At 72.0% G+C, this 54,754-nt stretch carries 55 protein-coding genes (2 of these 55 only partly in view); 20 read left to right on the top strand and 35 right to left on the bottom strand.

Features of this window, described 5'->3' with window-relative positions:
* The 5 genes from QZ749_RS24555 to QZ749_RS24535 all read right to left on the bottom strand — a co-directional run.
* Window positions 1-145, bottom strand: partial view of an MDR family MFS transporter gene (locus QZ749_RS24555; protein WP_296952896.1) — the 5' end (the start) only. The gene continues 1,406 nt to the left of window position 1, outside the view; the window shows 145 of its 1,551 coding nt (coding positions 1-145); the start codon lies at window positions 143-145; its stop codon lies beyond the left edge, outside the window.
* Entirely contained in the window at window positions 142-1,401 is a 1,260-nt protein-coding gene (locus tag QZ749_RS24550) for an HlyD family secretion protein (RefSeq protein WP_296952893.1), read from the bottom strand. The genes QZ749_RS24555 and QZ749_RS24550 overlap by 4 nt, the downstream gene beginning before the upstream one ends.
* The gene (locus QZ749_RS24545) at window positions 1,398-2,117 is read right to left on the bottom strand and encodes a TetR/AcrR family transcriptional regulator (RefSeq protein WP_296952890.1); all 720 of its coding nucleotides are present in this window, start codon (window positions 2,115-2,117) and stop codon (window positions 1,398-1,400) included. Before QZ749_RS24545 ends, QZ749_RS24550 begins: the two co-directional genes overlap by 4 nt.
* An 80-nt stretch (window positions 2,118-2,197) precedes the next feature.
* The gene (locus QZ749_RS24540; protein WP_296952887.1) at window positions 2,198-2,953 is read right to left on the bottom strand and encodes a DUF2145 domain-containing protein; all 756 of its coding nucleotides are present in this window, start codon (window positions 2,951-2,953) and stop codon (window positions 2,198-2,200) included.
* A 31-nt stretch (window positions 2,954-2,984) separates the two neighbouring features.
* Entirely contained in the window at window positions 2,985-3,380 is a 396-nt protein-coding gene (locus tag QZ749_RS24535; protein WP_296952882.1) for a hypothetical protein, read from the bottom strand.
* 326 nt (window positions 3,381-3,706) lie between these two features.
* Between QZ749_RS24535 and paoA the strand changes: the two genes are divergently transcribed.
* The 4 genes from paoA (at window position 3,707) to QZ749_RS24515 (ending at window position 10,504) form a co-directional block, all read left to right on the top strand.
* Window positions 3,707-4,363 carry an aldehyde dehydrogenase iron-sulfur subunit PaoA gene (gene paoA / locus QZ749_RS24530; protein WP_296952880.1) on the top strand — a complete coding sequence of 219 codons (657 nt, stop codon included), beginning with the start codon at window positions 3,707-3,709 and terminating at the stop codon, window positions 4,361-4,363.
* Window positions 4,360-5,322, top strand: coding sequence for a xanthine dehydrogenase family protein subunit M (locus tag QZ749_RS24525; protein WP_296952877.1), 963 nt, complete (start codon window positions 4,360-4,362; stop codon window positions 5,320-5,322). Before paoA ends, QZ749_RS24525 begins: the two co-directional genes overlap by 4 nt.
* A gap of 13 nt (window positions 5,323-5,335) precedes the next feature.
* The gene (gene paoC, locus QZ749_RS24520) at window positions 5,336-7,543 is read left to right on the top strand and encodes an aldehyde oxidoreductase molybdenum-binding subunit PaoC (RefSeq protein WP_296952875.1); all 2,208 of its coding nucleotides are present in this window, start codon (window positions 5,336-5,338) and stop codon (window positions 7,541-7,543) included.
* A gap of 201 nt (window positions 7,544-7,744) precedes the next feature.
* Entirely contained in the window at window positions 7,745-10,504 is a 2,760-nt protein-coding gene (locus tag QZ749_RS24515) for a PAS domain S-box protein (RefSeq protein ID WP_296952873.1), read from the top strand.
* Window positions 10,505-11,011: 507 nt separating this feature from the next.
* Here the strand turns inward: QZ749_RS24515 and QZ749_RS24510 are convergent.
* A complete protein-coding gene (locus tag QZ749_RS24510; protein WP_296952870.1) occupies window positions 11,012-11,326 on the bottom strand; it encodes a hypothetical protein in 315 nt (104 codons plus the stop codon).
* Window positions 11,327-11,461: 135 nt separating this feature from the next.
* Between QZ749_RS24510 and QZ749_RS24505 the strand changes: the two genes are divergently transcribed.
* Window positions 11,462-12,040: a hypothetical protein gene (locus QZ749_RS24505; RefSeq protein ID WP_296952868.1), complete on the top strand. Its 579-nt coding sequence runs from the start codon at window positions 11,462-11,464 to the stop codon at window positions 12,038-12,040.
* A gap of 50 nt (window positions 12,041-12,090) precedes the next feature.
* Here the strand turns inward: QZ749_RS24505 and mdcH are convergent, their stop codons facing one another.
* The 9 genes from mdcH to mdcA all read right to left on the bottom strand — a co-directional run bounded on the left by mdcH (window position 12,091) and on the right by mdcA (window position 19,509).
* Window positions 12,091-13,014 carry a malonate decarboxylase subunit epsilon gene (gene mdcH, locus QZ749_RS24500; RefSeq protein ID WP_296952865.1) on the bottom strand — a complete coding sequence of 308 codons (924 nt, stop codon included), beginning with the start codon at window positions 13,012-13,014 and terminating at the stop codon, window positions 12,091-12,093.
* Window positions 13,011-13,652: a malonate decarboxylase holo-ACP synthase gene (locus QZ749_RS24495; protein WP_296952862.1), complete on the bottom strand. Its 642-nt coding sequence runs from the start codon at window positions 13,650-13,652 to the stop codon at window positions 13,011-13,013. The genes mdcH and QZ749_RS24495 overlap by 4 nt, the downstream gene beginning before the upstream one ends.
* Before the next feature lies 1 nt (window position 13,653).
* A complete protein-coding gene (madM, locus tag QZ749_RS24490) occupies window positions 13,654-14,418 on the bottom strand; it encodes a malonate transporter subunit MadM (RefSeq protein ID WP_296952859.1) in 765 nt (254 codons plus the stop codon).
* 10 nt (window positions 14,419-14,428) lie between these two features.
* Window positions 14,429-14,854 (bottom strand): malonate transporter subunit MadL, encoded by a 426-nt coding sequence (gene madL, locus QZ749_RS24485; protein ID WP_296952857.1) that lies wholly within the window; start codon window positions 14,852-14,854, stop codon window positions 14,429-14,431.
* Window positions 14,855-14,964: 110 nt separating this feature from the next.
* Window positions 14,965-15,786: a biotin-independent malonate decarboxylase subunit gamma gene (gene mdcE / locus QZ749_RS24480; protein ID WP_296953117.1), complete on the bottom strand. Its 822-nt coding sequence runs from the start codon at window positions 15,784-15,786 to the stop codon at window positions 14,965-14,967.
* Window positions 15,786-16,637 (bottom strand): biotin-independent malonate decarboxylase subunit beta, encoded by an 852-nt coding sequence (locus tag QZ749_RS24475; RefSeq protein WP_296952855.1) that lies wholly within the window; start codon window positions 16,635-16,637, stop codon window positions 15,786-15,788. Before QZ749_RS24475 ends, mdcE begins: the two co-directional genes overlap by 1 nt.
* Entirely contained in the window at window positions 16,634-16,957 is a 324-nt protein-coding gene (locus QZ749_RS24470) for a malonate decarboxylase subunit delta (RefSeq protein WP_296952853.1), read from the bottom strand. Before QZ749_RS24470 ends, QZ749_RS24475 begins: the two co-directional genes overlap by 4 nt.
* A 3-nt stretch (window positions 16,958-16,960) precedes the next feature.
* Window positions 16,961-17,842, bottom strand: a complete 882-nt coding sequence (locus QZ749_RS24465) for a triphosphoribosyl-dephospho-CoA synthase (RefSeq protein ID WP_296952851.1) — start codon at window positions 17,840-17,842, stop codon at window positions 16,961-16,963.
* Entirely contained in the window at window positions 17,842-19,509 is a 1,668-nt protein-coding gene (gene mdcA / locus QZ749_RS24460; RefSeq protein WP_296952849.1) for a malonate decarboxylase subunit alpha, read from the bottom strand. Before mdcA ends, QZ749_RS24465 begins: the two co-directional genes overlap by 1 nt.
* Window positions 19,510-19,650: 141 nt before the next feature.
* Here mdcA and QZ749_RS24455 point away from each other — a divergent pair, with 141 nt between their 5' ends.
* A complete protein-coding gene (locus tag QZ749_RS24455; RefSeq protein ID WP_296952846.1) occupies window positions 19,651-20,595 on the top strand; it encodes a LysR family transcriptional regulator in 945 nt (314 codons plus the stop codon).
* A gap of 72 nt (window positions 20,596-20,667) precedes the next feature.
* Entirely contained in the window at window positions 20,668-21,606 is a 939-nt protein-coding gene (locus QZ749_RS24450; RefSeq protein WP_296952842.1) for a hypothetical protein, read from the top strand.
* Between the two features lie 42 nt (window positions 21,607-21,648).
* On the opposite strand, the gene QZ749_RS24445 is transcribed toward QZ749_RS24450, so the two are convergent.
* Together QZ749_RS24445 and QZ749_RS24440 are read right to left on the bottom strand one after the other, a co-directional pair.
* The gene (locus QZ749_RS24445; protein ID WP_296952839.1) at window positions 21,649-23,130 is read right to left on the bottom strand and encodes a SulP family inorganic anion transporter; all 1,482 of its coding nucleotides are present in this window, start codon (window positions 23,128-23,130) and stop codon (window positions 21,649-21,651) included.
* Window positions 23,131-23,301: 171 nt separating this feature from the next.
* Entirely contained in the window at window positions 23,302-23,451 is a 150-nt protein-coding gene (locus tag QZ749_RS24440) for a hypothetical protein (RefSeq protein WP_296952836.1), read from the bottom strand.
* Window positions 23,452-23,679: 228 nt separating this feature from the next.
* Here QZ749_RS24440 and QZ749_RS24435 point away from each other — a divergent pair, with 228 nt between their 5' ends.
* On the top strand, window positions 23,680-25,377 hold the full coding sequence (locus QZ749_RS24435; RefSeq protein ID WP_296952835.1) for a phosphoethanolamine transferase: 1,698 nt from the start codon (window positions 23,680-23,682) through the stop codon (window positions 25,375-25,377).
* A gap of 12 nt (window positions 25,378-25,389) precedes the next feature.
* Entirely contained in the window at window positions 25,390-25,821 is a 432-nt protein-coding gene (locus QZ749_RS24430) for a GNAT family N-acetyltransferase (protein ID WP_296952832.1), read from the top strand.
* Here the strand turns inward: QZ749_RS24430 and QZ749_RS24425 are convergent.
* Window positions 25,757-26,836, bottom strand: coding sequence for an NAD-dependent epimerase/dehydratase family protein (locus QZ749_RS24425; RefSeq protein WP_296952831.1), 1,080 nt, complete (start codon window positions 26,834-26,836; stop codon window positions 25,757-25,759). The genes QZ749_RS24430 and QZ749_RS24425 overlap by 65 nt on opposite strands.
* Before the next feature lie 109 nt (window positions 26,837-26,945).
* Here QZ749_RS24425 and QZ749_RS24420 point away from each other — a divergent pair, with 109 nt between their 5' ends.
* Window positions 26,946-27,848, top strand: coding sequence for a LysR family transcriptional regulator (locus tag QZ749_RS24420; RefSeq protein ID WP_296952830.1), 903 nt, complete (start codon window positions 26,946-26,948; stop codon window positions 27,846-27,848).
* Here the strand turns inward: QZ749_RS24420 and QZ749_RS24415 are convergent.
* Together QZ749_RS24415 and QZ749_RS24410 are read right to left on the bottom strand one after the other, a co-directional pair.
* On the bottom strand, window positions 27,821-30,805 hold the full coding sequence (locus tag QZ749_RS24415; RefSeq protein ID WP_296952828.1) for a two-component regulator propeller domain-containing protein: 2,985 nt from the start codon (window positions 30,803-30,805) through the stop codon (window positions 27,821-27,823). The two genes, QZ749_RS24420 and QZ749_RS24415, sit on opposite strands and share 28 nt — an antisense overlap.
* Window positions 30,802-31,431 (bottom strand): response regulator, encoded by a 630-nt coding sequence (locus tag QZ749_RS24410; RefSeq protein ID WP_296952826.1) that lies wholly within the window; start codon window positions 31,429-31,431, stop codon window positions 30,802-30,804. The genes QZ749_RS24415 and QZ749_RS24410 overlap by 4 nt, the downstream gene beginning before the upstream one ends.
* Window positions 31,432-31,558: 127 nt before the next feature.
* On the opposite strand from QZ749_RS24410, the gene QZ749_RS24405 reads away from it, so the two are divergent.
* Window positions 31,559-31,915 carry a hypothetical protein gene (locus QZ749_RS24405; RefSeq protein ID WP_296952824.1) on the top strand — a complete coding sequence of 119 codons (357 nt, stop codon included), beginning with the start codon at window positions 31,559-31,561 and terminating at the stop codon, window positions 31,913-31,915.
* Here QZ749_RS24405 and QZ749_RS24400 read toward each other — a convergent pair whose 3' ends face one another.
* The 4 genes from QZ749_RS24400 to QZ749_RS24385 form a co-directional block, all read right to left on the bottom strand.
* Window positions 31,916-32,911 (bottom strand): MBL fold metallo-hydrolase, encoded by a 996-nt coding sequence (locus QZ749_RS24400; RefSeq protein ID WP_296952821.1) that lies wholly within the window; start codon window positions 32,909-32,911, stop codon window positions 31,916-31,918.
* A 28-nt stretch (window positions 32,912-32,939) separates the two neighbouring features.
* The gene (locus tag QZ749_RS24395; protein WP_296952819.1) at window positions 32,940-33,572 is read right to left on the bottom strand and encodes a response regulator transcription factor; all 633 of its coding nucleotides are present in this window, start codon (window positions 33,570-33,572) and stop codon (window positions 32,940-32,942) included.
* Entirely contained in the window at window positions 33,565-34,476 is a 912-nt protein-coding gene (locus tag QZ749_RS24390) for a sensor histidine kinase (protein ID WP_296952817.1), read from the bottom strand. Before QZ749_RS24390 ends, QZ749_RS24395 begins: the two co-directional genes overlap by 8 nt.
* A gap of 236 nt (window positions 34,477-34,712) precedes the next feature.
* On the bottom strand, window positions 34,713-35,261 hold the full coding sequence (locus QZ749_RS24385; RefSeq protein ID WP_296952815.1) for a hypothetical protein: 549 nt from the start codon (window positions 35,259-35,261) through the stop codon (window positions 34,713-34,715).
* A gap of 161 nt (window positions 35,262-35,422) precedes the next feature.
* Between QZ749_RS24385 and QZ749_RS24380 the strand changes: the two genes are divergently transcribed.
* Together QZ749_RS24380 and QZ749_RS24375 are read left to right on the top strand one after the other, a co-directional pair.
* Window positions 35,423-36,301 (top strand): protein phosphatase 2C domain-containing protein, encoded by an 879-nt coding sequence (locus tag QZ749_RS24380; RefSeq protein ID WP_296952812.1) that lies wholly within the window; start codon window positions 35,423-35,425, stop codon window positions 36,299-36,301.
* Between the two features lie 132 nt (window positions 36,302-36,433).
* A complete protein-coding gene (locus QZ749_RS24375; protein ID WP_296952810.1) occupies window positions 36,434-37,621 on the top strand; it encodes a tetratricopeptide repeat protein in 1,188 nt (395 codons plus the stop codon).
* A gap of 105 nt (window positions 37,622-37,726) precedes the next feature.
* Here the strand turns inward: QZ749_RS24375 and QZ749_RS24370 are convergent, their stop codons facing one another.
* Together QZ749_RS24370 and QZ749_RS24365 are read right to left on the bottom strand one after the other, a co-directional pair.
* Window positions 37,727-39,337: an NAD(P)-binding protein gene (locus tag QZ749_RS24370; protein WP_296952808.1), complete on the bottom strand. Its 1,611-nt coding sequence runs from the start codon at window positions 39,335-39,337 to the stop codon at window positions 37,727-37,729.
* Window positions 39,337-40,848, bottom strand: a complete 1,512-nt coding sequence (locus QZ749_RS24365) for a polyamine aminopropyltransferase (RefSeq protein WP_296952805.1) — start codon at window positions 40,846-40,848, stop codon at window positions 39,337-39,339. The genes QZ749_RS24370 and QZ749_RS24365 overlap by 1 nt, the downstream gene beginning before the upstream one ends.
* Window positions 40,849-40,908: 60 nt before the next feature.
* Between QZ749_RS24365 and QZ749_RS24360 the strand changes: the two genes are divergently transcribed.
* From QZ749_RS24360 to speD, 5 genes are read left to right on the top strand one after another with little or no spacing between them, the layout of a single operon-like run.
* Window positions 40,909-41,295, top strand: a complete 387-nt coding sequence (locus QZ749_RS24360) for a DUF350 domain-containing protein (protein WP_296952803.1) — start codon at window positions 40,909-40,911, stop codon at window positions 41,293-41,295.
* A 31-nt stretch (window positions 41,296-41,326) separates the two neighbouring features.
* A complete protein-coding gene (locus QZ749_RS24355) occupies window positions 41,327-42,358 on the top strand; it encodes an SPFH domain-containing protein (RefSeq protein ID WP_296952800.1) in 1,032 nt (343 codons plus the stop codon).
* Between the two features lie 10 nt (window positions 42,359-42,368).
* Window positions 42,369-43,817, top strand: coding sequence for a DUF4178 domain-containing protein (locus tag QZ749_RS24350; protein WP_296952797.1), 1,449 nt, complete (start codon window positions 42,369-42,371; stop codon window positions 43,815-43,817).
* Complete coding sequence (locus QZ749_RS24345; RefSeq protein WP_296952760.1) at window positions 43,814-43,996, top strand: hypothetical protein; 183 nt, start codon at window positions 43,814-43,816, stop codon at window positions 43,994-43,996. Before QZ749_RS24350 ends, QZ749_RS24345 begins: the two co-directional genes overlap by 4 nt.
* Window positions 43,993-44,382: an adenosylmethionine decarboxylase gene (gene speD / locus QZ749_RS24340; RefSeq protein WP_296952757.1), complete on the top strand. Its 390-nt coding sequence runs from the start codon at window positions 43,993-43,995 to the stop codon at window positions 44,380-44,382. The genes QZ749_RS24345 and speD overlap by 4 nt, the downstream gene beginning before the upstream one ends.
* 63 nt (window positions 44,383-44,445) lie before the next feature.
* Here the strand turns inward: speD and QZ749_RS24335 are convergent, their stop codons facing one another.
* Window positions 44,446-46,938, bottom strand: coding sequence for an ATP-binding protein (locus QZ749_RS24335; RefSeq protein WP_296952753.1), 2,493 nt, complete (start codon window positions 46,936-46,938; stop codon window positions 44,446-44,448).
* 236 nt (window positions 46,939-47,174) lie between these two features.
* Between QZ749_RS24335 and QZ749_RS24330 the strand changes: the two genes are divergently transcribed.
* A complete protein-coding gene (locus tag QZ749_RS24330) occupies window positions 47,175-47,336 on the top strand; it encodes a hypothetical protein (protein ID WP_296952749.1) in 162 nt (53 codons plus the stop codon).
* Here the strand turns inward: QZ749_RS24330 and QZ749_RS24325 are convergent.
* The 8 genes from QZ749_RS24325 to QZ749_RS24290 all read right to left on the bottom strand — a co-directional run bounded on the left by QZ749_RS24325 (window position 47,305) and on the right by QZ749_RS24290 (window position 54,311).
* Entirely contained in the window at window positions 47,305-48,159 is an 855-nt protein-coding gene (locus tag QZ749_RS24325; RefSeq protein WP_296952745.1) for a DUF817 domain-containing protein, read from the bottom strand. The genes QZ749_RS24330 and QZ749_RS24325 overlap by 32 nt on opposite strands.
* A gap of 56 nt (window positions 48,160-48,215) precedes the next feature.
* Complete coding sequence (locus QZ749_RS24320; protein WP_296952743.1) at window positions 48,216-48,554, bottom strand: hypothetical protein; 339 nt, start codon at window positions 48,552-48,554, stop codon at window positions 48,216-48,218.
* Between the two features lie 6 nt (window positions 48,555-48,560).
* Window positions 48,561-48,755: a hypothetical protein gene (locus QZ749_RS24315; RefSeq protein ID WP_296952742.1), complete on the bottom strand. Its 195-nt coding sequence runs from the start codon at window positions 48,753-48,755 to the stop codon at window positions 48,561-48,563.
* 98 nt (window positions 48,756-48,853) lie between these two features.
* Window positions 48,854-49,387 carry an MSHA biogenesis protein MshP gene (locus QZ749_RS24310; protein WP_296952738.1) on the bottom strand — a complete coding sequence of 178 codons (534 nt, stop codon included), beginning with the start codon at window positions 49,385-49,387 and terminating at the stop codon, window positions 48,854-48,856.
* On the bottom strand, window positions 49,384-50,229 hold the full coding sequence (locus tag QZ749_RS24305) for a prepilin-type N-terminal cleavage/methylation domain-containing protein (protein ID WP_296952736.1): 846 nt from the start codon (window positions 50,227-50,229) through the stop codon (window positions 49,384-49,386). Before QZ749_RS24305 ends, QZ749_RS24310 begins: the two co-directional genes overlap by 4 nt.
* On the bottom strand, window positions 50,226-50,720 hold the full coding sequence (locus tag QZ749_RS24300; RefSeq protein WP_296952733.1) for a prepilin-type N-terminal cleavage/methylation domain-containing protein: 495 nt from the start codon (window positions 50,718-50,720) through the stop codon (window positions 50,226-50,228). Before QZ749_RS24300 ends, QZ749_RS24305 begins: the two co-directional genes overlap by 4 nt.
* Window positions 50,710-51,192 carry a Tfp pilus assembly protein FimT/FimU gene (locus QZ749_RS24295; protein WP_296952730.1) on the bottom strand — a complete coding sequence of 161 codons (483 nt, stop codon included), beginning with the start codon at window positions 51,190-51,192 and terminating at the stop codon, window positions 50,710-50,712. The genes QZ749_RS24300 and QZ749_RS24295 overlap by 11 nt, the downstream gene beginning before the upstream one ends.
* On the bottom strand, window positions 51,192-54,311 hold the full coding sequence (locus QZ749_RS24290; RefSeq protein ID WP_296952727.1) for a polymer-forming cytoskeletal protein: 3,120 nt from the start codon (window positions 54,309-54,311) through the stop codon (window positions 51,192-51,194). The genes QZ749_RS24295 and QZ749_RS24290 overlap by 1 nt, the downstream gene beginning before the upstream one ends.
* Window positions 54,312-54,470: 159 nt before the next feature.
* Here QZ749_RS24290 and QZ749_RS24285 point away from each other — a divergent pair, with 159 nt between their 5' ends.
* Window positions 54,471-54,754: the start of a TetR/AcrR family transcriptional regulator gene (locus QZ749_RS24285; protein ID WP_296952724.1), read on the top strand. The gene runs 397 nt beyond the window's last position; the window shows 284 of its 681 coding nt (coding positions 1-284); its start codon is at window positions 54,471-54,473; the stop codon falls past the right edge of the window.

Below are 54,754 nucleotides of genomic sequence, written 5' to 3'. Positions count from 1 at the left end.
CGCCCTGGATCGTCGGCAGCGAGGAGTTCACGATCGAGATGTCGAGCGTGGCCATCAGCGCCCCCAGCGTGCCGGCGGCCACCGCCAGCCAGGCGCCGGCGTCGGCGCGCCCGCCAGCCTGCGCGCCCTGCGCGGCGGCGCTCACCCGCGCTCCTTGCGCGCGTCCTCGTGGGCGTCCTGGCGTTCCTCTTCGTGGTCCTTGATCCGCTGATAGTCGTCCTTGGCGTTGCGGGTGTCGACTTCGACCTTCAGCGACAGGCCCGGCACCAGGATGCGGCGCGTTTCCGGGCCGGCGTCGAGGGCGATGCGCACCGGCACGCGCTGGACGATCTTGGTGAAGTTGCCGGTGGCGTTCTGCGGCGGCAGCAGCGAGAACTGGGCGCTGGTGCCGGGCGCGAGGCTCTCGACGTGGCCGTGCAGCGCCAGGCCGGGCAGGGCGTCGACCTTGACCTCGGCGGGCTGGCCCACGCGCATGCGGCCGATCTGGGTTTCCTTGAAGTTGGCGCCGATGTACAGCGTGCCCAGCGGGACCAGCGTCATCAGGCGCGTGCCGGGCTGGACGAACTGGCCGACGCGCACCTGGCGGTCGCCGACGCGGCCGGCCACGCTGGCGGTGAGCGTCGTCGATTCGAGGTTGACCTCGGCCGCCTTCAGCTGGGCGCGCGCGGTGCCGGCCTGGGCTTCGGCCTGGCGTACCTGGGCCTGCAGCGACACGATGCGCCTGGTCGCATTCTCCAGCGCCGCGCGCTGGGCGGCGACCTGGCGGGCGCCCTGGTCGGCGTCGTTGCGGCGCGCCGCCAGGACCTGGGCGTTCTCGGCGCCGATCTCCACCAGCGGCGCGTAGCGGCGCGCCTCGCCGGCGGCGAACGACGCGTTGTCTCGCGCGGCCGCCAGCTGGGCGCGCATCTGCGCGACAGTCGACTCCTGTTCCGCGATCTGGGCGCGCACCGCGTCGGCATTGGCGCGCGCGATGTCGATCTGGGCCTGGAACTGCTCGGCCTGGGCGCGGTAGTCGCGCGCGTCGATGCGCACCAGCGCCTGGCCGGCGCGCACGTCCTGGTTCTCGTTCACCAGCACTGCCTCGACGTAGCCGCCGACCTTGGGCGAGACCGTCACCGTGTCGGCCTGCGTGTAGGCGTCGTCGGTCTCTTCGAAGTACTTGCCGTGGAGCTGGTAATACAGCAGCCAGCCCAGGCCGGCCAGCAGCACGACGATGCCGACGACCACCAGCACGATGCGGATCTTGCGCTTCTTCGCGGGCGAGACCTGCCCGCCGTCCTTGGCGTCGCCGCCTTCCTTGGCCTTGTCCTCGTCCTTTTCCTTGCCGCGGCCCTGGTCCTGGTCGTCATTGCTGCCGGACTGCGCATCCGGCGTCCTGTCGTCGTCCTGCTGGTCGGTCATCGCGGGGTTCCTGTCGGTTGGGAGTCTGGCTGGCATGCGGGCGCGGCGGCGCGGCGCGCGCGTTCGGCGTCGACCATCGCGCAGGCATAGGCGGCCAGGCGCGCGACCCAGGCGTCGAGGGCGCCGGGGGCGTCGAACAGGCCGGGCGCGGCGCGCGCGATGTGTTCGTGGCCGATGTAGGGATAGGTGACGAGCGCCCAGATCGAGAACGTCAGCGCGTGCAGGTCGGGATCGGGCGCCGGCAACCCCAGTTCGCGCGCCAGCAGCGCCCGCAGGCGCCGCTGCAGCCGTTCGCGGCTGGTGCGCTCCTCCTCGAGCATGCCGGTCGGCTCGAAGGCTTCGCGCAGGCGCAGGCGCACGCTCAGCAGCGCGGCCGGGCCGTCGTCCAGCGGTTGCAGGCAGTTGCGCAGGAAGCGGGCGAGCGCTTCGCGCAGCGCCAGGCCGGGCGCGTCGAAGGTCGGCAGGTCGGCGTCCGCCGCGCGCTGCAGCGGTTCGTAGAGGGCGGCGCGGTACAGCCCCGCCTTGTCGCCGAAATAGTAGGCGATGGCGGCGACGTTGGCGTCGGCCGCCTGGGCGAGTTCGCGCACCGAGGTGCTGGCGTAGCCGCGCTCGGCGAACAGGCGCAGGGCGCTGGCGAGGATGCGCTCGCGGGCGTGCACGCCGTCGCTGCGCGGCTTGCGGCCGCAGGACGCGGGCACGGAATCGTCTTCGATCATCAGTTAAACGACTGTTTGAGTTAAATCAATCGTAAACTTTTTATAACAACCGCGCAGTTCGATTCGTGCAAGGAAAAGTTTTATTCGATGAGCAATACCCGTGCATCCGGATCGCGCTGGCGCAGCCAGGCCAGCACGGCATCGGTGCTCACGGTGTCGATGCTGCCCGCCATGCGCCGGTCGAACGGGTGGTCGTCGAAGGCGACGTTGGCGCGGAACATGCGCGCGCCCAGGCGCACCGCGGCCGGCACGTGCACGGTGGGCGGCCGGTAGCCGTGCCCGCGCAGCCAGGACTGGGCGGCGGCGCGCGTGACGGCGGGTCCGGCAGGGACTTCGGCGCCGGCGAGCACTTCCAGCACCCACTGGTTCGAGTTCTGGTAACGGGTGCCGTACACATAGGACAGCATGTTGTAGCGCGGCTCGTGCAGGCGGCGCGGCAGCGTGCCGGCCATGGCGGCGGCGAGGCGCGCCTGCAGCGCGGGACCGGGAATCGCCACCTGCGCGCGGTAGCGGAACAGGTCGGTCAGGAAGAAGTTGCCGACGCCGTCCTCGTACAGGTCGGAACTGGCGGTACCGCAGTCGTTCAGGGCGTGCACGACGGTCCAGCGGCCGGCCCGGTGGTCGCGCACGGCGATGCCCATGTGCGAGTAAACGAGGCCGTAGGCGGACAGGTCCTGGCCGGCGCGCGCCAGCAGCGCGACGCTGGCGCCGCTCGCTTCCAGCGCGGCGAAGCTGCGTTCGGCCAGCGCCATCGCGCGGCGCGCCTCGTCCACCGACAGCGCCTCCTCGCGGCAGGCCTGGCCGGCGTGGGCCCGGCCGGCGGCCAACGCCAGCATGAGCGCCAACGCCGCCGCGGCACCCACCGCCTCAGGCCGCGCGGCCATGGTGCAGCAGGACCTTGCCCGCCTCGTTCGGGATGAACGCCAGCGCCTTTCCGGACAGGACCAGCAGGTGGCCGGTGGACAGCGCCACCACGTCCAGCGTGGTGCCGGCTGCGACGAGCACGCCGCGTGCGGCGGCGCCGGACAGGCGCACGGTGGCGACGCTGGCGCCGGCGGCGCCGCGCAGCACGATCTCGATGCCGTCGCCGACGGCCTGCGCGCTGGCGACGACCACGCTGCCGGCGGCCGCCACCGACAGGAGCGACCCGCCGACCACCATGGCGGAGGCGTCGCCCAGGGCTTGCGAGGGAGCCGACAGGTCGGCGGCATGGGGGCTGCCGACCGCCAGGCTGAACAGAGTCAATACGAACAGGCGTTTCATGGGATAGGGATGCCATCGAGACGGGATGGCAGCATTCTCGGCCGCGCCGGGCGCGCGCACAACCGCGTGTCGGGCCGGTCGCGCGCGGTGCGTCGCCGGGTATCGTCCCGCGCTACCGCACGCCGGAAGCAGGAAAATAGTTTCTTTGCATAAACGACAAGGGTGCCGCATCGGGAATGGTGTGAATGCCGTCAAGCATCGCACTTGTTTGGTGCAAATGGTGCCGTGCCGAACAGTGTTAAGGTCCCGTCAAAAATCCGCTTACCATATTGTCATCGCCGGTCCGCCGCTCCGGATTCGGCCCGACTTCAACAAAAGGAAGCGACATGGACCACTTCAAGGACATCAACCACACACGGCGCGACCTGCTGATCGGCGGCGCGCTGTCGGCCACCGCCGCCGCGCTGCCCGCGATGGCGCAGGCCGATGCCGCCCCCGGCGGCGGCGCGCCCGCCGCCACCCCGGCGCCGGTCAACGGCAAGGTGGCGCTGCGCGTCAACGGCCAGCGCTACGAGATGACCGTCGACACGCGCACGACGCTGCTCGACCTGCTGCGCGAACACATGCACCTGACCGGCACCAAGAAGGGCTGCGACCAGGGCCAGTGCGGCGCCTGCACGGTCATCGTCGACGGCCGCCGCATCAATTCCTGCCTGACGCTGGCGGTGATGCACGAAGGCGCCGAGGTCACGACCATCGAGGGCCTGGGCCAGCCCGGCAAGCTGCACCCGATGCAGGCCGCCTTCGTCAAGCACGACGGCTACCAGTGCGGCTACTGCACCCCGGGCCAGATCTGTTCGGCCGTGTCGGCGCTCGACGAACTGCGGCGCGGCATCCCGAGCCACGTCACGTCCGACCTGAACGCCAAGCCGCTGCTGTCGGTCGACGAGCTGCGCGAACGCATGAGCGGCAACATCTGTCGCTGCGGCGCCTATTCCAACATCATGGAAGCCATGACCGACGTGGCGGAGGGCAAGGCATGAAGGCATTCACCTACGAACGCGCGCAGAATCCGGCGCAGGCCGCGGCCGCGGCGCAGAAGCCCAACGCCCGCTTCATCGCTGGCGGCACCAACCTGCTGGACCTGATGAAGCTGGAGATCGAGACCCCGGCCCACCTGGTCGACGTGAACGGCCTGGGCCTGGACAAGATCGAGCCCACGCAGGACGGCGGCCTGCGCGTCGGCGCCCTGGTGCGCAACACCGACCTGGCCGCGGACGCGCGCGTGCGGCGCGACTATGCCGTCCTGTCGCGCGCGCTGCTGGCGGGCGCCTCGGCCCAGCTGCGCAACAAGGCGACGACGGCCGGCAACCTGCTGCAGCGCACCCGCTGCCCGTATTTCTACGACACCAACCAGGCCTGCAACAAGCGCCAGCCGGGCAGCGGCTGCGCGGCCATCGGCGGCTACACGCGCCAGCTGGCGATCGTCGGCCACAGCGAGGCCTGCATCGCCACCCATCCGAGCGACATGGCGGTGGCCATGCAGCTGCTGGACGCGGGCGTCGAGACGGTGAACGCCGCCGGCGCCACCCGCGTCATCCCGATCGCCGACTTCTACCGCCTGCCCGGCACGACGCCGCACATCGAGACCACGCTGCAGCCCGGGGAACTGATCACGGCGGTGACGCTGCCGCGGCCGCTGGGCGGCAAGCATTACTACCGCAAGGTGCGCGACCGCGCCTCCTACGCCTTCGCCCTGGTATCGGTGGCGGCGGTGGTGCAGCCGGACGGCAGCGGACGGGTGGCGCTGGGCGGCGTCGCGCACCGGCCGTGGCGCGTGGCGCAGGCGGAAAGCGCGATGGCGCGCGGCGCCGTGGCGGTGACGGACCAGCTGCTGGCCGGCGCCCGCGTCACCAACGATAACGCATTCAAGGTGCCGCTGGTGCAGCGCACGCTCGACGCCATCCTGGCCGAAGCGCGCGCCGGACAGCGCACGGGCTGAAGGAGGCCGATCCATGAAATTCACCACACCCGCCACCACCAACCCGATCGACCGCCTGAAGGTCGTCGGCAAGCCCACCGACCGCATCGACGGCCCGCTCAAGACCACCGGCACGGCGCCCTATGCCTACGAACAGCACAAGGCGGCGCCGGACGCCGCCTACGGCTACGTGGTGGGCGCCGCCATCGCCAAGGGCCGCATCGCCGCGATCGACACGGCCGCCGCCAAGGCCGCGCCGGGCGTGCTGGCCGTCGTCACCCACGAGAATGCCGGCAAGCTGGGCAAGGGCGACAAGAACACGGTCCGGCTGCTCGCCGGGCCCGAGGTCCAGCACTACCACCAGGCCGTCGCCGTGATCGTCGCCGAGACGTTCGAGCAGGCGCGCGCCGCCGCCGCGCTGCTGAAGGTCGAGTATGCGAAGCAGGCCGGCGTGTACGACCTCGAAGCGGCCAAGAACGCCGCCAAGAAGCCGGACGAGAAGGACAAGCCGGACACGAAGGTCGGCAGCTTCGACAGCGCATATGCGAGCGCCCCGGTCAAGTTCGACGGCACCTACACCACCCCGGACCAGTCGCACGCGATGATGGAACCGCATGCGTCGATCGCCGTCTGGAACGGCGACAAGCTGACGCTGTACACGTCGAACCAGATGATCAACTGGGGCAAGAAGGACCTGGCCAAGACGCTCGGCATCCCCGAACAGAACGTGCGCCTGGTGTCGCCCTACGTGGGCGGCGGCTTCGGCGGCAAGCTGTTCCTGCGTGCCGAGGCGTTGATGGCGGCGCTGGGCGCGCGCGCCGCGGGCCGCCCGGTCAAGGTGACGCTGCAGCGCGCCATCATGATCAACAACACCACGCACCGCCCGGCCACCATCCAGCGCATCCGCATCGGCGCCACGCGCGAGGGCCGCATCACGGCCATCGCCCACGAGAGCTGGTCGGGCGACCAGCCCGGCGGCCAGCCCGAAACGGCCGTGATGCAGACGCGCCTGCTGTACGCCGGCCAGCACCGCATGACGCGCATGCGCCTGGCGACGCTCGACCTCCCCGAGGGCAACTCGATGCGCGCGCCGGGCGAGGCGCCGGGCCTGATGGCGCTGGAGATCGCCATCGACGAGATGGCGGAAAAGCTCAAGATGGACCCCGTGACCTTCCGCATCGTCAACGACACGACGGTCGACCCGGAGAAACCGGGCCGCAAGTTCTCGCAGCGCCGCTTCGTCGACTGCATGCGCATGGGCGCCGAGCGCTTCGGCTGGAACAAGCGCAATCCGGTGCCGGGCCAGGTCCGCGACGGCCGCTGGCTGGTCGGCATCGGCGTGGCGTCGGCGTTCCGCAACAATATCGTGACGCCGTCGGCGGCGCGCGTGCGCCTGGGCCGCGACGGCCGCATCACGGTCGAGACCGACATGACCGACATCGGCACCGGCAGCTACACCATCATCGCCCAGACCGCGGCCGAGATGATGGGCGTGCCGCTCGAGCGGGTGGACGTGCGGCTGGGCGACTCCGCGTACCCCGTCTCGTCCGGCTCCGGCGGCCAGTGGGGCGGCAACAGCTCGACGGCCGGCGTGTACGCGGCCTGCGTCAAGCTGCGCGAGGCGGTGGCGAAGAAGCTCGGCCTCGACCCGGCGGGCGCCGACTTCGCCGACGGCCAGGTGCGCGCCGGCGGCAAGGCGGTGGCGCTGCAGGACGCGGCGCGCGACGCCGAGGTGGTCGGCGAGGACAAGATGGAGTACGGCGACCTGGACAAGAAGTTCCAGCAGTCGACGTTCGGCGCCCACTTCGTCGAGGTCGGCGTGGACGCGGCCACCGGCGAGATCCGCGTGCGCCGCATGCTGGCCGTGTGCGCGGCGGGCCGCATCCTGAACCCGAAGTCGGCGCGTAGCCAGGTGATCGGCGCGATGACGATGGGTGTCGGCGCGGCGCTGATGGAAGACCTCGTGGTCGACAAGCGCATCGGTTTCTTCGTCAACCACGACCTGGCCGGCTACGAGGTGCCGGTGCACGCCGACATCCCGCACCAGGAGGTGGTGTTCCTGGACGAGACCGACCCGATCTCCTCGCCCATGAAGGCCAAGGGCGTCGGCGAGCTCGGCATCTGCGGCGTGGCGGCGGCGGTGGCGAACGCCATCTACAACGCCACCGGCGTGCGCGTGCGCGACTATCCGGTCACGCTCGACAAGCTGCTGCCGAAGCTGCCGCCGCTGCGCAGCGCCTGACGCCGCGTCCTCCGGCGCAGGCTGCCACGTCGCCCCGGCGCAGGCCGGGGCCCAATGCCGTCGCGCCGTCGAGGCGCGCCCACAGCGGGCCCCGGCATGCGCCGGGGCGACGGCGTCCGTTTCACCTGGCCACCCGCATAAAGCACACTGCGCGCTTCCGTCAGCGCATAAAATGGCAGGATTGCGCCACGGATGGACACCATGACCGAATTTCCCCGCACGGGCAGCCTGCCCGACAGCGTCGAACGCCGCCTGCACGCGCCGGGCCAGGCGGCGTGCGCGCTCGGCCCACCGTCCTCCTGGCCCCTGCCGCTGCAGTACGCCGCGCGCTTCATGTTCGATGCCGCCACTCCGGTCTTCCTGGGCTGGGGGGCGGACGCGTGCCTGCTCTACAACGACGCCGCGCTGGCGCTGGTGGGGGCGCGCCATCCCGGGCTGCTCGGCCATCCGCTGGCAAGCACCTGGCCGCAGGCCTGGGCCGCACTCGAACCGTCGATCCGGCGCGCGCTGGCCGGCGAAGCGTTCCAGGTCGATCAGCCGGCGCTGGCGGCGCACGGCACCGGCGCACCGGAGTCCGCACGGGACCAGTCCTGGCTGAAGCTGGCGTTCGCGCCGCTGCGCGGGCTGGACGGCGCGGTGCTGGGCTTTTCCTGCAGCGTCCACGACACCACGGCGCTGCGCGAGAGCGAAGCCAAGTTCCGCGCGATCACCGACGCCATGCCGCAGATGGTATGGTCGACGCTGCCCGACGGCTACCATGACTATTACAACCAGCGCTGGTACGAGTTCACCGGCATGCGGCCGGGCGATACCGACGGCGAGCGCTGGGCCGGCATGTTCCATCCGGACGACCGCGAGTGCGCCTGGGAGCGCTGGCGCCACGCGCTGGCGACGGGCGAGCAGTACGAGGTCGAATACCGGCTGCGCCACCACAGCGGGGCCTACCGCTGGGTGCTGGGCCGCGCGCTGCCCGTGCGCGACGCGCATGGCCGCATCGTGCGCTGGATGGGCACCTGCACCGACATCGACCAGCAGAAGCGCAACGAGGCCATCGTCGCGGACGCGCGCCTGCGCCAGGAGGCGGCGCTGGTGGCGGCCGACATCGGCACCTGGACCTACGACCTCAAGCACGACCGCATCTATGCCGACCCGAACCTGGCCGGCCTGTTCGGCGTCGACGCGCGCGACGCGGCGGGCGGCCACCTCGCGTCCTACCTGGCGGCCCTGCATCCGGACGACGTCGACGCCGCCCGGGCGGCGATCGCGCAGGCGGTGGCGACCGGCGACAGCTACGAGTGCAACTATCGCGTGCGCGCGGGCGACGGCTGGCGCCACCTGCTGGCGCGCGGCAAGGTGACGCTGGACGCTGCCGGGCAGCCTGCCTGGCTGCCCGGGATCGTGCTCGACGTGACGCGCCAGCGCCTGGCGGAGCAGGCGCTGCGCGAGAGCGAGACGCGCTTTCGCCGGCTGGCCGAATCGAACGTCATCGGCATCATCCGCTTCCGCATGGACGGCACCATCCTCGAGGCCAACCAGGCCTTCCTCGACATGCTGGGATTCGGCCGCGACGCGCTGGCGCGCGGCGAGCTGACCTCCGCCAGGCTGACGCCGCCCGAGTGGCGCACCGAGAACGAACAGGTCATGGAACGCCTGCGCACGGTCGGGCGCATGGACAGCTACGTCAAGGAGTACTACCGCAAGGATGGCAGCCGCGCCAGCGTGCAGATCGGCGCGGCCCGCATCGGGACGGGCGCGGACGGCGTGGACGCGGACGAGGGCGTGGCCTACGTGGTCGACATCTCGCCGATCCGCGAGGCCCAGCAGGCGCTGCGCGACGCCGACCGGCGCAAGGACGAGTTCCTGGCGATGCTCGCGCACGAGCTGCGCAACCCGCTGGCGCCGATCACGGCGGCTGCCGACTTCCTCAAGATCGGCAAGCCGGACGAGGCGCGCATCCGCCAGGTGACGGCCATCATCTCGCGCCAGGCCAGCCACATGACCGGCCTGATCGACGACCTGCTGGACGTCTCGCGCGTGACGCGTGGCCTGATCACGCTGGACCGCTGCCCGGCGGCGCTGGCCGGGCTGGTCGGCGAGGCCGTCGAGCAGGTGCGCCCGCTGGTCAAGGCCAAGGACCACCGCCTGGAACTGCACATGCCGCCCGACGAGGCACTGGTGCACGGCGACCGCAAGCGCCTGGTGCAGATCTTCGCCAACCTGCTCGGCAACGCCGCCAAGTACACGCCGGACGGCGGCCGCATCGACGTGCACATCCGCGTGGCGCCCGACGAGGTCGAGGTGTGCGTGGGCGACGACGGCATCGGCATGTCGGCCGAACTGGTGGCGCGCGCCTTCGACCTGTTCTCGCAGGGCGAGCGCAGCGCCGACCGCTCGCAGGGCGGCCTGGGCATCGGCCTGGCGCTGGTGAAGAGCCTCGTCGAACTGCACGGCGGTACCGTGCGCGGCGACAGCGAGGGCCCGGGCCGGGGCAGCCGCTTCACGGTGACGCTGCCGCGCTTCCACGACGAGCGCGAGGACGAGGAGGGCGAACTGGCGCTGGCCACCGTCGCCGCGCCGGCGGAGGCGCTGCAGGTGCTGATCGTGGACGACAACGTCGACGCCGCCCAGATCCTGGCGATGTACATCGAGGCCGTGGGCCACCGCGCCAGCGTCTGCCACAGCCCGCTCAAGGCGCTGGACCACGCGGCGCGCCACCGCCCGGACCTGTGCGTGCTCGACATCGGCCTGCCGGAAATCGACGGCCACGAACTGGCGCGCCGCCTGCGCGCGCTGCCCGGCATGCAGCACGTGCCGCTGGTCGCCGTCAGCGGCTATGGCCAGGCCCAGGACCGCGAAAAGGCGCTGGCGGCCGGATTCGACCGCCACTTCGTCAAGCCGGTGAAGGCGGCCGACATCCTGGCGGTGTTGCAGGACGTGGCGCAGGCCAGGAGCCTGGGGTGATGCGCGCCTGGACCGTGCCTACCGGTTTCCGGTGCGCCAGGAACGGCGCGCCATCGTCGGGCGCAGCAACCCGACCGACGCGACGCGCGGCCGGCGCAGGAAGCCACGCATGATCGTTTGCGGCGCGGGCGCCTGCGCGATGGCCGAAGCGCGCGCTACGCGACCCTGATCGGCGCGGTGATCGCGTGGCCCGGCGAGTCGAAATAGCTGCCGCCCGCAAATCCCCCGGCCGACCGTTCGACGAACGTCCTGGCCGTCGCCGCAGAGACGGCGTGCCGGCGTGCCGGTGCGCCGCCCCGACGGCGACGCGCCACCAGCGGCCGGACCGGCCGTACTGGGGCTCCCCGACCAGGTAGGTGAGCCACGTGGCGCCGCAGGATTTGCAGGTCGACAGCGAAACCTCGGCGCCGTGCTTGTCCTCGCCCAGCTCGACGGTGTCGTAGTCCGTGAAGCGGAACGGCGGCTGCCTGCACAGGCAGGATGCGGCGCTGGATGGCGGGTCGATCGTCACGAGCGGCGCCCGACCGACCTGGCGCCGCTGTCCCGCACCATGTTGCTGGCCACTCGCAGACCCACCGCATACACGGCGCCATAGGCGATCGCACCGACCAGGGCGGCCTTCGCAGCGCTCCAGAAATCGGCGCCGATCCACGTGCCGACGAACAGGACGGGAATGGAGAACGCGCCGATGATGCCGCTGGCGAACAGGAAAATGCCGTTCGCGCCGTGGAAGCCCTTGCGTGCGCCATTCACCTCGATGCAGCAGGCGAGAAAGAAGATGCCGAAAACCACGGCGGCCCAGATCGTCCAGAAAAGTGTCATGCGCGTCCCATTCAAATAGCGTATCCTCGCGTTGGGGAACGTCCCGGTCCGCGTGTTGTTTCGCTGCGCCTTGCAGCGTATCGCCACGCGGGATCGTTGTCCACTTCGTGTTCCATGTTGCCGAGGGTGCTTGCCATGGCGATGAAAGCCGCATTGACCTGCCTGTTCGTCGCGGGCGCGCTGTTCGGTCCCGTCCGGGGCGCGCAGGCGGCGGATCGGGTTTCGCGCGCGGTCGCGACGCAGGTCGAAGCCCTGTTCGACGGCGCGCACGCCGATTTCCTCTATCCGGGAAACATGCCGGAGCAACTGCTGGACACGCTGGAACTGGCGACCAGCGACGAGGACCGGCCGCATGCGGTCGGCCCGCATCTCCTGTTCCTTTCCGGCTGCCGCCGGCACAGTTGTGATGAAAAGGGCGCGGTCGTCATCGATGACCGCAACCGGAAATTGCAGGCGATCGGCATACGCCATTTCCATTGCCGGTACGAGGATGCGCCGCCGCATGGGCAATCCGCGCCGGCAGGCCCGCTCCGGCGGACCAGCACATGCGATACCGAGCCGACCCTCGCGCTGTTCTTCTTCGGCCGGACGCCGCGCGCTGCCGTGGACCGCGACGTCGCGGCGGCGATGGAAGGGTGGGGCAGGCGGGTCGGCTATTCCAGCAAGGTGGTCCATCGATGCGGGACCAGGAGCGGCAAGGCGGTGTGCACGTAGCGTGGTGGGGAGCGCCTGCGTGGGCGACGGGGTCCGCCCGGCGCCGATGCCTATGCGCCGTCGCGCACGACATCCACCAGGCTGTCGGTCCGCACCGACGCGGCAGCCAGCGCCGCCCCATCGACGAACGCCGCCTCCGTCAGGCGCGTGAGCACCGCCCCCGGCGGCATCTCGACGGCGAGGCGCGCCCCGCGCTCCCACGCATGCCGCACCGTATCCGCCCACAGCACCGGCCGCGCCATGTTCGCGGCCAGGTCGGCGCCGATGCGCGCGCCGTCGAACAGCGCGCGCGCCTGGCTGCTGCTGATCCACGTGATGCGCGGCTGCGCCAGCGCCACCTGGCCGACGGCGCGGGCCAGCGTGCGCGCCTGGTCGTCGAACAGTTCGCAGTGCGAGGGCACGGCCACGGCCAGGCGCTCCGCTTTCTGCGCGCCGTGCGCCAGCGCCAGGTCGGCCACCGCCTGCATGGCAGCGTCCGACCCCGCGACCACGATCTGGCGCGCCGCGTTCAGGTTGGCAAGATAGACCGGGCTGCCCGGGCCGTGCACCTGCGCCACCAGCGGTTCCAGTTGCTGGCGCGCCAGGCCGCCGATCGCCGTCATGCCATACCCGGACGGATAGGCGTCTTCCATCAGCCGCGCGCGCAGTTCCACCAGGCGCACGGCGTCGGCGAAGTCGAGCACCCCGGCCGTCACCGCCGCCGGCCAGGCGCCGATCGACAGTCCGGCCACCATCTGCGGGCGCGCATCGTGCGCCGCCAGCACCCGCGCCATCGCGACGCCGGCCACCAGCAGGCACAGTTGCACGGCGACGGTGGAGCGCAGCGCGTCCGCCGTGTCCAGCGCCAGCACGTCGCGGCCCAGCGCCGCCGAGGCGTCGGCCAGCGTGCGCGCGGTCTCGGGATGGCCGGGCAACGCGTGCAGCATGCCGGCTTGCTGCGCGCCCTGGCCGGGAAAGGTGAACAGGACGCTCATGCCACCGCCGGTTCCCGCCATGGATCGGCCACCAGCACCGGCCCGTGCGCGGTCTTGAGCATGACCCGGCCACCCCGCACGTATTCCGCCAGCGCGAAGCCGCCGGCCCCGGTGTCGACCTGGATGTCGAGGCGGCAGGGCGCCTTGGCCTGCAACGCGGCCAGCGCATCCAGCGTCGCCGGCGCCAGCGGTCGCGGGGCGCGCACCAGCAGGTCGAGGTCGCTGGTGGCGCGCAGCACCGGCAGGCCGGTGGCGAGCCAGAAGCCGGCGCCGCCGGCCGGGCCCCAGTCCAGTCCCAGCGCCGCCAGCCGCGGCGCGAGCGTGCCCAGGGCGACGACGCAGGGCAGGTCGGACGCCGGCAGGCCGCCGCCGAGCACGTGCCGCGCCAGGCACTCCGGCGTCACGCGCCGGGCGACGGCGCCCGCGGCGACGTAGCCGGCGCAGCGCTGGTTACGCTGCGTGCCGCGCGCGCCGACCGGGACGCGGCCGGGTGCGCAGGCTGCGCGCCGCACGACCAGCGGGGCGCGCGCCAGCCAGGCGCCGTCGAGCCACTCCGGGCAGGCGCCGGCACAGTCGAAGGCCGGCGGCGTGCGCAGGAACAGCAGGTCGTGCGGGCGGCAGGGCGCGACGATGTCCACGTCAGCCCACCAGCGAGCGCGTCGCGAAGTACAGCAGCGAGGGGCCGAGCAGGCAGCCCAGGCCCGTGTGGAAGGTCGCGACCAGTGCGCCGTAGGGCACCAGGCGACGGTCGGTCGCGGCCAGGCCGGCCGACACGCCGCTGACGGTACCGGCCAGGCCGCCGAACACCATCGCCGAGCGCGGCGTGCGCAGGCGCAGGAAGCCGGCCGCCATCGGCGTGCCGACCATGACCAGGATCGCCTTGACCAGGCCGGTGGCGATGGACAGCGCCATGATCTCGGAACTGGCGCCGATCGCCGCGCCCGTCACCGGGCCGACGATGTAGGTGACGGCGCCGGCGCCGATGGTCGTGATGCTGACGGCGTCGCGGTAGCCGAAGGCCCAGGCCACGCAGGCGCCGACGATGAAGGGCAGCACGGTGCCGAGCATCAGCGCGGCGGCGCCGACGAAGCCGGCCTTGCGCGCTTCCACCACCTGCACCTCGAAGGCGGTGGCGACGATGGCGAAGTCGCGCAGCATGGCGCCGCCCATCAGGCCGATGCCGGCGAACAGCGACAGGTCGGCGATGCCGTTCTTGCCGCCGGTCTGGATGCCGCCCCAGTAGGCCAGGGCCAGGCCGATCACGATGGCGATGGCCGAGCCGTGCACGCGGCCCATGGTCAGGCGCTTCGACAGCTGCATCGACACGACCATCACCAGGCCGACCAGGGCGAAGGCCAGCACCAGGCCGTTGTGCTTCGCGGTTTTTTCCAGGAGTTCGAGCATGGCGGTCTCCTCAGATCGATTGCGGGTGGGCGCGCGACTTCGCGCCGGCGTCGGCCTGCGCGTCGGCATCCCATTCCGGGGCCGCGCGTTCGCCGCGGTTGATCAGGCTGATGCAGACGGCGCACACCGCCACCGTCGCCACGGCCGCCACCAGCGCCACCGGGCCGCCGCGCAGGGCCGACACGACGTTCTGCTGGGCGGCCATCGCGACCACGACGGGGATGTACATCGCGCCCCAGAAGCCCACGCCCATCTCGGTCTGGGCCGGCATCAGGCCGCGCCTGTGCATCCACAGGCGGGCGCAGATCAGCAGGATCATGGCGATGCCGACGCCGCCGACATTGGTTTTCGCGCCCAGCATCGTGCCGAGCAGGTCGCCCAGGAAGATGCCGAGCAGGTGGCAGACTGCCAGTAATGCGGTTCCATAGATAATCACGGTTGTCTCCTCTATGTTTCCAAAAAATTGGTGGGCCGCGCCGCGCGGTTCGTTGATGTAGTGGTAGTGGTGCGGCGGCGGCGAGCTGCTTGCGGGTGATCGCGCTGTCGTCAGTCGGCGGCCTCCCATTCTGCCCGCAGCAGTGCGCGCACGCGGCGCGATGCGGCGCGGTGGCGGCCCTGCAGGCGGCCGGACAGGTCGCGTTCGGGATCGTCCAGGATATCGGCCAGCGCCGCTTCGAGGGCGCCGTGCACCAGCGCGAGGTCCTGCTCGTCCGGCAGCGCCAGGTTGGTCAGTTGCAGCACCCGCCACAGGATGCCCAGCGAAGCGAAGCTGTGCACGTCGTAGGCCATCGGCGGCACGCTGGCGGCCAGCCGTTCCAGCGCGTCGACCGAGCGCAGCGTGACGCGCGCGGCCGACGCCTTGCCCATCGCATGCACCTGCACGGCCGGATCGTCCAGCGCGATCAGGCGGTTGGCCTGGTAGCCGTGCGCGAGGAAGGCGCCCGACATCGCCAGGCCCACCACCAGGCCGATGACCGGATGGCCGGCCTGGCGCGCCCGGGCATAGGCACCGGCGGCGCCGGCCAGTGCCTGGTGGATGCCGTAGGCTTCCTCGCGCCGGCCGTAGGCCTGGCTGGGCACGTCGATGACGGCCACGATCGGGCGCTTGACGGTGGCGTCGCGGTCCAGCGCGATCACGTCCTGCACGGCCGCGGCGAGCTGCCAGCCCTCGACCAGGCCGACTTCGCCGTTGCGCGCGCGCAGGAAGCGGTTGTCCGGGTCGGGCACGACGGCGATGTAGCGCGCCGGCCGGCCGGCCAGGATGGCGTCGCAGGCTTTTACCGCGGGCCAGTCGCGCGCCGGAGCGGCGCCGCCGGTCAGGAGGCGCAGCCACATGGCGCCGCGCGCGGCGTTCAGGTTCGTGTCCATCATGCGAGTCCTTTGCTGTAGATGTCGCGCACGGCGGCGGGCGTGGCTTTCGGGCCGGCGTCCACGCTGGCCAGGCAGGCGAGGAAATCGTCGATGCGGTCGCTGCGGTGCACGGCCGGCACGCCGCGCCGGAACAGCTCGGCCACGGTGGCGCGGATCGCGTCGGTGTCGTCCGCCACGCAGGCGTCGGCCAGGCGCGCGGCGACGCGCTGTTCGCCGCCGGTCAGGCCCCAGATCAGACTGCGCTGGCGCGCATCGAATTCCGCCACGCCGGCTTCCTGCTCGATCACTTGCGGGCCGTTCAGGCCTAGGCGCGCCTCGCGCGTCAGCACCAGGTAGGAACACAGGCCCGCCGCGATCGACATGCCGCCGTAGCAGCCGACGGTGCCGGCGCTGACGCCGATCACCGGGCGGTAGCGGCGCAGGTCGACGATGGCCGACTGGATCTCGGCGATGCCCGCCAGGCCCAGGTTGGCTTCCTGCAGGCGTACGCCGCCGGTCTCGAACAGGATCACGGCCTGCGTGGGGACGCCCTGGCGGTTGTCGCGCGCCGCCAGTTCCAGCGCGCCGGCGATCTTGGCGGCGCCCACTTCGCCCATGCTGCCGCCCTGGAAGGCGCCTTCGATGGCCAGCACCACCGTGGGCTGGCCGTCCAGCCGGCCCTTGGCCACGACCACGCCGTCGTCCGACTGCGTGACGAGGTTCTGCATGGCGAGCCAGGGCGAGGTGACGCGTTCGAACGGGCCGACCAGTTCGCGGAACGTGCCGTCGTCCAGCAACGCCCGGGCGCGGCTGCGCGCGCCGCGTTCGATGAAGCTGTCGCGCGCGAGGAGGGTGTCGATGTCGCTCATGGCCGGCCTCCCGCGCTTTTTGCCGCCGTGGCGGCTTGTTCGTAAGCCTGTTCGATGCGCATGCGCACCACGCCCGGCGTGGCGCCGTTGTCGTTGATCTCGATCCGCGCGGCCGGCAGGTCGCCGGCCCCGAACAGCCGTTCCAGCAGCGCCGTCCAGGTGTTGCCGTAGCCGTCGACCGAGGTCTGCACGGCCACCGTCGTGCGGCCGGCGCCGTGCGGCTCCAGCAGCACCTCCAGGTCGCCCGAGGCCACCACGCCGCTGACCGTGCGCCCTGGCGCCGGCTGGCCGGCGGCGAACTCGTATGTCAGTTTTTCCATGATTTATTCCGTCTCCATCGTCGTCTGTTCTCGTCGCGGCAGCACCAGGCGTTCCAGCCGGTCCAGCAGCAGGGCGGCGGCCAGCAGGTCGGCCGCGCCGCCGGGCGACACGCGCCGCGCGCCCATGCGCGCTTCCAGTTCGCCCAGCAGGCGCCTCCCGATCGGTGTGCCCATGCCGCCCGCCGCCAGCACCCGGCGCGCCCCGCGCTGGGTGGCCAGCAGCGCCGGCTTGCCGCCGCGCGCCAGCAGGCAGGTGTCGTCCAGCCGCGCCATCACGGCCAACAGGGCATTCACGCGCGCATGGGCCTCGGCGTCGCCGCGGGCGCGCGACAGGCGCAGCATCGGCAGCGCGTGCGCCGTCACCTGCGGGAAGCCGGCCTGCGCCTGGCCGCGTGCGCCGCCGACGCCGTGCTCGATGCGTGCGCGTTCGCCCTTGTTGCCGGTGACGACGGGGGCGTCCGGATCGTCGATGCGGGCCAGCGCGCCGGCACGGGCCGCGACGGCGCCGGCATCCAGCCCGTCGCTGCCGGCGCCGCCCGCCGCCGTCGCCAGCAGGCCCAGCGCCCAGATCGCGCCGCGGTGGGTGTTGACGCCGCCGGTTGCCGCCATCATCGCGGCTTCGGCGGCGCGGCCGATGGCGCCGATGCGGCGGCGCAGCGCCGGACCGTCCGCGGCCAGCGCGGCGCCGGCCTGCGCCATCCGTTCGAAATACGGGCCGAGCACGCAGGCGGAGGCGCACATTAGTGGCCAGCTCAGGTCGGCGTGCGCGCCGCGGCCGCGCAGGTCGACCAGGCCGGGCTTGGGCGTGAGCATCGCCTCGTCGACCAGCGCCTGCACGGCGTGGCCGGCGATCGCCGCCGCGCGGGTTGGGAAGACGGCCGTCATCACCAGCTCCTGAACTTGGCCGGCGGGTCGTACAGGCCGCCCGACCAGTCGACCAGCTCGGCGATGCTCTTGGCCGCCAGCAGCGAGCGCGTGGCCTGGGCGCGCTGCACGCCCATGTCCTCGGGCAGGGCGATCAGGCCCTGTTTGCGCATGCGCGCCGTCTGCTTCGGGTCGTGGCGCATGCCGATCGGCGTCACGCCGGCCACCGCGGCCAGCATGGCCTTGCGCTCTTCCAGCGAGCGCGCCTTGTACAGGTAGGCGATGCCTTCCTCGGTCAGCACGTGCGTCACGTCGTCGCCGTAGATCATCACCGGCGCCAGGGGCATGCCGGACGCCTTGCCGACGTCGACGGCGTCGAGCGATTCGACGATGGTGGGCGCGGTGCCGTCCTGGAAGGTCTCGACCATCTGCACGACGAGCTTCTTGCCGCGCGCGAGCGGGTCGTCGGTCTCGACGAGGTCGAGCCAGGCCGGCGTGGCGTGGCGGCGGCCGTGCGGGTCGTGGCCCATGTTGGGGGCGCCGCCGAAGCCGGTCAGGCGGCCGTGGGTGACGGTGGACGAGTTGCCCAGGCCGTCCATCTGCAGCGTGGAGCCGATGAACAGGTCGACGGCGTACTGGCCGGCCAGCTGGCAGAACGCCCGGTTCGAGCGCATCGAACCGTCGCGGCCCGTGAAGAAGATGTCGGGACGGGCCGCCGTATAGGCTTCCATGCCGAGTTCGGCGCCGAAGCAATGCACGCTCTCGACCCAGCCCGACTCGATGGCGGGGATCAGCGTGGGATGCGGGTTGAGCGTCCAGTTGCGGCAGATCCTGCCCTTCAGGCCGAGCTGGGCGCCATAGGTCGGCAGCAGCAGTTCGATGGCGGCCGTGTTGAAGCCGATGCCGTGGTTCAGCGACTGCACCTGGTGGCGCTCGTAGACGCCGCGGATCGCCATCATCGCCATCAGCACGTGCACCGGCTTGATCAGGCGCGGGTCGCGCGTGAACAGCGGCTCGATATAGAACGGTTTATCCGATTCCACGACGAAGTCGATCCACGAGCCGGGGATGTCGACGCGCGGCAGGTCCTTCGGGTCGTCGACGATCTCGTTGACCTGGGCGATCACGATGCCGTCGCGGAAGGCGGCCGCCTCCACCAGTGCCGGGGTGTCCTCGGTGCTCGGCCCCGTGTACAGGTTGCCCTGGCGGTCGGCCTTGTAGCCTGCCACCATCACGACATTGGGCGACAGGTCCACGTACAGGCGGGCATACAGTTCGACATAGGTGTGCAGGGCGCCTACCTGGAGCGATCCCTCCTGCAGGAATTGCGAGATGCGCAGGCTCTGCGCGCCGGCATAGGCGAAATCGAGCTTGCTGGCGATGCCGCGCTCGAACAGGTCGAGGTGCTCGGGCAGGCTCACGCTGGGCATGATCATGTGCAGGCCGTCGACCCGGCCCGGATCCACCTGCACCAGCGCGCGGGCGAGGAAGTCGGCCTGCTTCTGGTTGTTCCCTTCCAGGACCACGCGATCCCCCCTGGCGACCAGCGCTTCCAGCGCCTCGACGATCCGCTCGGCACGCAGCACCGGGCCGTCGGCCAGGTGGCCCACGGCGGCGAGCCGGCGCGCCTTTTCCTGGCGGCGCGTGTCCCACCGGCGCCCGGCCGGCGTGGACGGATTGCTTTCCATAGTGTCTCCTCGTGATGAAAACCTGTGCTGCCAGCATAGGAAGACGGCCGGGGGCTTTCAATCAACCCGGCCGTCGAACGTTTACTCTGAGGTTAATGATTGCGGTATGCTTGCCGAGTGAATCGAGGATAGGATGACGCGATGATCGATGAAGAAATTACATTGAAGAAGCTCGAAGTCTTCCTGTCCTTCATGCGCCTGCACAGCCTGGCGCGGGTGTCGGAAGAACTGGGCCAGTCCACCGTCAGCATCCACCGCGCGCTGCATTCGCTGGAAGAGGGACTGCGCTGCCCGCTGTTCCGGCGCGAGGGCCGCACGCTGGCGCCGCTGCCGGCCGCTTTTGCCTTCGCCAAGCATGCGCAGCGTGCGGTCGCCGAGACGGAAGAAGGCATCCGCAAGGTGCGCGAACAGGCCGGCTTCAACGGCACCCGCCTGAAGATCGGTTCGCTGTACTCGCTGACGCTGCGCTGCATCCCGCAACTGCTGATGGGCCTCAAGTTGCGCCGGCCCGAGCTGCAGATCGACCTGACGCTGGGCTCGAACCAGGAACTGCTGCACGGCCTGGACGACGGCCGGCTGGACGCCGTCGTCATCGGCCTGCAGGGGCCCGTCGACGATCCGCAGTTGCTGGGCGTGCCGCTGTTCGAGGACAAGGTGCACCTGGCGGCGCCGCTCGGTTCGCCCTACGCGGGGCGCGCGCACGTCGACCTGCGCGAACTGGCGGGCGAAAAATTCATGACCCTCGGCGGCGGCTTCGTCACGGCGGCCAGCTTCGACCACGCCTTCCAGCGCGCCGGCTTCGTGCCGGACACCGTCATGCGCGTCAGCGACATCTTCTCGCTGATCAACCTGGTCGGCGGCGGCATGGGCTACAGCCTGTTGCCCGGCCGCGTGGCCGAGTTCAGCGCGCGGGTCGACCTGATCCCGCTGGACGAGCCCTACGCCTCGTCGCAGACGATCACGCTGATCCTGTCGCGCTCGCGCGAGCGCGATCCGAACCTGCTGGCGCTGGCGGCGGAATGCCGGATGTACGGCAAGGGGCTGGGCGCGGGCCTGCAGCGGCCGGCGCCGGGACTGCGCCTGTAGGCTTGCCATGCTTGCATCAGGAGCAATAACGGCCTTACACTGGCCGCCGTTCCCGGCATCGGAAGGAGAAGCGTGAAGCGCACGATCGGCTGGCTAATGTGGGTGGGCGGCTGCCTCGTCGTCCTGGCGACGCTGTACCAAGCCGGCGTCTACGCGTTCGGCTTCCATGTGTGGATGCAGGCGCCGCTCGGCGGCGTGCTGGCGGTGGTTGCGGTGCCGGCGCTGCCGCTCATCGCGCTCGGCTGGGCCTGCGCCAGGATCGGCCGGCGCCTGCGGCGCGGCCAGGCCGCCGTGGCGATGAGCGGCCGGGCCTGGAAGTGGACGGCCATCGGCGGCGGCGCCGTCGTGGCGCTGGCCGCGGTCGTGGCGGGGCGCATGGCCATCGACAGTGCGGATTGCCGCGCCCTGACAGGCACCGAACGGCGCAGGGATGGCGTCGACTTCGGCTGCGTGGGCCGCCTGGCGCACTACGATATCGGATTCCGCTCGCTGGCCGCGGGCACGCGCGACCTGGCGTTCGCGCCGGTCGACCTGCGGCAGACGCCGTTCGCGCGACTGGAAAGCCTGGGGGCGCGCTCGGAACGGAGCGGCGACGTGCGCTCGCGCCTGTACCGCGGCTTCCGCACGCCGGACGGGCACCGCGTGACGCTGTCCGAGCACGATATGTCGGCCGACGGCAGCAATATGTGGCGCGCTCCGGCCGACGAGCCGGAACGCATCCGCGGCATGCCGGCGCGCCTTAGCGTGTTCCGGGACACGGCGGGGACGACCGTGTCGCACCTGTCCTGGGTCGAGGGCCGGCGCAGCTACGAATTGTGGATCGATGCGCCGGCCGTGCGCGGGCCGGTGCGCGACCAGCTCTTCGCGCTGGCGGCGTCCTTGCCGAAGGCGGTGCCGGCGTGTCCGAACGAGGTGCCGCCGCGCCCGTTGAATGGGCTGGATGCGGAGCCGTTCGACGATGTGCCGCCGGTGCTCTTGGCAGGCGAGGTGGGGGCGCGACCGTGCAAGTGAGGGGGCGCGTCCGCGCCGGGGCGACGACGATGGCGCCGTCGCTCAATGCCCCGCCGTCACGCCCCCCTCCGTATCCTTGTCATGCACCCCGAACCGGTCCACCAGCCCCGCGCTGGCCGCGTTCAACCCCAGCACCTCGACCCGCACCCCGCTGCGGCGCAACTTGAGCACCACCTTGTCCAGCGCCCCCACGGCCGTGATGTCCCAGAAATGCGCCTGCCCGACGTCGATGACGACGGCCTCCGGCGCCTCGTGGTAGTCGAACGCCTGCACCAGCCGCTCTGCCGACGCGAAGAACACCTGGCCGCTTACCGTGTAGCGGCGCGTGCGTCCGTCCGCTTCCAGCGCCGCGTCGACGCGCAGCAGCCGGCTCACCTTCTGGGCGAAGAACACGCCCGACAGCAGCACGCCCGTGACGACGCCCTTGGCCAGGTCGTGCGTCGCGACGGTGACGGCCACGGTGGCGAGCATCACCACGCTGGACGTGGACGGATGCGCGCGCAGGCGGCGCAGCGAGTGCCAGTCGAAGGTGCCGATCGAGACCATGATCATCACGGCGACCAGCGCCGCCATCGGGATGCGGCGCACCCAGTCGCCCAGGAACACGACGAGGATCAGCAGCACCACGCCCGCGACCAGCGTCGACAGGCGCCCGCGGCCGCCCGACTTCACGTTGATGACGGACTGGCCGATCATGGCGCAGCCGGCCATGCCGCCGATGAAGCCGGTGGCGATGTTGGCGATGCCCTGGCCCACGCATTCGCGGCGCTTGTCGCTGCGCGTGTCGGTGAAGTCGTCGACGATGGTCGCCGTCATCAGGGATTCGAGCAGGCCGACCACGGCCAGCGTGGCCGAGTAGGGCAGGATGATGCGCAGCGTCGCGAGGTCCAGCGGCACGTCCGGCAGCAGGAAGGACGGCAGGCTGTCCGGCAGCTGGCCCATGTCGCCGACCGTGCGCACGTCCAGGCCCAGGGCGACCGAGACGGCGGTGAGCACGACGATGGCCACCAGCGGCGACGGCACGGCCGTCGTCAGGCGCGGCAGGCCGTAGATGATCGCAAGGCCGGCCGCGGTGATCGCGTACACATGCCAGGTCACGTGCAGCAGCTCCGGCAGCTGGGCCAGGAAGATCAGGATGGCCAGGGCGTTGACGAAGCCCGTCACGACCGAGCGCGAGACGAAGCGCATCAGGCGCCCGAGCCCGAGCAGGCCGGCGCCCACCTGCAGCGCGCCGGCCAGGATGGTGGCGGCCAGCAGGTAGTCCAGGCCGTGGGATCTCACCAGGCCGGCCATGACCAGCGCCATGGCGCCGGTGGCGGCGGAGATCATGCCCGGGCGGCCGCCGCAGAAGGCGATCAGCGTGGCGATCGAGAACGAGGCGTACAGGCCGACCTTGGGGTCGACGCCGGCGATGATGGAAAAGGCGATGGCTTCGGGGATCAGGGCCAGCGCGACGACGAGGCCGGCCAGGACGTCGGCGCGGGTATTGAAGAACCAGGTCTGGCGCAGGGATGACAGGGACATGCGGATTCCTTCCCGGCGTGCGGTGCCGGGCAACAGGGGAGTAAAGGCGCGCCCGTGCTGCCGCGCGCGAGCGACGGGACGGGCGAAGCGATCGGGTGGGCGGCCCGCGCAGCGACGGCTGGCGGGCGGCGCCCGGGAGGCGCGCGACTGGCGCCGGCGCTCAGTTGGCGCTCAGGGCGGCGTCACGGAACAGAAATAACCGCGCGGCAGCCCGGCGCCCGGGAAGGCGATGGCATCCAGCCCGTTGCGCGCGAAGCGCGCGGCCGCGGCGGCGCAGGCCGGGCGGACGACGGGAACGGGCGGGAACGTGGGGGCGGTCATGGGCGGCATTTTGCAGTGCAACATGCTTGTCCGTCAAGGCCGGCAACGTCGCGACTGCATATTACCTTGGATTAAGCAATCTCCTGTGCAATAATCCGCCGGTATTGACGGGTGCACCGGTCCCAGGCATGGCCGGCGCCGCCCGTCCGGGATGTCTTGCGGCGGCGCAGCCGGACACAGAATCGGCGCCCGCCACCGGCCCCACGGCCGTGTCCACTGGAGAGAGCATTGTTTATCGTCCGTCCCGGCGGCGCTGCGCGAAAACCGCGTGCGCCGTCGTCCGCGCTGCCGCCCGCGCTGCGCCACGCGCTCGTGCGCGCCCTCGTCACCATCGCCGGCCTGGCCCTGTTCTGGCGCCTCGGCATGCAGGACCAGCACAGCTTCACCAAGGCGGCCGCCTTCGCCGCCGTCGCCAACCTCGGGCTGGGCGGCCTGGCGCTGCTGCTGCCGTGGCGGCGCGCGCTGTCCGGCGCGGCCCTGCTGCTCAACGGGCTGGTGCTGGCGACCGCCGCGATCGAAGGTTTCCTGTTCTGGTTGTACGGCATGACGCCCAAGCACATCGCCGTGGCCGACGCCATCCTCGGTAGCAATCCGGAAGAAGCGAGCGAATTCCTCGCCACCTACGGCCTGCACATGCTGCTGGTGGCGGCGTTGCCGACGGTGCTGGTCGTGCTGCTGGCGTGGCTGGAGCGGCGCTGGGGCCGGCCGCACGACGGCCCGCTGCGGGCGGGGCGCGCGGCGCGCTGGATCGGCGCCGGCCTGGCCGTGCTGTTCGGCGCCCTGCACCTGAACCCGACCATGGCGCGCGAGAATCCGCTGGTCTACTGGCCGGCCTACGTCGACGACTATTTCGACCAGCGCGCGCTGATGGAAGACATCCGCCGCAAGGTCGCGCGCGACCTGCAGCGCGCCGGGCAGGACCGGGCCAGCTATGCCGGTCCGCCCGAGCAGACGGTGGTGCTGGTGCTGGGCGAGAGCGTCAACCGCAGCAACTGGTCGCTGTACGGCTATCCGCGCGCCACCACGCCCGAGCTGGAGCGGCGGCGCAAGGACCTGCTGGTGTTCCGCAACGTGAATTCGGCCGACGCGGCCACCGCGCAGTCCCTGCTGAAGATGCTGACCCCGGCCACCGCCGCCGACCCGCAGGCCTGGCGCGGCCAGCCGAACGTGCTGGCGCTGGCGCGCGTGGCCGGCTACCGCGTGTTCTGGGTGTCGAACCAGGAACGGGCCGACGGCCCGATCCAGATCCTGGCCGAGCACGCGCACGAGCAGGTGTTCGTCAACAGCGGGCGCGGGCGCGAGGCGCGCAGCCTGGACGAGCGCATGCTGCCGCCGCTGGAGCGGATCCTGGCGCGCCCCGAACCGAAGAAGCTCGTGGTCGTGCACATGCAGGGCGCGCACCTGCGCTACGACCTGCGCTATCCGCAAGCCTTCGACCGCTTCACGCGCACCGAGGACGGCGTCGACGCCGCGCTGCGCCAGGCCGGACGGCCGTTCTGGATCGTCAAGGCGCGCGACCAGTACGACAACGCCATGCTGTACGGCGACCACGTGATCGCCGCCATCCTCGACCTCGCTCAGCGCCAGGCCGGACGGCCGACGTCGCTGCTGTACGTGTCCGACCACGGCCAGGAAGTGGGCCACAACCGCGATTTCGCCGGCCACTCGGCCACCGACGCCAGCGGCTACCAGGTGCCGCTGCTGGTGTGGTCGAACCGCGCCGACAAGACCGCGCGCATCGACCGCGACGCGCTCGAGGGCCGGGCCTACCGCACCGACGTGCTCGACCATACCCTGTATGGCCTGCTCGACATCCGTGCGCCCGGCTACCGCGCCGAGGACGACCTGCTCAGCGCCAGCTTCGGCGCCGATGCGCGCCGTGCGCCCCTGCCGGGCGGCCCCGCCTTGCCGGCGGCGGTGCAGTAAGGACGGGACGCGATGCCGACCATCCGTGCATTGCGCGCCGCCGACACCGATGCGCTGCTGGCCATCTGGCTGCGCTCGGTGCGCGCCACGCACCACTTCCTGTCCCCCGGGGACATCGACGCGTTGCTGCCCGTCGTGCGCGACCAGGTCCTGCCGGCGCTCGAGGTCTGGGTGCTCGAGGACGACGGCGCCCCGCAAGCCTTCATGGGCCTGGACGGCGCGACGGTCGAGGCGCTGTTCGTCGATCCGGCCCGGTTCCGGCGCGGCGCCGGGCGCGTCCTGCTGGCCCATGCGCGCGCCCTCAAGGGGCCGTTGCGGCTGGACGTCAACGAAGCCAATCCCGACGCGCTGGCGTTCTACCTGCGCATGGGGTTCCGCGTCATTGGCCGCGCGCCGGTCGACGGCCAGGGGCGGCCGTTTCCGCTGCTGCACCTGGCGCAGTAGGCGGCAGGCACCCCAGTCCTTCCAGCGTGCACTCGACGGCCCGCTCCAGCGGCGTGTGCGGCTCGGCGCCCAGCAGCGCGACCAGCTTGCGGTTGTCCAGGCGCAGCGGCGTGCGCCACAGGTAGCGCATCTCCAGCACCTCGCGCATCGTGACGTCGAACGGTGCCGCCAGCATGGCGGCCCACCACGGGAAGCGCCGCGTCGCGGGCAGGGCGCCGCCGCGCCGGCGCACCGCGTCGGCGATCGCGCGCGCCAGCGTGGCGCCGTCCGGGTCCCAGTGGCCGGCCATGTGGAAGGCCGCGAACGGCGCGAGTCCGGCGCGCCGCGCGATCAGCGCCGCCATCGTCTCGGCCACGTCCGGCAGGTAGGCCCATTGGTGGCCCACGCCGGGATCGTTCGGCACCAGGATGCGCGTCACCGGCCGGCCCGGCTTCACCAGGCCCTGGCCGAACCAGTTGTTGCCGGCGCCGGGGCCGAAGTAGTCGCCGGCGCGCACCGTCAGCACGCGCGCCCGGCCGCGCGCGGCGCAGGCCCGCAGTGCCTCGTCGGCCTGCACGCGCACGCGGCCCTTGCGCGTCAGCGGGTGCTGCGGCGCCTCCTCGGCGATCAGCGGGAAGGCGTCGGGGCCGAAGTTGTAGAACGAGCCCGGCACCACCAGCAGCGCGCCCTCGTTCTCCGCGGCGGCGATCGCGTTGCGCAGCATCGGCAGCACCAGTTGCGCCCAGCGGCTGTAGCCGGGCGGATTGACGGCGTGGACGATCACGTCGCAGCCAGCGGCGGCGCGCGCCACGGCGGCGGCGTCCATCGCGTCGCCCTGCATCCAGGCGATATCGCCGGCTGCTGGCGCCGGTTGCGGCGTCATGTGCGGCGCCACTCCCGGAGCCACCCCCGGCCCGGCGCGCCGCAGCGCGCGCACGGCCCAGCCGCCGCGCAGCAGGCGCCGCGCCACCGCGCCGCCGATGCCTCCCGTGGCGCCCAGTACCAGCGCCGTGCCCTTGTCCATCGTGTCGTCCATTGCCGCCTCCTCGTCGAAAGATGTTGACAGCGTAGCGCTCCGGCAGGCTCAATGGAATTGCATGAAAGAGGAGAGCGGCTATGCAGTTATGTATGACGGGACGGCGTCCGTGAGCGGCCATGTGGAATGGGAGCTGTACCGCTCCCTGCTGGGCGTGCTGCGCGAGGGCTCGCTGTCCGGCGCGGCGCGCGCCCTCGGGGTGGCGCAGCCGACGGTCGGCCGCCACGTCGCGGCGCTGGAGGCGGGGCTCGGCCTGGCGCTGTTCACGCGCTCGCCATCCGGCCTGCTGCCGACCGAGGCGGCGCTGGCGCTGCGCGCGCATGCCGAGGCGATGGAGAGCACGGCCGCGGCGCTGGAACGGGCCGCGGCCAGCTACGGCGACGGCGTGCGCGGCGTGGTGCGGGTGTCGGTGAGCGAGGTGATGGGCGTCGAGGTCATGCCGGCCATCCTGGCGCGGCTGCGCGCGCGCCACCCGGCACTGAAGGTGGAACTGGTGCTGACCAACCGGGTGCAGGACCTGCTGCGGCGCGAGGCCGACATCGCCGTGCGCATGACGGCGCCGCGCCAGGACCAGCTGGTGGCGCGCCGCATCGGCGCCGTTGCCATCGGCCTGTATGCGAGCCCGGCCTATCTCGCCGCCCACGGCATGCCGGCCGGCGCGGCCGACCTGGCGCGCCATGCGCTGATCGGCTACGACCAGCCGCCGCCCTACGTGCGCGAGGCGGCGCGCACGGTGCCGGCCTGGCGCCGCGCCGCGTTCTCGCTGCGCACCGACAGCGACGTCGCCCAGCTGGCGCTGATCCGCGCCGGCGCCGGCATCGGCTTTTGCCAGTCCGGCCTGGCGGCGCGCGCGCCGGCGCTGGTGCGGGTGCTGCCGCAAGCGTTCGCGCTGGCCTTCGATACCTGGGTCACGATGCACGAGGACCTGCGCGACAGCCCGCGCTGCCGCGCCGCGTTCGATGCGCTGGCCGAGGGCCTGCGCGCCTACCTCGACGGCGGCGCGGCGGCGTAGGCGCGCGCGGCCGGCACTTCCAGCGTCACCTGGGCGCCGCCCCGGGGGCCGTTGCCGACCGCCAGCCGCGCTCCGATCCGCGTCGCGCGTTCGCGCAGGCCGACCAGGCCCCAGTGGCCGGCGCGCGCGCCGGCGCGCAGGACCTCGTCCGGGAAGCCGCGGCCGTCGTCGGCCACGAGCAGCGCCAGCGCCTGGCGGCCGTAGCTCAGCGTCGCGCGCACGTGGGCGGCGCCGGCGTGCCGGCAGGCGTTGCGCAGCGCCTCGCGCGCCACGTCGGCGACCTCGTCGGCCACGAGCGGATCGAGCGCGCGCCGCTCGCCCTCCACGCGCAGCGCGACGTCGATGCCGTGGGCGGCGCGCAGGCGCGCGACGGCATCGTGGAGCACGTCGTCGAGCACCAGGGCGTCGCCCGCGCGCAGTTCCTGCAACTGCTCGCGGCCTTCGCCGATGGCCCGGCCGGCGTCCGCCAGCAGGGCCTCGAGCTGGCGGCGCGCGCCGTCGCCGGGCGGCAGCGCGGCGGCGACGGCGTCCACCCGCAGCACCAGGCCCTGCACGGTCTGCAGGAAGGTGTCGTGCAGGGTGCGCGCGATGCGTTCGCGCTCGGCGGTCTTGACGCGCATGCGCTCGGCCAGGCGCGCCGTCAGCCGGCGCACCCGGTAGCGGTACAGCGCCACGCCCAGCATGGCGACGCTGGCCAGGCACAGCAGCCTGAACCAGCCGCTCTGCGTGAGCGTCGGCGCCACGCTCAGGGCCAGCGTGGCGTCCTCCGGACCGGTGAGGCCATCCTCGTCGAGGGCGCGCACGCGGAACACGTAGTCGCCGGGGCCGATGTTCGTGTACGAGATGGCGCGCCGGTTGCCGGCGTCCTGCCAGCCGCGGTCGATGCCGTCGAGGCGGTATTCGAAGCGGACCCGCTCGGGCGCGTGCAGCACCGGCGCCGTGTACTCGATGCGCAGGCTGCCGGTGCCGGCGGGCAGCGCCAGCGGACCGCGCGGCGCGTACGATTCGCCGTCGGTGGCCACGCGCAGGATGGATGCCGTCGGCGCGGGAATGGCCGGCAGCCGCGCGCCCGTGTCGAAACGCACCACGCTGCCGGTGGTGGCCAGCCACAGGTGGCGGCCGTCCGGACTCCAGGCGCTGGGCCAGCGGTTCTCGATGACGGCGTGGCCCGGATAACCGTCGAGCGCGTCGAATAGGCGGTAGCGCAGCGGCACGGCCGGGTCGTCGACGCTGCGGCGCCAGTCGTCGGCGCGTACCCGCACCAGGCCGGCGGCGCCGTTGAACCAGCGGTTGCCGTCCGGGGTGATCACGCGGCCGGAAACGTTGCGCAGCACGTCCGGATCGGCGGCGCGCAGCAGGTGCAGCGCGCCGCCGCGCACCACGCCCATGCCGCCGTCGCCGCTGACGGTGAGGTCGCCGTCCGGGAAGATCGCGCTCACCGTGCCCAGCGCCGCGATGTCGGTCGCGCTGCTGGTGTCGCTGGCGCCGTCGTAGTGGAACAGCTTGCCGTCCCCGGTCGCCAGCCACAAGCGCCCCGGGCCGCCTGCGGCGGACTGGAAGATCTTGGGGGGCAGGCGGAACGCATCGCGCGCCAGCCAGCGGCCGTCGCGCCAGCCGATCAGGCCGGTGGAGCGCGACGACGTCCACAGCACCTGGCCGTCGTCGAGGATGCCGAACAGGTCGCGGTCGACCGGCTTGCCGTCCGGCCCGGGCGGCAGCGCGATGCGCTCGGCGGCGTCGTCGCTGCGCCGCTCGATGGCGCGCGGCGTCCCCACCAGCAGCGCGCCGTGCGCGTCGCGGGCGATGACCGTGGCCGGCCCGGGCTGGCGCCGGGGCGGCCCGTCGACGGGCAGGCGCCACAGCGTCGCCGCGACCGCGGACGCGGCCCACATCCGGCCGTCCGCGTCGGTGGCGAGGCTGTACTGGGTACCGATGCCGGGCAGGCCGGCGTGCTCGAACGCCTTGCGCCGATAACGATCGAGGCCGTTCTCGGTGGCGATCCAGACATTGCCTTCGCGGTCGGCCAGCGCGCCGTGCGGGACCATGCCCGACAGCGTGGCGGCGCCGGGAAAGTGCAGCGTCGCGGCGCGCGCCGCGGCGTAGCGCGCGCCGGGCCGGCCCGCGGCGTCGGGAACGACGCAGACCCGCTGCGGACAGCCCGCCAGCAGCCAGAGCGCGCCGTCCGGGCCGAACTGCCCCGCATAGTGGCCGGCGGCGCGGCCGACGGGCGCGCCGTTGCCGGCCGCGGCGATCACGCGCGCGCCGCCGTCGGGTTCCAGCAGCCACAGCCGGCCGTCCGGCGCGAGCACGGGTTCGCCGCCCACGTCCAGCACCCGCTCGAAGCGCATGCGCGCCCGGTCCAGGCGCCAGGTGGCGCGGTCGCTGACCGCCCACAGCCGGCCCTGGGCGTCGATGGCGAAGCTGCGCTGCTCGGTGCCGGCCCAGTCGGCGGCCGGCGCCACCGTAACCCAGCGCCCGCCCTGCAGGTGCTCGATGCCGGCGTGCATCGTCCACAGGCTGCCGTCGGTATCGACCACCATGGCGTTGACCTGCTGCGCCGGCGCCGGCGCCGGCCCGGGCGGCAGCGCCTCCAGGGTGCCGTCCGGCGCCAGCCGCGACAACCCTTCGCCTGCATAGGCGATGTACAGGTCGTCGCGCGGGCCGGCGTGCAGCGCGATGATGCGGCTGCTGTTGGCGGCCGTGCGCCGCGGCAGCGGGTAGCGCATGAAGCGCAGGCCGTCGAAGCGGTACAGGCCGTCGAACGTCCCGAGCCAGAGCCAGCCGTCGCTGGTCTGCGCCATGCTGGTGATCTGCAGCGGCGCGCCGTCGGCCGCCGTCCACTGCTTGTGCTGGTAGCGCGCCGCTTCCTGCGGCGCCGGCGCCACCGGCGCGGCGCCGGCGCCGCCCATCCACGCCGCCAGCGCGAGCGCGGGCAACCGGTGGCGGCGCGTGGTCACAGGTCGATGTAGCCGCGCTGCGCGGCCAGGGTGACGGCGTGCGCCCGGTCGTTCGCGCCGAGTTTGACGAGGATGGTGCTCATGTGGGTCTTGACCGTGGTCTCGCCGATGTGCAGGTGGCCGCCGATCGCGCGGTTCGAATGGCCCAGCGCGGCAAGGCGCAGCACGTCCAGCTCGCGCGGCGACAGCGCGTCGCCGGCGTAGTGGATCGCCACCTCGCGCCGCAGCGCCTGCGGCAGCACGTGCGACCCGTTGTGCACCTCGCGCACGGTGGCGGCCAGCTCGCGGCCGGGCACGTTCTTGAGCAGGTAGGCCGAGGCGCCGGCCTTGAGCGCGGCGGCGATGCGGGCATCGCCGTCGTAGGTGGTCAGCACGATCAGGCGCGCGTCAGGATGCAGGCTGCGGATCGCGCGGATCGCTTCCAGCCCGTCCTTGCCGGGCATCTGCAGGTCCACCAGCGCCACGTCCGGACGCTGGCTGGAAAAGCAGTGGATCGCCTCGTCGCCGTCGGCCGCCTCGGCGACGATCTCGATGCCGCCGTGGGCGCACAGGGACGCGGCGATACCCTCGCGCATCATCGGGTGGTCGTCGGCGATCATCACGCGGATCGTGTCGGTGCTGGTCATGCTGAACATCATGTCTGGTCGTGGTCCTCGTGAATCATACAATATCGCGGCCCTGTCCTATGGGATAGGCGCGTGCTGGCGTGCATTGCTACCATCGGTCATCATCCACCCCTTCCCGGAGCCCGCCATGACCATCCCCGCCCATGCCGCCAGCTGCGCCGCCGAACCGATCGACGTCGTGCGCATCCGCCTCACGCGCCGCGCCAGCGCCACCGTCGTGGTCAGCGAGTTCCGCATGGCCAACCGGGTGCTGGCCGGCTGGGCCGACGAGGCGGCGCCGGCCTGCCGCGACGTGCAGGTCGACTACGACATCGTGTTCTTCGACGGCTACCGCCTGCGCGGCTGCCACGACCTGCTGCGCCGGGGCCGCAGCCACGTCTCGCTGAGCCGGGTGGTGCGGCGCCTGTTCAAGGCGATGGCGCAGGGCGCGTCGATGGCGTCGGCCGCGCTGGCCGAGCCGTCGCGCTACCTGGTCGATGGCTGATCAGTGCGGATCGGCCGGATCGCCCTCGTAGTTGGCGGGGATCCAGGTGTAGCCGGCGCCGTCGCGGCGCAGGTGGCCCAGGCCGGGGAAGGCGACGTGGGCCGCGCCCACGAGCAGGCGCTGCGACGCGGCGCGCTCGAGCAGCGCGCGGCGCGTCGCCACGGCGTCGTCGCGGTCGCTGTCGTACTTGACGGCGGCGTCGGGATGGTCGAGCTGGATCGCCGCCACGTGCACCACGTCGCCCCACACCAGCAGCGCCTGGCCGCCGTTCTCGACCAGGTAGCCGGTATGGCCGGGCGTGTGGCCGCTCTCCGGCAGGGCGCGGATGCCGGGCGCCAGCTCGGCGGCGCCGGCGGCGTCGAACGGGACGAAGCGGCCGGCCGCGTCGTACGGCGCCAGCGCGGCCTTGGCGGCGTCGAAGAAGGTCGACAGGAAGTCCGGGGCGCGCGCCTTGCTGCCGGCGTCGCGCCAGTAGTCGGCGTCCGTGCGGGCGGCGCGCACGACGGCGTTCGGGAAGGCCGGCTTGCCGTCCGCCAGGACGCCGCCCACGTGGTCCTTGTGCAAGTGGGTCAGCAGCACCAGGTCGACCTGTTCGGGCCGGTAACCGGACGCGCGCAGGTTGGCCAGCAGGCGCCCGCAGCAGGCGCCGTACAGGCTGCCGGCGCCGGTATCGATCAGCACCAGGCGGCTGCCGGTATTGATCAGGAAGGCGTTGATCGAGCCCTGCACCGGCGGTTTCAGCGCCTGGCGGTCGAGCGCGCGGGCCACGTCCGGCGCGGCGATGCCGGTCATGACGTCGTTGACCGGGAAGGTATGGGTGCCGTCCGAGAGGACGGTGACCTCGTAGGCGCCCACCATGGTGCGGTACCAGCCGGGGGCCTGGACGGCGGCCAGCGGCGCGGCGGCGCGGGCGGCGAGGGGAGCGGCGGTGGCGGCCGTCGCCAGCAGGGCGGCGGCCAGGACGCGCGCGGCGCGCGCGGTGGCGGATCGTTTCATCGTGGTTCCTGTCGGGGAGTTGGTGGGTTCAGACGTGGTGCAGCAGTCCGCGCCGCGCCGCCACGCATGCCGCCTCGGTGCGGCACGAGACGTCGAGCTTGGACAGGATGTTGTTGACGTGGTACTTGACGGTGCCCACGCCGATGTTCTCGGTGCGCGCGATCATCTTGTTGCTCATGCCGGCGCTCAGGTGCGCGAGGATTTCCAGTTCGCGGCGCGACAGCCGGTTGGCCGGCACCCGCGCGGCCAGCTTCTCGGCCAGGCCGGGCGCCAGGTAGCGGCGGTTGGCGGCGACCTGGCGCACGCAGTCGACCACCTGTTCCAGGCTGGACTGCTTGAGCAGGTAGGCGCTGGCGCCGGCGAGCAGGCCGCGGTGCACGTCCTCGTCGCCTTCCCAGGTCGTCAGGATGACGATCCTGGCGTCCGGCAGCGCGGCGCGGATGCGGCGGATCGCGTCGACACCGTTGCCGCCTGGCATGTTCAGGTCGATCAGCAGGACGTCCGGGCGCAGGCGCAGGACCATGTCGACGGCGGCCGGGCCGTCGACGGCCTGGCCCAGCAGCGTGAGCGCCGGCTCGTCGCGGATCATGGCGGCCAGGCCGGCCAGGATCAGCGGGTGGTCGTCGGCGATGACGAGGGAAATCGGGCGGCGGTCATCCATGGTGGTCCTCCGTGGTGGCGAAGCGGTCGTGGGCGAGTGCGGGGGGCACGGCATGCGAGGCTGGCGCCACGGGCACATGGCGGCGGCGCGCCGCCGCACCTTGCCCTGCGCCTTGCCCCGCGCCGTCGGCGACGGCCTCGTGCGCCGGATGCGGCAGCGCGACGCCGGCCATGCAGCCCCGGCCCGGCAGCGCCTCGGCCCAGATGCGGCCGCCGTGGGCGTCGACGATGGCGCGGCAGATCGCCAGGCCCAGCCCCAGGCCGCCCGGCTTGGTCGTGAACATCGGGTCGAAGGCGTGGCGCGCGTGGGCCGCATCCATCCCGATGCCGGTGTCATGCACGGTCAGCACCAGCATGCCGGCGCCGTCCAGCTGGGCCGCGATGCGCAGCTGGCGCCCGGCGGCGGGCACGGCGGCGAGGGCGTCGACCGCGTTGCCGACCAGGTTGCGCAGCAGCTGGCGCAACTGCACCGGGCTGGCGTGCACGGTGCGCGCCTGGCGTGCGATGCTCACGCGCGGCGCCACGCCCAGGCGCGCCAGCTCGTCCTCGTGGACGGCGAGCACGTCGTCGACGGCGCCGGCCAGATCGCAGTGCTCGCGCGCGGCATGCGCCTGGCCGGCCAGCGTGCGCATGCTGCGCAGGATGTCGCTGGCATGGGCCGAGGCCTGCAGCACGGCGCGCAGCGCCTCGCCGGCCTGGCGGTTGGCCTGGCCGCCTTCGGGATGGCCGTCATGGCCGGCGGCCGCCGCCTGGGCGCGCTCGATGCAGCGCAGCGCGGCCCGTGCGTGCAGGGCGATGGCGGCGAGCGGCTGGTCGACCTCGTGGGCGATGGACGCGGCCAGCTGGCCGATGGCCGTCGGCGGCATGGCCGGGCCGGTGCCGGAGGGAGATGGGTGGTTGCTCATGGGCTGCTCCTCGTACGTTGGAACCGTGCGCACGGCAGCCCTGGGGCGGCACGTGACATGGCTGCATTGTCGGCAGTGCAAGCCCGGCAGTCTAGCTATACGAAGAGATACCGGCTAATACCAAAGGATGATGGCGTTCCGGTTGCTGAAGGTGCAGGATGGAGCATACCGCATCGCGCGCCGGCCGGTACCTGTCCAAAGGACAGTGGCGGGCCGCGTCGGCGCGCGCCACCGGCTCAGGACTGGCGCGGCGTCCAGCCCAGCCGCTCCTCGAACAGCGCGCGGTACAGCGTGCGGATGTCGGCCGGCACCCGGCGCACGTAGTCCTCCGCCCTGGCGCGCCGTTCGCCATCCAGGCCGGCCAGGAAGGCCACGGCTTCGTGCGCGCTGGGCGCGCGCTCGCCGACCCCGGCGAACTTGGCCGGCACGGCCGTCCACACCACGGCGTCGAGGCCGCGCGCGCGCATCCACGGCGCGATGCGCGCATCGGCCGGCCCGTGCGGATTGGGGATGCTGCCCACCCAGTGCGGGTAGGCGGGACGGATCTTCTCGCGCTGGCGCAGCATCTCGCGCGCGTCGTCGAGGCCGGCGGCGTCCAGGCGTGCCCAGTAGGTCGGCATCGGCGGCGCCGGGTCGTGCAGGACCAGCGCCAGCTCGTCGCTGTCGTCGCTGTCGCGCACGAATTCCAGCGGCAGGCGCGGGCCGTCCGGCATCCAGTCGGACGCCAGCTTCAGCGGACCGGGCTTCCAGATCAGGGAACCCCAGGCGATGCAGGCGATGTTCACGGTCACTCCTTTCAGTCGAACCCGGCCGTGTCATTCTACCGGCAAGCAGGCGGCCGCGGCTGGCGCTGGCGTGCGCGACCCGGAAAAATCGTCCGGCCGGCGAAATCGCCGCGTCGACCTCGGGTATAGTAACGGACGGGTGCATAGCGAACGGAGCGGGAATGAGGTACAGCCTCGTGTCATCGGCCGGCAATGGCCGCATCAACGAAGACCTGGTCGCCGTCCACGAGGGCGACGGCCGTACCGACATCATCGTGATGGACGGCGCCACGCCGCTGACGCCGCAGCGCTGGATCGGCGCCGGCGACAGCGATCCGGCGTGGTTCGTGCGCCAGTTCGCCGCCGACCTGGGCGCCGTGCTGCACCGCGCCGGCAGCCAGGAGGCGCTGGTGCGCCAGGCCCTGTCCGCCACCCGCGCCGCCTGGCGCGCGCAGGCGGCCGGGCCGCCGGCGCCGCCGTATGCCTGGCCGGTATCGACGCTGAGCTGGGTGCGCCTGCGCCATGGCCGCGGCGGCGCGGCCGGCACCCTCGAACTGTACTGCCTGGGCGACAGCAAGATCCTGCTGGCGGGCGCCGACGCCACGGGACGGCCGCTGGCGCGCGACCTCGATCCGTTCGACAATCCCGCCGAGCGGGAGGTGCTGGCGGCCGTCGCCGCGCTGGTGGCCGAAGGCGTGAGCGACGCCGGCGCGCGCTGGGAGCGCCTGCTGCCGATGCTGCAGGAGCGCCGCCACGTCCAGAACACGGCGCCCAATCCGCAGGTGCTGTGCCTGGAGCCGCGCGGCCCGTTCGCGGCGCGCACGACCACGCTCGCGGCGCCGCGCGGCGCGCTGCTGCTGGCGATGAGCGACGGTTTCTACCGCCTCGTCGATCCCTACGCGCTGTACGACGACGCCGGCCTGGGGGCGGCCTGCCTGGCGCGCGGCCTGGATGCGCTGGTCGACGAACTGCGCGCCTTCGAGGCGGGCGCGCTGGCCGGCGCCGGCATCGCCGCCAAGCGGGCCGACGACGCGTCGGCCGTCGCCTGGCGGCTGGACTGACGCGCCGACGTTCCTGGAGAACCGCATGGGCGCGCCGCGTCGGCGGGTGCCGGTCGTCCCGGTGAGCGTGACAATTCGGTAGTTTTGGACGCCCGCCGGCGCGGTACCATCGGGTCTTTGGCCATCCGATCCATGATGAACCGTTCGATGCTTGCCTGCGCATTGCTGGCCGCCTGTTGTGCTCCCATGTTCGTCGCCCCGGCGCGCGCCGCCGAGCCGTGCGCCGGCACCTGCGCCGACCTGCTGAAGGAGGGCCAGGTCCTGCATGCGCAGGGCAAGGTTCCCGAGGCCCTGGCAAAATTCCTCGCCGCCCACCAGGCCGCGCCGCAGGCGTCGACGCCGGTGTCGTCGGCGGCCTACGCTTACCTGGTGGCGGCCGACGCCAATCCGGCCAAGGCGGACGCCTTGCGCGCCGAAGCGCGCCGGCTGGCGCAGGCGGCGCTGGGGCTGGCGCCGGACGATCCGGCGGCGCTGGAAACCCTGCGCCTGCTCGAGGCCGATGCGCCGTCGCCGCTGCACGTGCCGAACGCCCAGGCGGCGCAGGCGATCGCCAGGGCCGAGCAGCTGTTCTCCCAGCACCGCCATGCCGACGCGCTGGCGCAGTTCGAGGAAGCGATGCGCCTCGACCCGCAGGCCTCGTATGCCTGGGTCGGGGCCGGCGACTGCTGGTTCATGCGCAAGGACTGGGACAAGGCGGCCGGGCTGTTCCGCCGGGCCGTCGAGATCGAGCCGCGCAACGGCCAGGCCTGGCGCTTCCTGGCCGACGCCCTGGCCGCGCAGGGCAAGGGCGCGCAGGCCGAGCGCGCCCTGCTGGACGGCATCGCCGCCGACCCGGCGCAACTGCCCACCTGGACCAAGCTGGCGGCGGCGCGCCGCGCGATGGCCATGCCGCTCAAGCCGCTGCACCTGCGCCGCGGTGCGCGCGTCAAGATCGGTGCCGACGGCAAGGCCACGGTGGAGATCGACGGCGACCTGCAGAAGCGCGCCCCCGCGCCCGACAACGCGATGCGCCTGGCCCTGGCCGTGAGCGAAGCCAATGCGCGCACCGCCAGGGACAAGGCCCTGTTTCCCTACGAGATCGAACTGGGCGCGTGGCGGATGGCGCTGCAGGTCATGCAGGAGACGGCGGCGGCCGGCCAGCCCCCGGTGTCCGACCCGGCGCTGGCGCAGATGATCGCCTTCGGCAAGGACGGCCAGCTGGAAGCGGCGATCCTGCTGCTGCAGTACCGCGAATCGTACCGGCCGGCGCTGGAGGCGTGGCTGCAGGCGCATCCGGACGGCGTGCGCCTGTTCGTGGATAGGTACGGGATCATGCCCTGAGAGCAGGACCGTCGCCCCGGCGCAGGCCGGGGCCCAAGCTTGCCTGCGTTACAGTAGCGCGCGCAAATTGGGTCCCGGCCTGCGCCGGGACGACGTGCTGGCTACTCACCCCAGCGCCTTGCGCGCCGCCTGTATGCCCCACCACGCCGCCTCCTCGAACACCGAGAACCCCGACAGGTCCGCATGCGCGAACAGGACCGGCCCGTCGGCCTCGCGCAGCGCGGCCAGCCCGGCGTTGCTGCGAAAGCCCGGCAGCGGCGCCGCCATCGCGTGGCCGCGCAGGGTGATGTCGACGCGCTCGACGCAGGGCGCGAAGGTCCAGCCGTAGGCCGCGCGCAGGTCGCGCGCGGCGAGGTCCACCAGCGCGGCCGGCGTCGCCTTCATCATCCAGTCGCGCGCCTGGCGCGGCGTGCGGTCCGACAGCGCGACGTAGGCCGTGAACACCGTCTTGTCCGGCGGCGCCACGCGGATGTCCTGGTGCGTGGAGACGACGTAGCCGAGCCCCGGCTCGCCATACACGACGTTGTCCCACGACAGCGGGGCGTGCGGCAGCTCGCGCGGGAATGCCTTCATCAGGAAGTTCGCCACCAGCCATGGGGCGTAGGCCGGCGTGTGGCGGCGCGCGTCGAAGCCGAGCGCCGCGATGTCCTCGACCACGCGCGCGGCCACGTAGACCGGCATGGCGACGATGGCCTTGCGGGCCCGCACCAGGTAGGTGCGCGGCGTGGCACCGTCCAGCGCGAAGCACAGCGCCTCCACGCCGCCGGCCGTCCTGCGCACCGACGCCACGGTGCCGGCGTGGCGCGGCACCGCGGCGCGCGCGGCCAGGCGTTCGGCCAGCGGCGCCAGGCCGCCGGGCCAGGTCAGCCAGGCGCCGTTGCCGGCGTTGGCGGCCTGGCCCCAGCGGCTGCAGTAGTAGTGCAGGCCGGCCCAGGCCGAGACCTTGTCGTAGCGGGTGCCGTAGTCGTCGCGGCAGCAGTAGTTCAGGTACCAGTGCAGCGTCGGCGCGCGATAGCCTTCGCGTTCCATCCACGCCTTCAACGTGATGCGGTCGAGGTCGTCCCAGCGCGGATCGCGCGAGGACAGCACGGTCGGGAACACGAAGGCGCGCCGGCCGTCGGCGCCGCGCGCGGCGCGCAGGGTTTCCACCTGGGCGAAGAAGCGCCGGTGCTCGGCCAGTTCCCAGGCGGCCACGCCCTCGACCGGCAGGAAGCCGTCCTGCCAGGCGCCGTTGAACAGCAGGCGCTCCTCCGGCGCGTGCAGGATCGCGCGCTCGTCGTAGGTCGGCTGCGCGCCGAACGCGTCGCGCTCGACGATGCCCAGGTCGAGCAGGATCTCGCGCACGTGCACCGATTCCGGCGACGGCAGCGGCAGGTAGTGGGCGCCCGTCGGGCAGGCCAGTTCGCCGAAGCGCGCGCCGGCCGCGTTGCCGAAGGCTTGCGGCCCGTCCACCATCAGGAAGCGCGCGTGGCCGGCGCGCCGCAGCTGCCAGGCGGCCGACAGGCCCGCGATGCCCGAGCCGAGGATGGCGACGTCGGTCTCCAGCACCCGCGACGGCGGCGGCAGCGCGCGGCGGTCGCGCAGGTAGTGGCCTTCCAGGCGGCCCGGATAGTGCACCTCGGGGGCGATCTCCTGCCAGCGCGCATAGCCGGCCGCGCTGGCCGCCAGCGCGGCCCCGGCGCCGCCGGCATGCAGGAGGAAGCTGCGGCGGTCCATCAGCGGATCACCTGGCGCCAGTCGTGCTCGAACTCGCGCACCAGCGATTGCGTGTTCAGGCGGTTGGGCGCCATCTCGAGGCGCCGCATGTCGGGCGGGAAGGCGAACATCGCGCGGGTCGTGTCGGCGTCCAGCCAGCGCATCGGCAGCGCGTAGCCGGCCGGCGGCACGTAGCCGGGGCTCTTTGATGCCAGGATGAAGCCCCATTCGCCGAACGAGGGCACGTAGGCGTGGTAGGGCCAGGTGTGCAGGCCGACGTCGCGCAGCGTGGCGTCGATGGTCCAGTAGGCGTGCGGCGCGAAGAACGGCGAGGTCGATTGCACGACCATGAGTCCGTGCTCGGCCACGTGGCGCGCCAGGATGCCGTAGAACGGCACCGAATACAGCTTGCCGAGCGCGAAGCTGGACGGGTCGGGGAAGTCGACGATGGCGGCGTCGAACACCTCGCGATTCTGCTGCAGCCAGACCGCGGCGTCCGCGTTCACGACCTTCACGCGCGGGTCCGAGAAGGCATGGTGGTTCAGCGCGGCCAGTTCGGCGCGGCGCGTGAAGGCGCCGGTCATGGCGGGGTCGAGGTCGACCAGCGTGACGTGCCGCACGTTCGGGTAGCGCAGGATCTCGCGCAGCGCCAGGCCGTCGCCGCCGCCCAGCACCAGCACGTTCCTGGCCCAGGGCAGGGCGGCCATGACCGGGTGCACCAGGGCCTCGTGGTAGCGGTACTCGTCGCGCGAGGAGAATTGCAGGTTGCCGTTGATGTACAGGCGCAGGTCGTCCTTCCAGCGCGTGACGACCAGGCGCTGGTAGGGCGTGCTGGACGACCACACGACCTCGTCGCCGAACAGGCCGTGCTCGCCCCAGTCGACCATCCGGTCCGACAGGCCGAATCCCGCCACCAGCAGCACCAGCACGGCGCCGGCGCGCATGGCCCGCCCGGCCAGGTGCACCAGCTCGCGCCGGAACACGTACAGGGTCCAGCAGGCCACGCCGACGTTGAGCATGCCGAACAGGAAACCGGTGCGCACCAGGCCCAGGTAGGGCGCCAGCACCAGCGGGAACAGCAGCGAGACGGCCAGCGCGCCCAGGTAGTCGAAGGTCAGCACGCGGCTCACCAGTTCGTTGAACGCGGTCTGGCGCGCGTTCAGCGCGCGCATCACCAGCGGCACCTCCATGCCGACCAGCGCGCCGATCAGGAACACCAGCACGTACAGCAGCGTGCGGAACGGCGCCGTCATCCACGAGAAGGTCATGAACAGCAGCGCGGCCGAGACGCCGCCGATCAGGCCCACGGCCAGCTCGATGTCGATGAAGCGCTCCAGCACGTCGGCGTCGGCCACGTACTTCGACAGGTGCGCGCCCACGCCCATGGCGAACAGGTAGCATCCGATGATGGTCGAGAATTGCAGGATGGAGTCGCCCAGCAGGTAGCTGGACAGGGCGCCGGCGATCAGTTCGTAGGCCAGCCCGCAGGACGCCACGACGAAAACCGACAGGATCAGGATTTTTTTGGTCATTCGGTGTTTTTGTTCTAAGATGCGGGTGATAACATCTTGGCCATTTCTTCGGAGAATTTCGTGCCCGCCATCCTAAACTATCTGCTGCATCTATTGACGGCTGCCGCGCTGGTTTTGGCGTTTTTTGTCGTGTACACCCGGGTCACGCCGTACGACGAGGTCGCGCTGATCCGCGCGGGCAACGGCGCGGCCGCGCTGTCGCTGGGCGGCAGCCTGATCGGCTTCTCGGCCACCATCGCGTCGAGCCTGATGCATACGGCGGACTACGTCGAGTTCGCCGGCTGGGCCGCCGGCGCGGCGCTGGTGCAGCTGGTGGTGTGGGTCGTGGCGACGCGCCTGCTGCGCATGGCGCGCGACCAGATCGAGGCGGACAACTGCGCGTTCGGCGGCCTGCTGGGCGCCATCTCGCTGTCGATCGGCCTGGTCAACGCCGGCTGCATTTCCTGAACCATCCCCATTGCCCGCAAAGGAGCCTGCCATGTCCCTCGGTTCGTTCATCAAGAAGCAGTTCATCGACGTCATCCAGTGGAACGAGGACAGCGAGGGCGTGATCGCCTGGCGCTTCCCGATGCAGGATTTCGAGATCCAGAACGGCGGCCAGCTGGTCGTGCGCGAGTCGCAGGTCGCCGTGTTCGTCAACGAAGGCACGATCGCCGACGTGTTCGGCCCCGGCACCCACACCTTGACCACGCGCACGCTGCCGGTGCTGACCAACCTGAAGAACTGGGACAAGCTGTTCGATTCGCCGTTCAAGTCGGACGTGTATTTCTTCAGCACGCGCGTGCAGACCGGCCGCAAATGGGGCACGCCGCAGCCGATCACGATCCGCGACAAGGACTTCGACATGATCCGCGTGCGCGCCTTCGGCATGTACTCGTACCGCGTGGCCGATCCGCGCGCCTTCTTCACCGCCATCAGCGGCACGCGCGACGTGTACACCCGCGACGAGGTCGAGGACCAGCTGCGCGGCATCATGCTGGCCACGATGGCCAGTTCGCTGGGCGGCGCCAACGTGGCCTTCCTCGACATGGCCGCCAACCAGGGCCTGATGGCGCAGCAGGTCGGCAAGGACCTGAGCGTGGCGTTCGCCCGCTACGGCATCGAACTGGACCAGTTCAACGTGGCCAGCGTCAGCCTGCCGGAAGAACTGCAGGCCGCGCTGGACGAACGCATCTCGGCCGGCATGAAGGGGTCGCTGTCGAGCGACAAGATGACCGGCTACACCCGCTTCCAGGCCGCGTCCAGCATCCCGCTGGCGGCGCAGAACGAGGGCGGCCTGGCCGGCATCGGCGCGGGCCTGGGCGCCGGCGCGACCATCGGCCAGGCCATGGCCCAGGGACTGGGCGGGGCGTTCGCGCCGCAGCAGGTCGCCACCCCCCAGGCCGCGCCCGCCGCCGAGCCGGTGGAGGAGCGCCTGGCCAAGCTCAAGGGACTGCTCGACAAGGGCCTGATCTCGCAGGCCGACTACGACGGCGCCAAGGCCGAGCTGCTCAAGAAACTGATCGGCTAGACGGCAACGCATGCAGACAGTTTCCTGCCCCGGCTGCGGGGCGCCGCTCGAGTTCAAGTCGCACGCGTCCGTGATGGCCGTGTGCGATTTCTGCCGCACCGTGGTCGTCAAGGACGCCGACGCGGTGCGCGACCTCGGCAAGATGGCGGCCGTGCTGGAGGATTATTCCCCGATCCAGATCGGCACGTCGGGCAGGTACGGCGAGCGCGCGTTCACCGTGGTCGGACGCATCCAGCTGCGCTGGTCGGGCGGCATCTGGAACGAGTGGTACCTGCTGTTCGGCGACGGCGGCAACGGCTGGCTGGGCGATTCGGCCGGACGCTACGTCATCACCTTGCAACGCGCGCTGGAAGTGGGCTGGCCGGTGTTCGAGGCGATCCAGCCGGGCCGCGAGATGGAGACCGGCGCCGGCCGCTACATCGCGGCCGAGCGGCGCAGCGCGCGCTGCATCGCCGGCCAGGGCGAGCTGCCGTTTCGCGTCGGCGCGGGCTGGGAGGCGCGCGTGGCCGACTTCCGGCGCGGCTCGGACTTCGTCACGCTCGACTATTCCGACGGCGACCGTCCCGCGCTGTACGCCGGCGCCGCCGTCACGCTCGAACAGATGGGCTGCCAGCTGCTGCGCGACGACGAGGCGATCAAGGCCAGCGCCGGCAAGTACCGCGGCCGCGTCGAATCGCTGTCCTGCCCGCAGTGCGGCACGGCCATTGCCTACCTGCCGGGCATCACCGCCAGCCTGGTGTGCCAGGCCTGCCGCGCGCAGCTGGACGCCGCCACGCCCGTCGTGCAGGTGCTGGCCAAGGGCGAGGAAGCCGGGCGCACGCCGCTCACGCTGCCGCTGGGCAGCACCGGCCAGGTCAACGGCCGCGAGACGCGCGTGCTGGGCGCGCTGGTGCGCGCCGACGACGAGGGCAACCGCTGGACCGAATACCTGCTGCACGGCGGCGGGCGCGCCGGCTTTTCCTGGCTGATCGAGAGCGACGGCGAGTGGTGGCGTGCCGAGGGCATGGACGAGTGGCCGGCCGAGGCGGGCGCGGTGGCCGTGCGGCACGACCGCGTGGCGTTCACCAAACTCTACGACTATCCGGCGCGCACCGAGCAGGTGCTGGGTGCGTTTTACTGGAAGGCGCAGGCGGGCGACACCGTGCGGGTGGCGGAATACCAGCACGGGCCGGTCCGTCTGTCGTCCGAGCTGTCGGACGAGGAGTTCACCTGGTCGCGCTCGAGCCGGGTGGCGTACGACCAGGTGCGCCTGTGGTTCAAGCTGCCGGCCGCGCAGGGCGGCGCCACCGGCGCCGGCGCGCCCGCGCGCGTCACGCGCACCGGCCGCTTCCTGCTGTGGCTGGTGCTGCTGAACCTCGTGCCGCTGGTCCTGCATTTCAGCGGCGCAGCGCCTTGGGTGCTGGTCGGGCTGCTGGCGCTGGCGCTGCCGCCCTCGTTCATCGGGAAGGACCGCCAGTGAACAACCGTTATTTCCTGTACGCGCTGTTCGTGACCATCGTCGCCACCTGCGGCAGCTGGTTCAGCATGTTGTCCGAATCGACGTCGACGCGTTCCGGCGCCAGCAGCTGGACGGCGGGCACGCGCGGGGGCACCGGCGGCTTTGGCGGCGGGTATTCCGGCGGGGGCGGGCACAAGTGAGCGGGGCGGACGCCGCGACCGCGCACGCCGCCAGCGGGGTGCACCTGCTGGCCGACCTGCACGGCGTCGACCCGGCGCTGCTGCGCGACGCCACCGCCATCGATGCGCTGCTGCGCCGCGCCGCGCTGGCGGCGGGCGCGCGCATCCTGCACGGCCACTTCCACACCTTCGGCGCCGGCGGCGGCGTGACCGGCGTGCTGCTGCTGGCCGAATCGCACATCTCGATCCACACCTGGCCGGAAAGCGGCTTCGCCGCCGCCGACGTGTTCATGTGCGGCGCGGCGCGGCCGGGACTGGCGCTGGAACTGATCGAGGCGGCGCTGCGGCCGCAGTCCTGCGAGACGCGCACGATCGCGCGGGGCGTCACTGCCGAGCCGGCGCGGTAGCCATCCGGCAGGGTGGGCATCCCGTGCCCACCCTGCGTCATGCGGCAGGACGGCAGTACGGTGTTACGCCACCGACGGCACCCCGCGGACCAGCAACCCCGCCAGCTCGTCCGCATCGACCGGTTTTACCAGGTGATGATCGAACCCGGCCTGCAGCGACAGCTCGCGGTCGTGCGGCTGGCCGTAGCCGGTCAGGGCGATGTAGACGGCGTCGCGCAGGGCCGGCTCCTGGCGCAGGCGGCGCGCCAGTTCGTGGCCGTCCATGCCGGGCATGCCGATGTCGAGGATGAAGGCGTCCGGCGGCTGGCGTGATGCCGCGGCGACGGCCGTGGCCGGGTCGCCGAAGGCGGCGACGCGGTGGCCGCGCGCCTGCAGCAGGGCGGCCAGCGTGGCCGCCGCGTCCAGGTTGTCGTCGACGATCACGATGTCGAGCGCCGCGCCGGTCCGGCCGGCGCCGGCGTGCGCGTCGGCGCGCGGCGCGTCGTGGCCGACCGCGGCCAGCGGCAGCGTGACGGTGAAGCAGCTGCCTTGGCCCGGCCCCGCGCTGTGCGCCTCGATGCGGCCGTCGTGCGCGGCGACGATGGTGCGGGCCAGCGCCAGGCCCAGCCCCAGGCCGCCCTGGGCGCGGTCCGGCGTGCGCTTGCCCTGGGTGAACAGCTCGAAGATGTGGGGCAGCAGCGCCGGCTCGATGCCGCTGCCGTCGTCGCGCACGCGGATCGTCACCGCGTGCGCGCCGGTTTCCACCGCCAGCGCCAGGTGGCCGCCGGGCGCCGTGTACTTGGCCGCGTTGGCCAGCAGGTTGGCCACCACCTGGATCAGGCGCGCGCGGTCGCCCAGGACGATGGCGGGCACGGCGCCGGCGTCCAGCAGCAGCCGGTGGCGGCTGGCGTCGACGAGCGGATGCACCTGCTCGGCGGCGCTGGCGACCACGCTGCGCATGTCCACCGCGTCCTTCTCGAACTGGACCACGCCGCGTGTGACGCGCGAGACGTCCAGCAGGTCGTTGACCAGCGCCGTCATGTGGTTGACCTGGCGCCCGATCAGTTCCGCGAAATTGCGTACCTTGGCCGCGTCGTGCGGCGCGATGCGCAGCACCTGGGCGGCGGCGCTGATCGGCGCCAGCGGATTGCGCAGCTCGTGCGCCAGCATGGCCAGGAATTCGTCCTTGCGGCGGTTGGCGTCGCGCAGGGCGGCCTCGACCCGGACCCGTTCGGTGACGTCGATCTGGGCCACGACGGCGCCCGTGATGGCGCCGGCGCCGTCGCGCACGGCGGTGGCGCGCAGCAGCAGGCGGCGCCGCTGCGGCGCCGGGCCGAAGGGTTCGGCCTCGACCAGGTCGCCCTCGACCTCCTCGCCGCGCAGCGCGCGCGCCAGCGCCCAGTCCTGGGGGCCGATCGGCTGGCCTTCGCGCGGCGAATCGTCGGCCCACCAGCCGCGCGGCACGCATTCCTCGGGCGTGGCGCCGGCGAGCGGGCGGCCCCACAACTGGCGCGTCGTGGCATTGACGAGCTCGATGCCGCCGTCGGCGTTGCAGTAGGTGATGCCGACCGGGACCGCCTGCAGGAAGGCGTCCAGGCGCTGCCGCTCGGCCTCGGCGGCGCGCGCGGCGCCCAGGGCCTGCTGCTGGCTGGCCACCAGCGCCTCCTCGGCATGCTTGAGTTCCGTGACGTCGCGGGTGGTGCCGGCGACCGCCTCGACCTCGCCGTCCGGCCCGATCACCGGCACGAAGATGTAGTCGTAGTAGCGCAGCCCGAAGGTGCCCTCGAACGGCACCACGCCGCGGATGCCCTGGCGCGTCGCCTTCACCTGTTCGATCTCGCGGTCGTGCATGGCCGCGTGCCAGTCCGGATAGCCGAGTTCCAGGCAGTTCTTGCCGATCGCCTCGTCCCAGGTGCGGCCCCACATCTGCAGCAGCACCGCGTTGGCGTAGGTGAAGCGGTGGTTCAGGTCGAACACGTAGACCAGGTCGGGCGTGGCCGACAGCACGGCTTCGTACAGCCGCCGCCGGCGCTCGCTCTCGGCCTGGCGGCGCTCGGCGCGGCGCTCGCGCAGGTGGCGCTCGGCCAGCAGCGCCGCCATGTCGGCGAAATAGCCCAGGTCCGCGCTCAGGTCGGCGGTGGGCACGCGCGGCGCGTCGTGGTAGAACGCCAGCGTCCCCAGGACGTCCCCGTCGGGCCCGTGCAGCGGGAACGACCAGCAGGCGCGGATGCCGTGCGCGCGCGCCAGGTCCAGGTAGGGCGCCAGGCGCGGCTCGCGCAGCACGTCCTCGACGATCACCGTGGCGCGGGTGGCGACCGCGCGCCCGCATGCCGCTTCGCCTGCGCCGATCGGCACGACGCGCAGCGCCTGCGTGAACCCCGGCGCCAGGCCGATCGCGGCGCTCAGGTGCAGCGCGCCGTCGGCGTCGTCGACCAGGTAGAAGGCGGCCTGGGTGCCGGGGCCGGTCAGCGCGTGCGCCGCCTGCAGCATGCTGGCGAGCAGCGCGTCGAACGGGGCGCCGCGCACCGCCAGCGACAGCACGTCCTTCAGGTTATCGAGTTTCAGGCGGGTGGACATGGGGCGTGGATAAAAACAGACGTATACGAAAAAGGAATTCCAGGTATTGATTCTAACGCATGGATTTGTACTTACGATGGGTGTACGCTGGATGTTTCGCGCGGCAAACGGGACCCGGCGTGCAGGGGGCGCCGCGGCGTGCAGCCGGCCGCTTCGGGGGGCGCGTCCATTCGTGTCGCCAGTTTTCGCGTCCCCGTATTATGATTGCATTATTCACCATACATGAAAGGATTTCCATGAACAACGAGGCAGGCGACCGGATTTCCCGTCTGGAGGAACAGAAGCAGCGCGCGCTGCGCGTGCGCATCGGTGTCATGCTGGCGCTGTGCGCGCTGCCCGTTGCGCTGGCGTTCGCCAAGACCGGCGTCACGGCGCTGGCACATGTATCTTCGCTTTGAGGTGCTTGAGGTTGGCCACGATCGTGAAGGTCATGACGACCAGTAGCGACCAGGCCGGCCACTTGCCCACGTGGACGGCCGACCACGCGCCCAGCTGGTTCGGATAGCGCCACAGTCCCCAGAACGTGCCCACGTTCTCGGCCAGCCAGATGAAGAACCCGGTCAGCACGAACCCCAGCAGCAGCGGCATGCGCCGCTCGCGGTCGAGCGGCCGGAAATACACCGTGGTGCGCGCGTACAGGCCGAGCGCCACGGCCGCCAGGTACCAGCGCGCGTCGCCCAGCCAGTGGTGGGCGAAGAAATTCGCGTAGATCAGCAGCGCCACCAGGGCCGACATCCAGTGCGGCGGATGATGGCGCACGCGCAGGTCGAGCAGGCGCCAGGCCTGGATGATGTAGCTGCCGACGGCCGCGTACATGAATCCCGAGAACAGCGGCACGCCGGCCACCTTGGTCCAGGCGAAGTCGGGATACGACCATGAGCGGATCCCGCTGGAGGTCTTGAACGCCTCCAGCGCGAAGCCGAGCAGGTGGAACAGGCACACCGCCTTCAGTTCGTCGCGGCTTTCCAGGCCCGTGCGGAGCATCCAGGCCTGGATCGCCAGCGCGATGGCCAGCAGCGCGTCGTAGCGCGGCAGCCCGAGGATGCCGGCGCGCGGCACCAGCAGCACGGCGCCGAAGAACAGGCCGGCGAACAGGCAGGCGCGCGCCTCCTTCACCCCGAACATCAGGAATTCCGCCAGCCCCCGGCGCCAGCCGGCCAGCGGACGTGCGCGCGCGTCCAGCAGCAGCGCGTCGAGGGAGGAAAGGAGAGGAACGCGCATCGGCACCCCGTCGTTGTCGAATGGACGGGATGCTAGCACGGCGATGCGCCGGCGCGTCAGTGCCGCTGGCCGAACACCTCGTCGCCCAGCGCCGCCAGGCTGCCGTCGTCGCGCAGCGCGGCGGCGTCGAGCACCGTGGCCGCGACGTGGCCGGACATCACCTCGCGCGCGTAGGCCTGCACGGTGCGTAGCGCCTGCGGCGCGCCGTCGCCCAGGGCGACGAACAGCACGCGCAGGCCGGGATTGGCCATGCGCGCCGCGTTCAGGCGCGCGATCAGCCCATAGTTGCGCACCGGATCGGCGTCGCCCGGGGCCACCGGCACCAGCGCCACCTGGGCCGCCGCCAGCGCGCAGCAGCAGTCGCGCGCGGCGCAGCCGCCGGCATCGACCAGCACGTCGTCTTAGTCGCCGGCGGCGGCGTCGAGCAGCGTGGCGTCGACCAGCAGGACGCGGTGGCCGGCGCGCCGGCGCAGGCGGGCCAGGCGTTCGCCCCGCTGGGCGTGGAGCGGGGCCGGGCCGGGGCCGGCGATGGCGACGATCGTCGCGCCGGCGTGGCGGCGCCGCAAGGCGTTGGCGGGAAGCGGGTCGGCGGGCATGGCATTCCTTCTGTGGTTGGCACCCCGCCAGTCTGGATCCGCAAGCCGAAACGCCGCGTAAAGAACGACCCCTCGCGCATCTACGCGGTGTAACGATGCTAGTAGCAGCCGCCGCCGGTATCGGTCACGCAGATCGAGGCGCTGCGGCGCCGTTCGACGTAGTCGGGCGCGGCGGCGCTGGCATTGTCGGGACACGCGGCGGCCGCACCGTTGCAGGCCCAGGCATTCAGTTCGAAGATCAGCTTCGTCTGCGCCTTGGCGGTCCCCTTGGCGTCGTCGAACACCTCGCCCTCGCCATAGCTGCGAGCGGTGCAGGTCACCGTCACGCGCCAGCCCTGGCCCTGGGCGAAGTCGCCGAGCGTCGTGCTCTTGCCGTTGGCGGCCGGATTGGCAGGCGTGGCCGGGCCGTTGCCGATGTCGTTGCAGGCCTGCGCTGCTCCACCGCGCAGCTGGTAGAAAGCCCACTCCAGGCCGCCGCGCGCGGCCTGGCCCGCGCGCATGCCCAGCATGGCGCCGCTGACGGTCGCCTGCTGGGCGCCGTTCAGGCGCAGCACGGCGGCCGCAAGGCCGGCCAGCACCACCAGGAACACGACCGCCGCCACGTAGGCGAATCCACCCTGTGCGCGCTTCACGGGACGTTCTCCACATGCGCGCCCATCGTCAGCGTGGTGCGCTCGCCACCGTCGGCCAGGTCCACGGTCAGTTGCACGTAGCCGCTCTGCTGGGTCGCATTCTCGTTCTCCCGGTAGATGAAGGTGCAGGCCGCCACCTTGCTGGCGACCACCGGGGCGTTCGTCAGGTCGGGGCAGGTGGCCGCCGGCCGCCCGCGGAACGGGTAGCCGGACACGCGCAGCAGCACGCCGGTGCCGCTGCCATTGGCGACGCCGGGGTTGGCGCACACGTAGCTGACCCCGAGCTGCGCATTCGGCACGACCACGAAGCGTCCGCCGTTGTAGCCGCCGGGCAGGGTCATGGCCGACTTCAGGGACATGCGCGAGACGCCGAGCGCCGGATCCGGCGAAGCGGCCAGCGTGTCGATCTGGGCGCTGTTGGCTGTGCCGTACACGTCGGCCGCGCTCTGGTTGGCCATCACGATCCAGTCGCCGGGCGCCGTGGCGGGAAGCTGGCTGAGCACGTCGAAGGCGACGGCCGGCTTGGCCGGGTCGAAGGGGACGCTGCCGCTCCTGTCGACGTCGGGCAGGGTGCGCAGGCGGCCGCCATCCGACGTCGGCACCATTTCGACGCCGTTGCAGTCGGTCAGCAGGCGCAGCGAGTTCGGGACGGCGGCGCGGGCGTCGGCGACCAGGCGGCGCAGCGCGCCGTCGGCCTGGTCGGCCAGGTTGGCGCGGCGGCCGACCGCCAGGTAGGATGCCAGCGCGGGGCGCAGTTGCATCGACACGATGGCGCCGACGATTCCGACCAGCACGATCACGATCACCAGTTCCACGAGGGTGAAGCCGCGCGTGCGCCTCATGGTGTCTGCTCCCCCGGCAGCAGGGGCTGCGTGCGCCAGCCGGTCAGCACGAACGGCTGGGGCATGGACGCGTTGCGGACCGTAACGGTGATCATCCGGGTATCGGCCTGCGGGATGCCGTGCAGGCCGCCCTGCACGGGGGCCACGTCGACCCGCACCGAATACGCCGCGAGTCCGGGGATGGCATTGCCCTCGACGTCCAGGATGCCGGTCGAGGCATAGGCATTGTAGTCGTCCACGACGACGAAGTCGCGGCGCTGGTTCGATGCCGGCGGCCCCGTGTTGCCGGCAGGGCGGTTGAACGGCTTGAGCAGGACTTCCTCCATCATGCTGTCGGCGACGGCGGCCATCTGTTGCGCGACCGCGGGATTGGCGCTGCCGATGTCGGCACGCGAGAAGGCGGCGACGGCGCCGGCGATCGCCACGCCGACGATCACGAGGGCCACGATCAGTTCGATCAGCGTCACCCCGGCGCTGCGTTTATTCCACATGGCCGGTCCTTCCATCCACGCCGATGGCGAATTGCTGGATGCCGCCGGCCAGGATCGTCACGTTGCCGATCGCCGCGGCCTGGCCGGCGGCGTCGGTGGTGATCGTGCCGTCGGGCAGGAAGTACAGGAGCTTGCCGGGGCCGGCCAGGCCGCCGCTGGTGACGTCGGCGCGGCTGCTGCGGTAGTCGTCGTCGCCGATGCCGGCCAGCGCGGCCGTGCAGTTGCCGGGCACGCCGGCGGCGGCGGAAATGCGCAGCACCATGGCGCTGCTGGAGGCGGTGACGCAGACGACCCGGCGGCGCGCGGTGGCGTTCTTCTGCGCGATGCGCAGGCCGCTCAGCACCTGGTCGCGGTAGACCTGGGGCGCGTTGCCGTAGCCGTCGACCAGGCGCGGGACGCCGATCGCGGCCAGGATCCCGATCACCAGCATCACCGCGATCAGTTCGACCATCGTGAAACCGCGTGCGCGCATCAGCGGAACACCTCGCGCACGTGGATGATGCGCTTGCTTTCCGGCGTGAAGATGCCGAAGGTGGCGCGCGCGCGCGGGTCGTGCACGACCGGATTGATGTCCTTGCAGGCCGTGTCGAGCGTGCGCAGGAACGGCAGGGCCGCGCCGGTGCTGGCCGGATGGCTGCTCACGGCGCAGGCATTGTCCGCGCCCGTCGTGCCGAGGTTGAGCGCCACGTCGATGGCGCCGCGTCCGCCGTTGGCGGGCGGCGTCAGCCTGAGCACGGCGCCGCCCTTGTCGAGCGCGACGACGCCACTGTTATTCCCGTCCGTCGGCTTGTAGGCCAGGCCGATGGCCGTCGGCTCGAGCGTCTTTGGCGTGTCGGCCGTCGTCAGCGCGTAGGCGGTCAGTGGAACCTGGGTTAGGCTGTCGTCGAAGTTGCGGCGCCAGGTCGCACCGTCCCAGTATTCCAGCGTGAGGTTCAGCAGCAGCGGCTGGCCGGCATAGCCGTAGTTGCTCGACAGGCGCGCGCGCCCGGCGACGACCTGCAGCGGCGGCTCGTCCTCGTCCTTGGTCGACGTGGCCGAGGCGGCGACCGGATCGCCGGCCGCGGCCGGAACCTCGGTGGCACGGGCCCGGAACGTCGCGGGCGCGCCCGGTGCCGCCGCGGAGCCGGGCAGCGCGAACGCACCGGTCCAGTTCGCCACGCCGTTCGCGAACAGGCTGGCGCAGGCCAGGTTGCCGGCGCCGGCGCTGCCGCCGGCAGCGTTGCAGGTGGCGCTGCGCTGGAAGCTGCCCAACGGCGTGGCCGGCACCTGGCGGGCCATGGTCACCGCGGCCAGCGCGACGTCGCGCGCATAGGCCCCTGCATAGTTTTCGGTAACGTTGCCGTCCTTGTTGACGGCGCGTACGGCGAGCCGGATCCGCGGCTCGTTCGCATAGTATTGCGGGATGCCCGCGGCCTTCGTGCGGCGCTGCCAGCCGTCTTCCGTCACGACCTGCAGATACGCCGGGACGAACGGGCCGCTGGCGCCGCTGCAGCCGGAGGCCGCGGTGTTGGTCGTCCCGGTGGGACGCAGGCCGCTGCCCAGGTAGCCGTTCGAGCCGGCGAGCGCGGCGCCGACGTCGATGGTGCCGACTTCGTTCATCGCCAGGTCGGCGAAATCCTGGCTGCCCGCGTTGACCGTCTTGGGGCTGCCGTCGAAACCGGTGTACTTGAGTTTGCCGCCGCTCGGCTGGCACAGCGTCGGGGCCAGCAGCCTGGCGAGTTCGGGCTGGGCTTCCTTCCCGAAGTTCGCCGTCACGGCGCCGGCCGCGTTGACCGCCGTGACGGTCGCGCCGAACGGATAGCCGGCCTTGCGCGGCGCCGCCAGTCCGGTGAAGGCGACCTTCAGCGAGGCCGGCGCCGCCACCGCCAGCACGTTGCCGCTGGCCTTCGATTCGGCGTCGGTCGCGCGCGCGCTGAATTTCAGCTGGCCGGCATCGGGGTAGGACACCTTGGTAGCAGCCTTGCCGGTCGCGTCGAAGCTCAGCGCCAGCGTGCGCTCCGTCGCGCGTGCGAGGTCAGTGCGCGCGAGGCGCAGCTTCTGCGTGCCGGTGGCCGGGTTGGCGTAGTCGTACGACACCGCGATATTGCGCTGCACACCCTGGAACAGCGGCACGCAGGCTTGCTTGCTGCCGTCGTAGGTCCGGGCGATGATGTTCAGGTCGACCTCGCTGGCGTCGCCGCCGGCCGTGAAGGCATTGGTGCCGTTGACGTTCAGTTCGAGCGAGGCATCGCTGACCTGGACCGAGCAGTTCGACGCCGCGCTGCCCGTCTTGCAGGTCGTCGACAGGGCGCCGCCGCTGTCGCTGGACGTCAGGCCGAGCGTGACCGCGCCGGGCGGCAGTTGCGCGGTGGCCGTCGCGGCCCCGCCGCTGACGTCGATACGCTGCTTCGTCGGCTGCAGGTAGACCGTGGCGGCGCCGGCATAGGTGGACGTGCAGTTGGCGTCGGCGCAGGCCGTGACGGTGACCTGCGCCTTCGTGCACACGCCGGCGGTCGCGGGATGCGTGATCTGGAAATGGTGCAGCGGCTGCGCCTTGCCCTCGCAATACGGCCCGTTGCCGCTGGTCTTGATGTTGCGGACGTCATAGCCGCTGTTGTTGGTCACGCAGTCGCACTTGCCGGGCGTGGAACCGTTGCGGCAGATGATCGTGTCGGTCACGCGCGCAGCCCAGTACAGCGTCGCGTGGTTGACGGTCGCGTTGCCCGTCACCTGGGAGTTGGAGGCTTCCAGCGTCAATTCGCCGGTATCGACGTCGCCCTTGACGACGTCGGCCGAGCCCATCGTCAGCGAGGTCGTGGCCGTGACGTTGCCGTTGATGACGGCGTTGGAGGCGTACATGCGCACGACGTCCGACTTGACGTTGCCGTTCATGGTGCTGCCGGAGGCGAAGGTGAACGAGGTGGCGGCGGTGACGTTGCCGTTGATCGTCACCGGCGAATTGGTATCGACCACGGGGGACACGATATTGCCCTTGATCGTGCTGCCCGACGCCAGGAAGAACGACTCGCTGGCGTTCACGTCGCCTGTCAGGTAGACGGGAGAGTTGGTCGTGACCCTGGTGCCGGTGATGGGGCCAACGATGGTGACGTTCGAGGCGATCGCGATCGCGCCGGTCGCGACGATGGTGCCGGTGATCTTCGACGTCGAGCCGGTGCCCAGCTGCATGGTGCCCGCCGTGATGTTGGCGGCAATGGTCTGCGTCTGGGCGCCCATCGCGAACTGGCCGCCGGCGATGAAGTTGGCGTTGTTGATGGCCAGCAGGGCAGGGTTGATGCCGCCGATGTTCAGGTTGCCGCTCACCTTGAGCGTACTGTTGCCCGTCATCGACAGGCCCTGGTTGTAGCCGAAATTGACGTCGCCATTGGCCTGCACCGTGTGGCCGCCGGAGATGACGACCTTGTCGTCCCAGTTCGGCAGCGGCAGGGCGGGACAGGTATAGGTCTTGCCGGACAGGCTGCAGCCGTCGACGGTGCCGCCAGCGAACGTGTAGGTGACGCCCGCCCGTGCCGGGCCGGCGACGGCCAGCATCAGGAAGCACATCAGGCAGCACATCAGGTGGCACGGCAGGCCAGGCAGGGAGCGCAGCGGCATGGTGTTCGCGGGCGTGACGGAATGGAGATGTGCATTATAGCTTGTTGTCAGTAATTATTGCGCTAAAACAATTTCTACTTGTTGTTACTCGCGCGGGGCGGCGCGTGGCCGTCCCGTTCGATCCGCGGTTAGAATGCGCCGCAGGAGGAGACGAGAACGATGAAGCGGCAGGCAGGGGAAGATACGGCGGCGGCGCCGGAGCGGGACGGGGAAGCGGCCAGGCCGCAGGACGGCACGCGCGGCCGCAACCTGCCCGAATTGATCGTCGCCACCTTCCTGGAGCTGACGCGGTCGCGCCATCCCAACGCCATCACCTTCCGCGACATCGCGGCGGCGGCCGGCATCTCGCACATGGCGCCGTACCGCCATTTCAAGTCCCGCCAGGAGCTGCTGAATCGGATCGCCGACATCGGCTTCGGCATGCTGGCCGCGTCGCTGGACGC

Origin of the sequence: uncultured Massilia sp. (genome assembly GCF_913773735.1) — a bacterium.
Classification (GTDB): Bacteria; Pseudomonadota; Gammaproteobacteria; order Burkholderiales; family Burkholderiaceae_D; genus Telluria.
This window is presented reverse-complemented; position numbering and strand designations above follow the sequence as displayed.

What these genes read in the sequence shown, in the direction of transcription:
- QZ749_RS24375 (WP_296952810.1), top strand. Translation starts at nt 36,434, where the DNA reads ATGATGAACCGTTCGATGCTTGCCTGCGCATTGCTGGCCGCCTGTTGT.
- QZ749_RS24370 (WP_296952808.1), bottom strand. Translation starts at nt 39,337, where the DNA reads ATGGACCGCCGCAGCTTCCTCCTGCATGCCGGCGGCGCCGGGGCCGCG.
- QZ749_RS24515 (WP_296952873.1), top strand. Translation starts at nt 7,745, where the DNA reads ATGACCGAATTTCCCCGCACGGGCAGCCTGCCCGACAGCGTCGAACGC.
- madM (WP_296952859.1), bottom strand. Translation starts at nt 14,418, where the DNA reads ATGCTCGAACTCCTGGAAAAAACCGCGAAGCACAACGGCCTGGTGCTG.
- QZ749_RS24430 (WP_296952832.1), top strand. Translation starts at nt 25,390, where the DNA reads ATGCCGACCATCCGTGCATTGCGCGCCGCCGACACCGATGCGCTGCTG.
- QZ749_RS24365 (WP_296952805.1), bottom strand. Translation starts at nt 40,848, where the DNA reads ATGACCAAAAAAATCCTGATCCTGTCGGTTTTCGTCGTGGCGTCCTGC.
- QZ749_RS24510 (WP_296952870.1), bottom strand. Translation starts at nt 11,326, where the DNA reads ATGACACTTTTCTGGACGATCTGGGCCGCCGTGGTTTTCGGCATCTTC.
- QZ749_RS24405 (WP_296952824.1), top strand. Translation starts at nt 31,559, where the DNA reads ATGACCATCCCCGCCCATGCCGCCAGCTGCGCCGCCGAACCGATCGAC.
- QZ749_RS24395 (WP_296952819.1), bottom strand. Translation starts at nt 33,572, where the DNA reads ATGGATGACCGCCGCCCGATTTCCCTCGTCATCGCCGACGACCACCCG.
- mdcE (WP_296953117.1), bottom strand. Translation starts at nt 15,786, where the DNA reads ATGGACACGAACCTGAACGCCGCGCGCGGCGCCATGTGGCTGCGCCTC.
- QZ749_RS24455 (WP_296952846.1), top strand. Translation starts at nt 19,651, where the DNA reads ATGATCGATGAAGAAATTACATTGAAGAAGCTCGAAGTCTTCCTGTCC.
- QZ749_RS24445 (WP_296952839.1), bottom strand. Translation starts at nt 23,130, where the DNA reads ATGTCCCTGTCATCCCTGCGCCAGACCTGGTTCTTCAATACCCGCGCC.
- QZ749_RS24410 (WP_296952826.1), bottom strand. Translation starts at nt 31,431, where the DNA reads ATGACCAGCACCGACACGATCCGCGTGATGATCGCCGACGACCACCCG.
- QZ749_RS24505 (WP_296952868.1), top strand. Translation starts at nt 11,462, where the DNA reads ATGGCGATGAAAGCCGCATTGACCTGCCTGTTCGTCGCGGGCGCGCTG.
- QZ749_RS24470 (WP_296952853.1), bottom strand. Translation starts at nt 16,957, where the DNA reads ATGGAAAAACTGACATACGAGTTCGCCGCCGGCCAGCCGGCGCCAGGG.
- QZ749_RS24440 (WP_296952836.1), bottom strand. Translation starts at nt 23,451, where the DNA reads ATGACCGCCCCCACGTTCCCGCCCGTTCCCGTCGTCCGCCCGGCCTGC.
- QZ749_RS24330 (WP_296952749.1), top strand. Translation starts at nt 47,175, where the DNA reads ATGAACAACGAGGCAGGCGACCGGATTTCCCGTCTGGAGGAACAGAAG.
- QZ749_RS24535 (WP_296952882.1), bottom strand. Translation starts at nt 3,380, where the DNA reads ATGAAACGCCTGTTCGTATTGACTCTGTTCAGCCTGGCGGTCGGCAGC.
- QZ749_RS24550 (WP_296952893.1), bottom strand. Translation starts at nt 1,401, where the DNA reads ATGACCGACCAGCAGGACGACGACAGGACGCCGGATGCGCAGTCCGGC.
- QZ749_RS24305 (WP_296952736.1), bottom strand. Translation starts at nt 50,229, where the DNA reads ATGAGGCGCACGCGCGGCTTCACCCTCGTGGAACTGGTGATCGTGATC.
- QZ749_RS24390 (WP_296952817.1), bottom strand. Translation starts at nt 34,476, where the DNA reads ATGAGCAACCACCCATCTCCCTCCGGCACCGGCCCGGCCATGCCGCCG.
- QZ749_RS24425 (WP_296952831.1), bottom strand. Translation starts at nt 26,836, where the DNA reads ATGGACGACACGATGGACAAGGGCACGGCGCTGGTACTGGGCGCCACG.
- QZ749_RS24545 (WP_296952890.1), bottom strand. Translation starts at nt 2,117, where the DNA reads ATGATCGAAGACGATTCCGTGCCCGCGTCCTGCGGCCGCAAGCCGCGC.
- paoA (WP_296952880.1), top strand. Translation starts at nt 3,707, where the DNA reads ATGGACCACTTCAAGGACATCAACCACACACGGCGCGACCTGCTGATC.
- mdcH (WP_296952865.1), bottom strand. Translation starts at nt 13,014, where the DNA reads ATGAGCGTCCTGTTCACCTTTCCCGGCCAGGGCGCGCAGCAAGCCGGC.
- QZ749_RS24300 (WP_296952733.1), bottom strand. Translation starts at nt 50,720, where the DNA reads ATGTGGAATAAACGCAGCGCCGGGGTGACGCTGATCGAACTGATCGTG.
- QZ749_RS24525 (WP_296952877.1), top strand. Translation starts at nt 4,360, where the DNA reads ATGAAGGCATTCACCTACGAACGCGCGCAGAATCCGGCGCAGGCCGCG.
- mdcA (WP_296952849.1), bottom strand. Translation starts at nt 19,509, where the DNA reads ATGGAAAGCAATCCGTCCACGCCGGCCGGGCGCCGGTGGGACACGCGC.
- QZ749_RS24350 (WP_296952797.1), top strand. Translation starts at nt 42,369, where the DNA reads ATGCAGACAGTTTCCTGCCCCGGCTGCGGGGCGCCGCTCGAGTTCAAG.
- QZ749_RS24380 (WP_296952812.1), top strand. Translation starts at nt 35,423, where the DNA reads ATGAGGTACAGCCTCGTGTCATCGGCCGGCAATGGCCGCATCAACGAA.
- paoC (WP_296952875.1), top strand. Translation starts at nt 5,336, where the DNA reads ATGAAATTCACCACACCCGCCACCACCAACCCGATCGACCGCCTGAAG.
- QZ749_RS24295 (WP_296952730.1), bottom strand. Translation starts at nt 51,192, where the DNA reads ATGCGCGCACGCGGTTTCACGATGGTCGAACTGATCGCGGTGATGCTG.
- QZ749_RS24540 (WP_296952887.1), bottom strand. Translation starts at nt 2,953, where the DNA reads ATGCTGGCGTTGGCCGCCGGCCGGGCCCACGCCGGCCAGGCCTGCCGC.
- QZ749_RS24290 (WP_296952727.1), bottom strand. Translation starts at nt 54,311, where the DNA reads ATGCCGCTGCGCTCCCTGCCTGGCCTGCCGTGCCACCTGATGTGCTGC.
- QZ749_RS24400 (WP_296952821.1), bottom strand. Translation starts at nt 32,911, where the DNA reads ATGAAACGATCCGCCACCGCGCGCGCCGCGCGCGTCCTGGCCGCCGCC.
- QZ749_RS24475 (WP_296952855.1), bottom strand. Translation starts at nt 16,637, where the DNA reads ATGAGCGACATCGACACCCTCCTCGCGCGCGACAGCTTCATCGAACGC.
- QZ749_RS24325 (WP_296952745.1), bottom strand. Translation starts at nt 48,159, where the DNA reads ATGCGCGTTCCTCTCCTTTCCTCCCTCGACGCGCTGCTGCTGGACGCG.
- QZ749_RS24355 (WP_296952800.1), top strand. Translation starts at nt 41,327, where the DNA reads ATGTCCCTCGGTTCGTTCATCAAGAAGCAGTTCATCGACGTCATCCAG.
- QZ749_RS24315 (WP_296952742.1), bottom strand. Translation starts at nt 48,755, where the DNA reads ATGCCCGCCGACCCGCTTCCCGCCAACGCCTTGCGGCGCCGCCACGCC.
- QZ749_RS24335 (WP_296952753.1), bottom strand. Translation starts at nt 46,938, where the DNA reads ATGTCCACCCGCCTGAAACTCGATAACCTGAAGGACGTGCTGTCGCTG.
- QZ749_RS24465 (WP_296952851.1), bottom strand. Translation starts at nt 17,842, where the DNA reads ATGACGGCCGTCTTCCCAACCCGCGCGGCGGCGATCGCCGGCCACGCC.